Annotated in this window: 45 protein-coding genes; 14 read left to right on the forward strand and 31 right to left on the reverse strand. The window is 69.0% G+C overall.

Annotated elements, in window-relative coordinates:
- Positions 1 to 23 precede the first annotated feature (23 nt).
- The 3 genes from ACFXGJ_RS08360 to ACFXGJ_RS08370 all read right to left on the reverse strand — a co-directional run bounded on the left by ACFXGJ_RS08360 (position 24) and on the right by ACFXGJ_RS08370 (position 2,634).
- On the reverse strand, positions 24 to 857 hold the full coding sequence (locus ACFXGJ_RS08360; protein ID WP_378617882.1) for a heparin-binding hemagglutinin: 834 nt from the start codon (positions 855 to 857) through the stop codon (positions 24 to 26).
- Entirely contained in the window at positions 850 to 1,287 is a 438-nt protein-coding gene (locus ACFXGJ_RS08365) for a helix-turn-helix domain-containing protein (RefSeq protein WP_378617883.1), read from the reverse strand. The genes ACFXGJ_RS08360 and ACFXGJ_RS08365 overlap by 8 nt, the downstream gene beginning before the upstream one ends.
- 84 nt (positions 1,288 to 1,371) lie before the next feature.
- Positions 1,372 to 2,634, reverse strand: coding sequence for a DUF445 domain-containing protein (locus ACFXGJ_RS08370; RefSeq protein WP_378617924.1), 1,263 nt, complete (start codon positions 2,632 to 2,634; stop codon positions 1,372 to 1,374).
- Between the two features lie 100 nt (positions 2,635 to 2,734).
- On the opposite strand from ACFXGJ_RS08370, the gene ACFXGJ_RS08375 reads away from it, so the two are divergent.
- On the forward strand, positions 2,735 to 3,490 hold the full coding sequence (locus tag ACFXGJ_RS08375; RefSeq protein WP_378617884.1) for a TetR/AcrR family transcriptional regulator: 756 nt from the start codon (positions 2,735 to 2,737) through the stop codon (positions 3,488 to 3,490).
- 52 nt (positions 3,491 to 3,542) lie between these two features.
- A complete protein-coding gene (locus ACFXGJ_RS08380; RefSeq protein WP_378617885.1) occupies positions 3,543 to 3,887 on the forward strand; it encodes a DUF4873 domain-containing protein in 345 nt (114 codons plus the stop codon).
- Positions 3,888 to 3,898: 11 nt separating this feature from the next.
- Here ACFXGJ_RS08380 and ACFXGJ_RS08385 read toward each other — a convergent pair whose 3' ends face one another.
- The 4 genes from ACFXGJ_RS08385 to ACFXGJ_RS08400 form a co-directional block, all read right to left on the reverse strand.
- On the reverse strand, positions 3,899 to 4,522 hold the full coding sequence (locus ACFXGJ_RS08385; RefSeq protein WP_378617886.1) for a TetR/AcrR family transcriptional regulator: 624 nt from the start codon (positions 4,520 to 4,522) through the stop codon (positions 3,899 to 3,901).
- A complete protein-coding gene (locus tag ACFXGJ_RS08390; protein WP_378617887.1) occupies positions 4,519 to 5,175 on the reverse strand; it encodes a TetR/AcrR family transcriptional regulator in 657 nt (218 codons plus the stop codon). The genes ACFXGJ_RS08385 and ACFXGJ_RS08390 overlap by 4 nt, the downstream gene beginning before the upstream one ends.
- A gap of 136 nt (positions 5,176 to 5,311) precedes the next feature.
- Positions 5,312 to 6,832 carry a flavin-containing monooxygenase gene (locus ACFXGJ_RS08395; RefSeq protein WP_378617888.1) on the reverse strand — a complete coding sequence of 507 codons (1,521 nt, stop codon included), beginning with the start codon at positions 6,830 to 6,832 and terminating at the stop codon, positions 5,312 to 5,314.
- Between the two features lie 26 nt (positions 6,833 to 6,858).
- On the reverse strand, positions 6,859 to 7,737 hold the full coding sequence (locus tag ACFXGJ_RS08400) for an alpha/beta fold hydrolase (RefSeq protein ID WP_378617889.1): 879 nt from the start codon (positions 7,735 to 7,737) through the stop codon (positions 6,859 to 6,861).
- Between the two features lie 121 nt (positions 7,738 to 7,858).
- Here ACFXGJ_RS08400 and ACFXGJ_RS08405 point away from each other — a divergent pair, with 121 nt between their 5' ends.
- A complete protein-coding gene (locus ACFXGJ_RS08405; protein ID WP_378617890.1) occupies positions 7,859 to 8,725 on the forward strand; it encodes a polyphosphate kinase 2 family protein in 867 nt (288 codons plus the stop codon).
- A 43-nt stretch (positions 8,726 to 8,768) separates the two neighbouring features.
- Here the strand turns inward: ACFXGJ_RS08405 and ACFXGJ_RS08410 are convergent, their stop codons facing one another.
- The 4 genes from ACFXGJ_RS08410 to ACFXGJ_RS08425 form a co-directional block, all read right to left on the reverse strand.
- On the reverse strand, positions 8,769 to 8,990 hold the full coding sequence (locus ACFXGJ_RS08410; RefSeq protein WP_378617891.1) for a hypothetical protein: 222 nt from the start codon (positions 8,988 to 8,990) through the stop codon (positions 8,769 to 8,771).
- 7 nt (positions 8,991 to 8,997) lie between these two features.
- On the reverse strand, positions 8,998 to 9,333 hold the full coding sequence (locus tag ACFXGJ_RS08415) for a hypothetical protein (RefSeq protein WP_378617892.1): 336 nt from the start codon (positions 9,331 to 9,333) through the stop codon (positions 8,998 to 9,000).
- Between the two features lie 72 nt (positions 9,334 to 9,405).
- The gene (locus tag ACFXGJ_RS08420; RefSeq protein WP_378617893.1) at positions 9,406 to 9,972 is read right to left on the reverse strand and encodes a type 1 glutamine amidotransferase domain-containing protein; all 567 of its coding nucleotides are present in this window, start codon (positions 9,970 to 9,972) and stop codon (positions 9,406 to 9,408) included.
- An 89-nt stretch (positions 9,973 to 10,061) separates the two neighbouring features.
- A complete protein-coding gene (locus ACFXGJ_RS08425) occupies positions 10,062 to 11,102 on the reverse strand; it encodes an NAD(P)-dependent alcohol dehydrogenase (RefSeq protein WP_378617894.1) in 1,041 nt (346 codons plus the stop codon).
- Between the two features lie 157 nt (positions 11,103 to 11,259).
- Between ACFXGJ_RS08425 and ACFXGJ_RS08430 the strand changes: the two genes are divergently transcribed.
- Positions 11,260 to 12,774 (forward strand): cellulase family glycosylhydrolase, encoded by a 1,515-nt coding sequence (locus ACFXGJ_RS08430; protein ID WP_378617895.1) that lies wholly within the window; start codon positions 11,260 to 11,262, stop codon positions 12,772 to 12,774.
- Between the two features lie 134 nt (positions 12,775 to 12,908).
- Here the strand turns inward: ACFXGJ_RS08430 and metE are convergent, their stop codons facing one another.
- From metE to aceA, 3 genes are all read right to left on the reverse strand, one after another.
- Positions 12,909 to 15,203: a 5-methyltetrahydropteroyltriglutamate--homocysteine S-methyltransferase gene (metE, locus tag ACFXGJ_RS08435; protein ID WP_378617896.1), complete on the reverse strand. Its 2,295-nt coding sequence runs from the start codon at positions 15,201 to 15,203 to the stop codon at positions 12,909 to 12,911.
- 98 nt (positions 15,204 to 15,301) lie between these two features.
- The gene (locus ACFXGJ_RS08440; protein ID WP_378421951.1) at positions 15,302 to 16,198 is read right to left on the reverse strand and encodes a 3-hydroxybutyryl-CoA dehydrogenase; all 897 of its coding nucleotides are present in this window, start codon (positions 16,196 to 16,198) and stop codon (positions 15,302 to 15,304) included.
- Between the two features lie 146 nt (positions 16,199 to 16,344).
- Positions 16,345 to 17,634 (reverse strand): isocitrate lyase, encoded by a 1,290-nt coding sequence (aceA, locus tag ACFXGJ_RS08445; protein ID WP_378617897.1) that lies wholly within the window; start codon positions 17,632 to 17,634, stop codon positions 16,345 to 16,347.
- A 465-nt stretch (positions 17,635 to 18,099) separates the two neighbouring features.
- Here aceA and ACFXGJ_RS08450 point away from each other — a divergent pair, with 465 nt between their 5' ends.
- Positions 18,100 to 19,104 (forward strand): esterase/lipase family protein, encoded by a 1,005-nt coding sequence (locus tag ACFXGJ_RS08450; RefSeq protein WP_378617898.1) that lies wholly within the window; start codon positions 18,100 to 18,102, stop codon positions 19,102 to 19,104.
- A 19-nt stretch (positions 19,105 to 19,123) separates the two neighbouring features.
- On the opposite strand, the gene ACFXGJ_RS08455 is transcribed toward ACFXGJ_RS08450, so the two are convergent.
- From ACFXGJ_RS08455 to ACFXGJ_RS08465, 3 genes are read right to left on the reverse strand one after another with little or no spacing between them, the layout of a single operon-like run.
- Positions 19,124 to 19,798 (reverse strand): hypothetical protein, encoded by a 675-nt coding sequence (locus ACFXGJ_RS08455; protein ID WP_378617899.1) that lies wholly within the window; start codon positions 19,796 to 19,798, stop codon positions 19,124 to 19,126.
- A 16-nt stretch (positions 19,799 to 19,814) separates the two neighbouring features.
- Complete coding sequence (locus tag ACFXGJ_RS08460; protein WP_378617900.1) at positions 19,815 to 20,528, reverse strand: enoyl-CoA hydratase/isomerase family protein; 714 nt, start codon at positions 20,526 to 20,528, stop codon at positions 19,815 to 19,817.
- A gap of 35 nt (positions 20,529 to 20,563) precedes the next feature.
- Positions 20,564 to 21,808 (reverse strand): lipase family protein, encoded by a 1,245-nt coding sequence (locus ACFXGJ_RS08465; protein WP_378617901.1) that lies wholly within the window; start codon positions 21,806 to 21,808, stop codon positions 20,564 to 20,566.
- A gap of 121 nt (positions 21,809 to 21,929) precedes the next feature.
- On the opposite strand from ACFXGJ_RS08465, the gene ramB reads away from it, so the two are divergent.
- The 4 genes from ramB (at position 21,930) to ACFXGJ_RS08485 (ending at position 26,617) form a co-directional block, all read left to right on the forward strand.
- Entirely contained in the window at positions 21,930 to 23,342 is a 1,413-nt protein-coding gene (ramB, locus tag ACFXGJ_RS08470; RefSeq protein ID WP_378617902.1) for an acetate metabolism transcriptional regulator RamB, read from the forward strand.
- Between the two features lie 95 nt (positions 23,343 to 23,437).
- On the forward strand, positions 23,438 to 24,307 hold the full coding sequence (locus ACFXGJ_RS08475) for an SDR family NAD(P)-dependent oxidoreductase (protein WP_378617903.1): 870 nt from the start codon (positions 23,438 to 23,440) through the stop codon (positions 24,305 to 24,307).
- Positions 24,304 to 24,843, forward strand: a complete 540-nt coding sequence (locus ACFXGJ_RS08480; RefSeq protein ID WP_378617904.1) for a carboxymuconolactone decarboxylase family protein — start codon at positions 24,304 to 24,306, stop codon at positions 24,841 to 24,843. Before ACFXGJ_RS08475 ends, ACFXGJ_RS08480 begins: the two co-directional genes overlap by 4 nt.
- 166 nt (positions 24,844 to 25,009) lie before the next feature.
- The gene (locus ACFXGJ_RS08485; RefSeq protein ID WP_378617905.1) at positions 25,010 to 26,617 is read left to right on the forward strand and encodes an MFS transporter; all 1,608 of its coding nucleotides are present in this window, start codon (positions 25,010 to 25,012) and stop codon (positions 26,615 to 26,617) included.
- A gap of 88 nt (positions 26,618 to 26,705) precedes the next feature.
- On the opposite strand, the gene ACFXGJ_RS08490 is transcribed toward ACFXGJ_RS08485, so the two are convergent.
- On the reverse strand, positions 26,706 to 27,560 hold the full coding sequence (locus tag ACFXGJ_RS08490; protein ID WP_378617906.1) for an SDR family oxidoreductase: 855 nt from the start codon (positions 27,558 to 27,560) through the stop codon (positions 26,706 to 26,708).
- A gap of 128 nt (positions 27,561 to 27,688) precedes the next feature.
- On the opposite strand from ACFXGJ_RS08490, the gene ACFXGJ_RS08495 reads away from it, so the two are divergent.
- On the forward strand, positions 27,689 to 28,087 hold the full coding sequence (locus ACFXGJ_RS08495; RefSeq protein WP_378617907.1) for a winged helix-turn-helix transcriptional regulator: 399 nt from the start codon (positions 27,689 to 27,691) through the stop codon (positions 28,085 to 28,087).
- Between the two features lie 6 nt (positions 28,088 to 28,093).
- Here the strand turns inward: ACFXGJ_RS08495 and atzF are convergent, their stop codons facing one another.
- From atzF to lpdA, 9 genes are all read right to left on the reverse strand, one after another.
- Positions 28,094 to 29,818 (reverse strand): allophanate hydrolase, encoded by a 1,725-nt coding sequence (gene atzF / locus ACFXGJ_RS08500; protein WP_378617908.1) that lies wholly within the window; start codon positions 29,816 to 29,818, stop codon positions 28,094 to 28,096.
- On the reverse strand, positions 29,818 to 33,432 hold the full coding sequence (gene uca / locus ACFXGJ_RS08505; RefSeq protein WP_378617909.1) for an urea carboxylase: 3,615 nt from the start codon (positions 33,430 to 33,432) through the stop codon (positions 29,818 to 29,820). The genes atzF and uca overlap by 1 nt, the downstream gene beginning before the upstream one ends.
- Before the next feature lie 48 nt (positions 33,433 to 33,480).
- Positions 33,481 to 34,209 (reverse strand): GntR family transcriptional regulator, encoded by a 729-nt coding sequence (locus ACFXGJ_RS08510; protein ID WP_378617910.1) that lies wholly within the window; start codon positions 34,207 to 34,209, stop codon positions 33,481 to 33,483.
- Entirely contained in the window at positions 34,209 to 34,901 is a 693-nt protein-coding gene (gene urtE, locus ACFXGJ_RS08515) for an urea ABC transporter ATP-binding subunit UrtE (protein WP_378617925.1), read from the reverse strand. The genes ACFXGJ_RS08510 and urtE overlap by 1 nt, the downstream gene beginning before the upstream one ends.
- A gap of 2 nt (positions 34,902 to 34,903) precedes the next feature.
- Positions 34,904 to 35,713: an urea ABC transporter ATP-binding protein UrtD gene (gene urtD / locus ACFXGJ_RS08520; protein ID WP_378617911.1), complete on the reverse strand. Its 810-nt coding sequence runs from the start codon at positions 35,711 to 35,713 to the stop codon at positions 34,904 to 34,906.
- Positions 35,714 to 36,829 carry an urea ABC transporter permease subunit UrtC gene (gene urtC, locus ACFXGJ_RS08525; RefSeq protein WP_378617912.1) on the reverse strand — a complete coding sequence of 372 codons (1,116 nt, stop codon included), beginning with the start codon at positions 36,827 to 36,829 and terminating at the stop codon, positions 35,714 to 35,716.
- Positions 36,826 to 37,710 (reverse strand): urea ABC transporter permease subunit UrtB, encoded by an 885-nt coding sequence (gene urtB, locus ACFXGJ_RS08530; RefSeq protein WP_378617913.1) that lies wholly within the window; start codon positions 37,708 to 37,710, stop codon positions 36,826 to 36,828. The genes urtC and urtB overlap by 4 nt, the downstream gene beginning before the upstream one ends.
- Positions 37,711 to 37,756: 46 nt before the next feature.
- Entirely contained in the window at positions 37,757 to 39,016 is a 1,260-nt protein-coding gene (gene urtA, locus ACFXGJ_RS08535; RefSeq protein WP_378617914.1) for an urea ABC transporter substrate-binding protein, read from the reverse strand.
- A gap of 268 nt (positions 39,017 to 39,284) precedes the next feature.
- Positions 39,285 to 40,697, reverse strand: a complete 1,413-nt coding sequence (lpdA, locus tag ACFXGJ_RS08540; protein WP_378617915.1) for a dihydrolipoyl dehydrogenase — start codon at positions 40,695 to 40,697, stop codon at positions 39,285 to 39,287.
- A 178-nt stretch (positions 40,698 to 40,875) separates the two neighbouring features.
- Between lpdA and ACFXGJ_RS08545 the strand changes: the two genes are divergently transcribed.
- The 3 genes from ACFXGJ_RS08545 (at position 40,876) to ACFXGJ_RS08555 (ending at position 44,596) form a co-directional block, all read left to right on the forward strand.
- Positions 40,876 to 41,904, forward strand: coding sequence for an alpha/beta hydrolase (locus ACFXGJ_RS08545; protein ID WP_378617916.1), 1,029 nt, complete (start codon positions 40,876 to 40,878; stop codon positions 41,902 to 41,904).
- Positions 41,905 to 42,148: 244 nt separating this feature from the next.
- Positions 42,149 to 42,502: a transglycosylase family protein gene (locus ACFXGJ_RS08550; RefSeq protein ID WP_378617917.1), complete on the forward strand. Its 354-nt coding sequence runs from the start codon at positions 42,149 to 42,151 to the stop codon at positions 42,500 to 42,502.
- Positions 42,503 to 42,553: 51 nt separating this feature from the next.
- A complete protein-coding gene (locus ACFXGJ_RS08555) occupies positions 42,554 to 44,596 on the forward strand; it encodes a prolyl oligopeptidase family protein (protein WP_378617918.1) in 2,043 nt (680 codons plus the stop codon).
- Here the strand turns inward: ACFXGJ_RS08555 and ACFXGJ_RS08560 are convergent.
- Positions 44,557 to 46,935: a serine/threonine-protein kinase gene (locus ACFXGJ_RS08560; protein ID WP_378617919.1), complete on the reverse strand. Its 2,379-nt coding sequence runs from the start codon at positions 46,933 to 46,935 to the stop codon at positions 44,557 to 44,559. The genes ACFXGJ_RS08555 and ACFXGJ_RS08560 overlap by 40 nt on opposite strands.
- Before the next feature lie 9 nt (positions 46,936 to 46,944).
- Positions 46,945 to 47,778: an alpha/beta fold hydrolase gene (locus ACFXGJ_RS08565; RefSeq protein WP_378617920.1), complete on the reverse strand. Its 834-nt coding sequence runs from the start codon at positions 47,776 to 47,778 to the stop codon at positions 46,945 to 46,947.
- A gap of 46 nt (positions 47,779 to 47,824) precedes the next feature.
- Between ACFXGJ_RS08565 and ACFXGJ_RS08570 the strand changes: the two genes are divergently transcribed.
- Positions 47,825 to 48,937, forward strand: coding sequence for an N-formylglutamate amidohydrolase (locus ACFXGJ_RS08570; RefSeq protein WP_378617921.1), 1,113 nt, complete (start codon positions 47,825 to 47,827; stop codon positions 48,935 to 48,937).
- Between the two features lie 24 nt (positions 48,938 to 48,961).
- Here ACFXGJ_RS08570 and ACFXGJ_RS08575 read toward each other — a convergent pair whose 3' ends face one another.
- Entirely contained in the window at positions 48,962 to 50,296 is a 1,335-nt protein-coding gene (locus tag ACFXGJ_RS08575; RefSeq protein WP_378617922.1) for an anaerobic C4-dicarboxylate transporter family protein, read from the reverse strand.
- Positions 50,297 to 50,468: 172 nt separating this feature from the next.
- Positions 50,469 to 51,500, reverse strand: coding sequence for an alpha/beta hydrolase (locus ACFXGJ_RS08580; protein ID WP_378617923.1), 1,032 nt, complete (start codon positions 51,498 to 51,500; stop codon positions 50,469 to 50,471).
- Positions 51,501 to 51,775 lie beyond the last annotated feature (275 nt).

Here is a 51,775-nt window from a genome sequence, read left to right on the forward strand (position 1 = left end):
GGGGCCGACGGCGGGTCCGAGTCCTACTGGCCGGTGGCCTTCTTGGCCGGAGCCTTCTTGGCGGGCGCCTTCGCCGGGGTGGCGGGCTTGGCGGCGGCCTTGACCGGAGCCGCCTTGGCCGGAGCCGCCTTCACGGGCGCAGCCTTCGCGGGAGCGGCCTTCACGGGCGCCTTCACCGTCGGGGCCTTCGCCGCGGCGGTGTCCACCTTGTCGGCAGCGGTCTTGGTGGTCGACTCGGCCTTCTCCCCGGCACCGACGAAGCGGCTGGCGACGGACTCGCCGGCCTCGGAGACCGCGTCGCTGACCTCGTCGGCGACGTCACTGATCCGCTCCGCGGCACGGCCGGCGAACTTGGCGGCCTGCTCGCCGACGGCCCGGGTCTGACGCGCGACGGTGCCGAGCGCCTCCTCGGTGAGGGTGGCGGCGTCGCCGAGCACGGACTCGGCGCGGCCGATGCCCTCCTCGACGGCGGGCTGCTTGCGCAGGCGCTCGACGGTCTCCTCGCCGCGCTCGGCGAGCGAGGTGTAGATGTCGGTGGCGACCTTCAGGTACGCCTCCGCGACCTTGCGTAGCTCGTCCGCGGTGAACCTCTCGCGCAGCTCGGCCAGCTCCTCGGGGAGCTCGGCGGGCAGTCCGGAGAGGCGCTCGCGGAGCGACTCGACGCCCTCGGTGAGGTCGTCCGTGAGCTTCTCGAAACGCTCGCGGGCACTGTCGACGGTGAGGTCGTCGCCCGCGGTGGCGGCGCGCTCACGGACCTGGGCGACGACATCGGCGACGGCCTGCACGACCACGTCACCGGCACCGACGGCCGCGTAGATCGGGGTCTTCACGCTGTCGAAACCTTTGAGTTCAGTCATCTTCGTTCTCCTGTTCGACGGGCTGGGATTCGGGACGCGGATTGTTCTCGCGCCTGAACGATTCGTAGATTTCGAGGAGCACCTGCTTCTGACGCTCCGTGATGGAGACGTCGGAGAGAAGGGCATCCCGCACCGGACTGGCTGGGCGTTGCTCGAGGAATCCAGCCCGCATGTACAGGACCTCCGAGGACATCCGGAGGCCTTTCGCAATCTGCCCGAGCACCTCGGCGGACGGCTTGCGCAGCCCGCGCTCGATCTGGCTCAGGTACGGATTGCTGACGCCGGCCAGCTGCGACAACTGCCGCAGCGAGACCTGTGCGGCTTCACGTTGCGCCTTGATGAAGCTGCCGATGTCCTGCGCCGCAGAGCTGACCACCCGGGCGGCGACTTCGCCGGCACTGTCGCCGGACGCCCGAGATTCGTCGGTCATGCCCTCTCCCTCCCCTGTGGGTGAATCCCACGGTACGGGAGGGTGCTAACTATTGCAAGCACTCTTGTTAGCAGTAGGTGACGATCAGGCGAACATCAGCTGCGAGACGGCGTAGATGGCCAGTCCGGCGAGCGCGCCGACCACCGTGCCGTTGATCCTGATGAACTGCAGATCCCGTCCGACCTGCAGTTCGATCTTGCGGCTGGCCTCCTCCGCGTCCCAGCGGGCGACCGTGTCGGTGATCACGCCGGTGATCTCCTGCGTGTAGTTGGCGCTGATGTAGCGCACCCCGCCGTCGAGCCAGCCCTCGACCTTGGTCCGCAGCTCGGGCTCGTCCCGCAACCGCTCCCCGAGCCGCATCACCGTGTCGCGAGTCTTGGCGCGCAGCGTGCTCTCCGGGTCGTCGGCCGATTCGAGAATCATCCGCTTGGCGACCTTCCAGGCGGCCTCGGCGGCGCCGGTGACCTCCCGGCGGCCCATGAGCTCGGACTTCACCTTCTCGGCCTTGGCCATGGTGACCGGGTCGTTCTGCAGGTCGTTCGCGAAGTCGATCAGGAAGCGGTTCGCGGCCAGCCGCACCTCGTGCTGAGGGTTCGAGCGGACCTTCCAGGTGAACTCGACCAGCTCCTTGTAGATCTTCTCGCCGAGCATGGCGTCGACGAACTTCGGCGACCAGGCCGGGCTGTCGCGGTCGATGATCCGGTCGATCGTCTCCTGACTGCCCAGCGCCCACTGGTGGGCACGTTCGGCGAGCAGGTCGAGCAGCGGCAACTGACGGTTCTCCGCGAGCAGTTCCGCGAGCACCTTGCCGATCGGCGGCCCCCAGGCCGGCTCCGCGATCCGGCGCACGATGGTGTGGTCGATGATCTGCTGAATGTCCTCGTCGCGCAGCACCGCGACGAAGGCGCGCAGCAACGTCGCGGTCTCGGCGGCCACCCGGGCCGCGTTCGCCGGCTCCGCCAGCCAGGTCCCCAGCCGCAGCGGGACCTGGGCGGCCCGCACCTTCTGCGAGACCACCTCGGGTGCCAGGAAGTTCTCTCCGACGAAGCTGCCGAGGCTCGATCCGAGCTGGTCCTTCTTCTTCTTGATGATCGCCGTGTGCGGGATCGGCAGGCCGAGCGGGTGTCGGAAGAGCGCCGTGACGGCGAACCAGTCCGCGAGCGCACCGACCATTCCCGCCTCCGACGCGGCGCGCACGTACCCGACCCACTCGCCCGCGCCCCGGGTCTCCTGCCAGCGACAGAACAGGTACACCGCGGTGGCCAGCACCAGGAACGCGGTGGCGAGCGTCTTCATCTTGCGGAGGTCGCGACGTTTCGCCGCATCGTCCCCGCTCAGCAACTGCATCACCTGGCCATTGTGCCGAATTTCCGGCAGGCACCGCGGCTATCCCCGGCTCGACCAGGGACGCACCACTAAGCTGGTGTCCGAATATCGATTCGAACGGATGTGGCGAAACCCAGTGCCGAAGAAGACAGCACCGAACGGACCCGACCTCGGCGACACCGAGTTGGCCGAGAAGCAGGCCGAGAAGCCCGACGGGCGCAAGCGTCGCTGGCGCGAGCACAAGATCGCGCGGCGCGAGGAACTCGTCGACGGCACCATCGCGGCGATCCGAGCCCGCGGCCGCGACATCGGGATGGACGAGATCGCCTCCGAGATCGGCGTCTCCAAGACGGTCCTGTACCGCTACTTCAACGACAAGAACGACCTGACCAGCGCCACGATGACGCGCTACGTCGAGACCGTCATCGCGCCGCGCATGTACGCGGCCATCGGCGGCGACATGAGCGAGTACGAGCTGACGCGGGTCGCGATCACGGCCTACGTCGAGACGGTCGCCGCGGACCCCGAGGTCTACCTGTACGTGATGGCGAACAGCAGCGGCGCCAACCGCGACGTCGTCGCCGAGTCCGAGCGGATGATCGCGGAACTGCTGTCCGCGGTGCTCGGCGAGCGACTGCGCCTGATGGAAATGGATTCCGGCGGAGCGGTGCCGTGGGCGTACGGCATCGTCGGCGCCGTCCAGTTGGCCACCCACTGGTGGATCTCCAACAAGTCGATGACCGCCGAGAACCTGATCGACTACCTGACGATGATGACCTGGGGCGGGGTCACCGGGATCGCGGCGGTCGCCGGCTCGCCCGCGCGGTTCGAGGCGATGCCACACCCACTGGTCCAGGAGGACACCGACAAGCTCTGAGCACCACCCCGGAAATCTTGTTGTGACCATCGGTAACAGGTACCCTGGTCGGGTGAGCGACTTCGACACGGACGAGGGACACGATGCGCCCGACGGCTACGCGGGCAAGGCCCTGGTCACCGTCGGCGATCACCCGACCCTCGCCCTCGACGTCCAGCTCGCGGGTCATTTCGAGCCGATCAGCGGCCGGTACGTCTGGCACGGCCGGGTGCGCGGACTGACCGAGGCACTCGGCCCCGACGTGACGATCGAACCCGGCACCGACCTCGAGATCGAGACCCCGGAGGGCGTCGGCGCCGCTCGCGTCACCGCGATCGACCTGTGGGGCAGTCACATGATCGAGGGCGGGTCGAAGCGGCCGTTCACCGCGATGGAGGACACCGAGGGGCTGCTCTAGCGCCCCCCGCCTCACCCGCGGTCCGCCCCGATGCCGTCGGTTCCGATACCGCCGCGCATCAGCTCCACCAGTGGCCGGGCCAGGCTCTCGCCGGACCGCTGCCTGTCGTCCAGCGGCACCACCGCCGCCAGCAGCAACGCCGAGGTCATCGCCTCCCCGACCACCTCGACATCGATCCCCGGGCCGAGGTCGCCCGGCCGGAGTTCGGCGAGCGATGCGGCGGCGATCGCCCCGCACCGCGCGAGCTCACGCTGCAGCCGGTCGATCAACGCCGGGTCCACGGCGGGTGCGTCGAAGAGGACGAACCGCACCAGCGCCGAGTCCTGACGGACGAGGGCGTTGAGACGTTCGAGAGCGAGCTGGAAGCGGTCGAAGAACTCCTCCAATCCGTCGGCGCGTTCGAGGTGCACGTCCGTCAATTGCGCACCGACCAGCGCGAATCCACGGTCGATCACCGCATCGAGGATGTCCCGTTTGCTGGTGAAGTAGTTGTAGAAGGTGCCGTGGCCGAGGCCCGCCGCCGCGACCACGTCCGCCACACCGCAGTTGCCGTAACCGCGCTCGGAGAACACCTCCGATGCCGCACGCACCAACGCCTCGCGCCGAGCGCTGCGCGGCGGCGTGCTGCCGGTCACCGCGCCGGCTCCGGGACGCGGGTCGGTGCGCGCAGACCGAAGGTGACGAGCCCGACCACCGCCGCGGTGTACCGGTCGGGATCGACCGTCAGATGCCCACCGCTGACGCCGCGCAACAGCCCCGGCCAGGTCAGCGCGATGATCGCCTGGCTGAGTGCGCTCGTGTCCAGGTCGCGACGCAGCCAGCCGTCCTCGATCCCGTGGTCGAGCAGACCGGCGACGATCGCCGCGAGTTCGTTCTGGCCGCGCATCAGCCTGCAACCGCGTTCGTCCTCCAACGCGTTGGCCTCGACCAGCAGCAGCCGCAGCGTCCGCGGCGCCGTCCCTGCCATCCCGAAGAGCACCTCGGACAGGTCGCGGATCCGCTCGACCAGGCCGGCGGGCGAATCCGGCGGCCGCAGTACCGAGCGGCACTCGAGCGCCTCGCGCAACTCCCCGACACACCGGTCGACGACCTGGTCGAGGATCTCGCGTTTGCTCCCGAAGTAGCGGTAGAGCGTGCCCATCCCCATGCCGGCGTGCTCGGCCAACTGAGCGGCGGAGGTGCCGTCGTAGCCGCGCACGGCGAACATGTCCATTGCGGCCGAGAGGATCTGATCGCGACGCTGCGCGGTGAGTCCGGCCGTCGGCGGTCGTCCCCGACGCAAGGGCACCGGCCCGCTCGGTGTCCGAGACAACACAACTCCGTTCTGCGCCGCCCCGCCGAGCGCCTTCGTCCTCCGTCAGCAGTCCACGGCAACCCTAACAAGCCGTCCCGCCTCGAACGTCGATCGATTGTCCGGAATTCGACTACCCGGCCGCTCGGCCGATCAGGTCGAAGTCCGCCGGATCGACCTTGCGGGTGCGTAGCCAGTACTGCCACGTGAACCCCGGCCAGATCGTCCGGTTCACCCCCTTGGCGTCGAGGTACCAGCTGACGCAGCCGCCGTTGGTCCACACTCCCTTGCCCAACTTGCGCTGGATGTCGGCATTGGACCGGTCCTGTGCACTGCGGCGCACCGAGATCGCCTCCGCACCGGCGTCGTCGACGAGCCGGATCGCCTCCATCACGTAGCGGATCTGTTGCTCGATCATGAACACCACCGAGTTGTGCCCCAGCGCCGTGTTCGGACCGAGCAGGAAGAAGGCGTTCGGAAACCCCTCGATGGTGATGCCGAGGTGGGTCTCGATACCGTGCTCGTTCCAGTACGGCACCAACTCCCGGCCGTTCACGCCGACGATGTTCATGCCGTCGAACCCGTCGGTCACGTGGAACCCCGTGCCGTAGATGATCGCGTCCACGTCCCTTTCGGTACCGTCCGCGGTCACCACGCCGCCTTCGGTGACCCGCTCGATCCGGTCCGTGACGACCTCGACGTTCGGCCTGGCCAGCGCCGGATAGTAGTCGTTGGAACCGAGAATGCGTTTGCAGCCGATCCGATAGTCGGGCGTCAGTTTGCGCTGCAACTCCGGATCCTCGATGGACTTGGCAATGTTCTTCTTCGCCAGCTTCTCCAGTGGCGCCATGAGATTGGAGTGTCCGTTGAGGCCGATCGCCAACGCCTCCGACACCCAGTAGACGAAGTCTCGAAATGCCCTTCGCACCAATGGAACTCGGCGGAACAATCGCTTCGCCCGTGGCGAGTGTTCGAAGTTCGTCCTCGGCACGACCCACGCGGGGGTGCGCTGGAACAGTTGCAGCCGCGCCACCCGGTCGACGATCTCCGGTACGAATTGGACTGCGCTGGCACCGGTCCCGATCACCGCGACCCTCTTACCAGTCAGGTCGTAGTCGTGGTTCCACTGGGCCGAGTGGAACGCGACACCACCGAACACGTCCAACCCCGGCAGGTCCGGGAACCTGGGGACGTGCAGCGCTCCGATCCCGGAGACGAGGAACTGGGTCACGTATTCCGTGCCGTCGTCGGTGCGCACGTGCCAGCGCTTCTCGGCCTCGTCCCAGTAGCCGCCGGTGGTCCGCCGACCGAAGTGGATGTACCGGCGCAGGTCGTACTTGTCGGCGAGATCGAACAGGTAGTCGAGGATCTCAGCCTGACCCGACCACACCTTCGACCAGTCCGGGTTCGGCTCGAAGGAGAACGAGTACATGTGCGAGGGCACGTCGCAGGCGCAGCCCGGATAGGTGTTCTCCCGCCAGGTGCCGCCCACCTCGTCCGCCTTCTCCAGCACCACGAAGTCGGAGCGCCCCGCCTTGCGCAACTGAATGGCCATGCCGAGTCCGGAGAAGCCGGAGCCGACCACCAGTACCCGAGTCCGATGAATTCGCTTCTCCGACTTGCCCGTTCCGGCGTGTTCCGTGTCGGCGACCATTGTTCACCCTCCTGCGTGCCTGGACGTCACGCGGTCCGGTCGGACTCGACCCGCTCCAGCAACCCGGCCAGGCGCCGGGCCAGGTCCTCGGACCGCTCGTAGGACAGCTGATGGCCCGCGCCCTCGTAGACCACGAGCGTGGCCTCCGGGAGATGCGAGACGATCTTGCGGGAATGCGGCGGCGGGCACAGCCGATCCCGGGAACCCGCAGCGACCAGCACCTCCGCCGCCGCGTACCGGTCGAGGTAGCCGGCACGGTCGTGCCTGAGGATGTCCGCCCCGAACGACGGCACGGAGCGCGGATCGGCGCGTCGCATCTCCCCGGCGGTCCGCTCGACGGCCGTGCGATCGGCGCGGGACCCGAACAGCAGTCGCTCGACGAGCCGGTACCGCATCGACGCGGGCAGGTGGCGGTGCGCCCGGAACCCGAGACCGACCGCGACGGGCAACGCGGCCCGCAGTCCCGGCACCCGATCGATCGACTTGTCGAACCGGCCCGCGCCGGTGGCCAGGAACGCGGCCGCCGCCACCCGCCCCCGCACCAGCTCCGGATGGCGCTCGCCGAGCGCCATCATCGCCATTCCGCCCATCGAGTGCCCGACCAGCACGATCGGACCGTCGGGGACCAGCCGCCCGATGGTCTCGGCGAGATCGTCGGCATACCGCGCGACGGTCGCGGCGCCCCCTCGCGCAGAGCCCGACGACCCGTGCCCGCGACAGTCGATCGCGACCAGTCGAGCCGGGCGGGCCGACCGGGTCAGCAGCGCGATCAGGTCGTCCCAGGACCCGCCGTCGAGCGTCCAGCCGTGCGCGAACACGACCGTCACCGACGCGGATCGCGGGCCGGCCTCGCGCACGGTCAGTGCCACTCCGTCCGACGTGACGAAGGACGATACGGCCTGCATGAGCGCCTCCCACTGCTGTCGCCGGGGCCGTCCCTGCGTGCCCCCGACGCCGTCAACACTAGCCCGAATCGCCGCCGCCAATGCCGCCGATTACCGGCCTGGACGTGACAGAGTCGCCGTCATGTCAAAGAAGAATTCGCGCGAGGGCTGGGAGATCCCGGCCACCGAGGCGGTGCGGGCCACCGCCGACACCCGGGTCGCCGAGATCGACACGAACGGCATGCCCGGCTTCATCGGTGACAAGCAGATGGGCGAGCGCCTGCTCGAGGAGCGCGGCGCCGATCTGTCGGCACTGCAGGAGAAGCTCTTCGCCAACGGCCGCGCCGTGAGCGAGCATCGCTCGGTGCTGCTGGTCCTGCAGGGCATGGACACCGCGGGCAAGGGCGGCATGGTCCGGCACGTGATCGGTCACGTCGACCCGCAGGGTGTCGACCACGCCTCGTTCGGCGTGCCGACCGAGGAAGAGAAGCGCCACGACTACCTGTGGCGAATCCGCAAGGCACTGCCGAGAAGTGGCCAGATCGGCGTGTTCGACCGCTCGCACTACGAGGACGTACTGGTCGTGCGGGTGCACAACCTGGTGCCGCCGGCGGAGTGGGAACCGCGCTACGACGAGATCAACGAGTTCGAGAAACAACTCGTCGAGGCCGGGACCAGCATCGTCAAGGTCGCGATGTTCGTGTCGTTGGACGAGCAGAAGGCGCGACTGGCCGAGCGCCTGGACCGCCCCGACAAGTACTGGAAGTACAACCCGGGTGACGTCACCGAGCGCGGCTACTGGCCGCAGTACCAGCAGGCCTACCAGGCCATGCTGGACCGGACGTCGACTGACCACGCGCCCTGGCACGTCGTGCCGTGCGATCGGAAGTGGTACAGCAGGCTGGCGGTGACCGAGTTGCTCATCGACGCACTCGAACGCCTCGACTTGACCTGGCCGCCAGCCGATTTCGACATCGACACGGAGAAGCGCCGGCTCGCGGAGTCGTGACCGGCCACGGCCGCGTTCGATTCGCGGCTCGACGTAGGTCCCGCTACGGGAAGTGCAGCATCTCCCGGTTCGCCTTGCGGTCGTGACGAACCGTGCCGCCGACCACCGCGATCGCGGTCACGATGGCGAGCACGCAGGCGGCTCCGGCGATGGCGGCCCAGCCGCCGTAGCCGGATCCCGCCGCCACCAGGAACATGCCGAGGGTCACCGCGGTCAGCAGGACGCAACCGAACGCCACCCAGCCCGCAACGATGTTCAGACTCATCGGAGACTCACACCCGCCAGGCGTCGCCGCCGGGCAGCGGGAATCGTGGGGTGTGCTGGTGCACCCGGCGATCGTGGCGCACCGCACTGCTGATGATGCTCGACCCGATCAGCAGGGAAACCACGCAGATCGCGGCGCTGACGATCGCCCAGCCGACGAAGCCCGAGGCCGCCGCGAGCAGGGTCAGTGCGAAGGTCAGTAGTGCCACCAGTCCGAGGGCGTATCCGACCCATTCGGAGAACAGGCTCAGCTTCTCGGGGAACCGACGCACATCGCCGGGCAGTCTGTGCAGCTCGTCGGAGAACATGTGCACACGCATGTCGGAGAACCAGTCTCGAATCATGATCGCTCCTCCTCGACTCGAGGATCAACTGTTGCGCTCGACGCTACGCCCGCAGAACGGACCACGACAAGGTCAGTACCTGCCGATCGGCTCGGGGTGCTGGGTCAGCTTGCCGACCATTGCCGCGCAGAAACCGGGCAGGTCAGCCGGGCCGCGACTGGTCACGAGGTTGCGGTCGACGACGACCTTCTCGTTCACATGGATGCCGCCCGCGTTGACGATGTCGGTACGCAGGCTCGGCCAACTGGTGAGGGTCCGCCCGGTGACCGCGCCCGCCTCGACGAGCAGCCACGGGGCGTGCCCGATGGCTCCGACCGGCTTGCCGACGTGCAGGAAGTGCCGGACGAAGGCGACCGCGTGGTCGTCGAGGCGCAGTCGGTCCGGATTGAGCGTGCCGCCGGGCAGGATCAACCCGTCGTACTCGTCCACGTCAGCTCGACCGACCACCAGGTCCACGACGAATCGGTCGGCGACGTGCACGTCCGCGCGGTAGGCCTGGATCTCGCCCGGCCTGATCGAGAGCAGCTCGGTGGTGCCACCCGCCGCCTCGATCGCCTCTCGCGTCTCGACCAGCTCGGACTGCTCGACGCCGTCGGCCGCCAGCACCGCCACACGGTGGCCGTCGAGTTGTCTGCTCATCGCCGAAGGCCCCTTTCCGAGTCCCCCAACCCGAGTATGGACCTCACCGCACGCCCGGGCTACGTCGTCGCCGGAAGTCCCCGGGACGCTCAGAAGGTCCCGGCGTCGATCACGAAGCGGTACCGCGCGTCGCTGCCCAGCACCCGCTCGTAGGCCTCGTTGATCTGGTCCGCGGCAATGAGTTCGATCTCGGCAGCAATCCCGTGCTCCGCGCAGAAGTCGAGCATCTCCTGGGTCTGACGGATGCCACCGACGTTGGAGCCGGCGAGGCTGCGACGGTTCCCGGCCAGCGAGAAGCTGCGCACGGACAGCGGCTTCTCCGGAAGTCCGAGCAGCACGAGAGTGCCGTCGAGCGCGAGCATTCCGAGGTACGCGTCCATGTCGAGATTCACCGAGACGGTGTTGAGGATGAGGTCGAACCGGTTGCGCAACTCCTTGAACACCGCCGGGTCGGCGGTCGCGCGGTAGTCGTCGGCGCCGAAGCGCAGACCGTCCTCCCGCTTGGCGAGTGAGTGGCTGAGCACCGTCACCTCGGCACCCATCGCGTGCGCGATCTTCACGCCGACGTGCCCGAGCCCGCCCATGCCGACGATCGCGACTCTGGTGCCCGGACCCGCATTCCAGTGCCGCAGCGGGGAGAAGAGGGTGATGCCCGCGCACAGGAGCGGCGTGGCGACGTCCAACTCGAGGCCGTCGGGGATCGACAACACGAAACCCTCGGTCACGACGATGTGCGTCGAGTACCCGCCCTGCGTGATCTCGCCGTCGCGACCCTTGGAGTTGTAGGTCGCGGTGACCCTGTTGGCGCAGTACTGCTCGTCACCGGCGACGCACGGATCGCAGTGACCGCACGAGTCCACGAAGCAACCGACGCCGACCCGGTCGCCGACCTCGTGCCGCGTCACCTCCGAGCCGACCTCGACGACGATGCCGGTGATCTCGTGGCCGGGCACGATCGGGTAGCGGGTGCCGCCCCACTCGTTGCGGGCGGTGTGGATGTCCGAGTGGCAGATTCCGGAGAACTTGATCTCGATCAGGACGTCGAGCGGGCCGAGGTCACGGCGGTCGACGGTGGTCTTCTCGAGCGGGGCGTCCGGAGCGATCGCGGCGTACGCGGAGACGGTGAGCATGCGTACATGTCTATCCGCGCGGCTCTCCTCGTGCAACGCGGGAATCACCGAATCGGACCCGCGGCAGTGGGACTCTCGCTAGTCTCGAGCAAACTTGGACAACTGTCCAGTCCTGTGCTCGAGCGATTGTCCACCCGACGCCTCCCCTAGGAAACAGATGCGCAAACTCCTCCCGATCGGTCTCGCCGCGGCGGTCGTCGCGGGTGTCCTCGCTTTGGCGCCTGCCGCGTCCGCCGAACCGGCGACGACGGCACCACCGACCCAGGTTCGGCCGCACGGCCGCGCCCTCGTCGACGGGTACGGGCGCACCGTGCTGCTGCACGGCGTGAACAACGTCGACAAGGAGGCGCCCTACATCGAGCCGGGCAACGGGCTGACCGTGACCGCCGCCGACGCCGACCTGCTCGCGCAACACGGCTTCAACACGGTGCGCCTCGGCGTGGAGTTCGACGGACTGATGCCGCAACGCGGCGTGGTCGACACCGCCTACCTCGACCGAATCGCCGGGGTCGTCGACGTCCTCGGCGCCCGCGGGATCCACGTGCTGCTCGACAACCATCAGGACGGCATCGGAAAGCCCTGGGGCGGCAACGGATTCCCCGACTGGGCGACCACTGCCCGCCCGCAGTCCTGGGAACCCAACCCGGGCTTTCCGCTCAACTACCTGATGCCCAGCATGAACATCGCCTGGGACGGGATCTGGGCGAACAAGGACGGCGTCCTCGACCACCTCGGCGACGCGCTCGCCGCGCTGGCCACGCGAGTCGAGGGCAAGCAGGCGGTGCTCGGCATCGAGCTGATGAACGAACCGTGGCCGGGATCGCCGTTCCTGACCTGCTTCCCGAACGGCTGTCCGGACTTCGATCGGACGTACCAGGCCGCGATGCAGAAACTCACCGACCACATCCGGTCCGCGAGCACGACTCTGCCGGTGTACTGGGAACCCAACGTCACGTGGAACGAGACGATGCCGAGCAACCTCGGCAATCCGCCGAAGACTCCGGCGATCACCGACCCGAACATCGCACTGTCCGTGCACGACTACTGCATCCCCAGCCAGATGAGCATCTACGGCGGGCTGCCCGGTGGACTGAAGGCCGCGTGCCCGGCGCAGCACGACAAGACCTGGTTCAACATCGACACCCTCGGCGCTCGGACCGAGCGTCCCGTCCTGGTCACCGAGTTCGGCGACATCGACCCGGAAACGTTGGCGGCCACGATGTCTCGCGCCGACGAGCGCTTCACCGGCTGGCAGTACTGGCACTACCGGTCGTCCTTCGGCCCGCACGGCGGCGACCCGTTCACCGGCGAGGTCGGCAAGCAGCTGGTGCGCACCTATCCGCAGGCCACCGCAGGCACCCCCGGGAAGCTGCAGTTCAACCCGAACAACGGCGACTTCCGGTACACCTACACCCCGAGGCCGTCGGGCAGGCCGACCGAGATCTACGTGTCCGACCTGCACTACCCCGCCGGGTACCTCGCCGAGGTCACCGGCGGCCAGGTCACCTCTGCGGCGGACGCCCGGACGGTCACCGTCGAGGCCGACGGCACCGGACCGGTGACGGTCAAGATCCACCGACCCGACTCGGACGGCAACGACCTGCCCGGCGCCGCCGGCAGCAGCTCCGGGTCGAACGGCGGCGCGGGCCCGAGCGGCAGCTCGGGTTCCTGACCGCCCGAACAGAAGGGCCCCGGACCGTGACGGTCCGGGGCCTTCCCGTTTCCCAGGGCGCGGCACCCGCGACCGCGACCACTCACGGGTCGCGGGTGACGCGCACGTCCTGTCGGCACTCGCCGCGGCAGGCGCTACGCCTGTTCGGCGGACGCCTCCGCGCGCCGGCGCAGTCGCCGCGCGGCGGCAACCAGGTTGCGCAACGACGGCTCGAGCTGCCAGTAGTGCCGGGTCTTGAGGCCACCGTCCGGATTCGCCCACAGCCGGTCGAGTTCGACCGACTCCGCCGCCACCGTGAGGAGCTCGTCGAGCTCGTCGATGTCCGGGATGCGAGCCGAACGGGACTCGTAGACACCGGGTCCCACACCGTGGGTGAGCTTGCGCTCCTTGATCGCGTCGAGCACCCAGGAGATCGAGCGGGTCGCCACGATCGCCGTCACGTCGGCGTCCATCCGCTCGATCGCGTCGACCACCTGCTGCTGACTGGTGTACGTCAGGTGCGTGTGGATCTGGGTTTCCGGCTTCGCGCCGCCGGTCGCCAGCTTGAACGCGTCGACCGCCCAGTCCAGGTACTCCTTCCGCCCACCGTCACGCAGTGGCAGCAGTTCCCGGATCGCCGGCTCGTCGACCTGGATGATCGCGATGCCCGCGGCCTCGAGGTCGGCGACCTCGTCGCGGATCGCCAGGGCCAGCTGGTCGGCGGTCTCGTGCAGCGGCTGGTCCTGCCGGACGAACGAGCGCGCCAGCATCGTGACCGGGCCCGTGAGCATGCCCTTGACCGGCCTGTCGGTCAGCGACTGCGCGTAGCCGATCCACGAGGTCGTCATCGGTCCCCGGCGCCGGACGTCGCCGTACAGAATCGGCGGGCGCACGCACCGTGACCCGTACGCCTGCACCCAGCCGTTGTGCGTGAACGCGAAACCGTCCATCAGCTCGGCGAAGTACTGGATCATGTCGTTGCGCTCGTGCTCACCGTGCACGAAGACGTCGAGCCCGATGTCCTCCTGCAGCCGGATGGTGCGCTCGATCTCGGCCTGGATTCGCTTGACGTAGTCGGCCCATTCCAGCCGTCCCTGTCCGAGTTCGTACCGCGCCTGCCGGATCGCGTCGGTCTGTGGGAAGGAGCCGAGCGTCGTCGCCGGCACCTTCGGCAGATTCAGCCTGGCCTGCTGCGCGGCGCAGCGCACCTCGTACGGCGCGCGGATCCGGTCCTCGGCCTTGATGTTGTAGACCCGCTGGCGCACTTCGTGCTTCTGCTTGAAGTGCACCTTCGACGGCTTCTTGCGCCACCGCTCGGACGGGCCCTCGGTCAGCGCCTTGGCGAGCGAGACCACCTCGCCGACCTTCTGCTTCGCGAAGGCGAGCCGGTCCGCGACGTCCCCGTCGAGGTCCCACTCGGCCAGCACGTCGTAGGGCACGTGCATCAGCGAGCACGAGGTGGACACGACCAGGTCCGGGATCACGTCCTTGAGGCTCGACAGGTAGGTCAGCGTGACGAAACTGTCTGCCCGCCAGACATTTCGACCGTTGACGACGCCTGCGTAGAGGCGCTTGCGCTTGAGTCCGGGGATCGCGGCCAGTTCTTCGGCCTTGACCTTGCCGTACACCAGGTCCAGACCGAGCGCCTCGACCTTCGTCGCGGCGAGGATGGGCAGTGCCTCACCGAGGCTGCCGTACGGTCCGGTCACCAGGATCCGCGGACGCAGCGGCGCGTGCGAGAGCGCGGTGTAGGCCCGGCCGAGCGCGGCCAGCTCCTCGTCGGTGCGGTCCTGGGTGAAGGCCGGCTCGTCCAGCTGGATGCAGGTCGCGCCCGCCTTCGCCAGTCGCTCGAAGAGCGCCTCGTACTGCGGCAGCAGCGAGTCGAGCAGGTCGAGGGTCGAGAAGCCCTCGGCGGCACTCGCACCGGACTTGGACAGCAGCAGCAGCGAGACCGGTCCCAGCACCACCGGGCGCAGCTCGATGCCGTGCCCCTTGGCCCGCTCGAACTCGTCCATCAGGGCGTCCGCGTGCAACGCGAACACCGTGTCCTGGTCGAGCTCGGGCTGCCGGTAGTAGTAGTTGGTGTCGATGTAGCGCACCAGCTCGAGCGGCGGGAAGTCCGGCCGGCCGCGGGCCATCGTGAAGTAGAAGTCGAGCTCGTCGAGCTCACCCTGCAGCGGTGCGAATCGCGCAGGCACCGCACCGAAGAGCAGCGCGTTGTCCAGCACGTGGTCGTAGTAGGAGAAGGTGTTTCCGGGGACCTGCGTCAATCCGGTCGCCGCGAGCTCGCTCCAGGTCTGCTCCTGGAGATCGCGTCCGATGGCGACGAGTTCCGCCTGGCTGGACTGGCCGTGCCAGTACGCCTCGAGGGCGCGCTTGAGCTCGCGGCGGGGCCCGATCCGCGGGTATCCCAGCACGCTGGAACTGTAAGTAGCTGCGCTGCTTGACATCGTTGTCGACCCTTCCCTGATGCGCTTCGCGCCCGTGCGCGATCGGTACCCCTACCGGGGTGGAAATCGCGCACGGGCGCCGAAGGTGCGGACCTTGGCTAGCTGGCCTTCTTGGCGGCGCGCCCGTTGTCGCCGTACTCGTAGAAGCCGCGGCCGGCCTTCTTGCCGACCAGGCCCGCCTCGACCATGCGCAGCAGCAGCGGCGGCGCGGAGTACAGGGGCTCCTTGAACTCCTCGTACATGGAGTCGGCGATCGACTTGACGGTGTCCAGTCCGACCAGGTCGGTCAGCGCCAGCGGACCCATCGGGTGGGCGAGGCCGAGGACGGTCGCCTTGTCGATGTCCTCCTTGGTGGCGAAGCCCGACTCGACCATGCGAATGGCCGAGAGCAGGTACGGCACCAACAGCGCGTTGACGACGAAGCCGGAGCGGTCGGCGGAGCGGACGACCTGCTTGCCGAGCACCTCGCTCGCGAACGCCTCGGCCCGCTCGGACACCGCGGCACTGGTCTTGAGGGTGGTCACCAGCTCGACGAGCGGAAGCACGGGGACGGGGTTGAAGAAGTGCATGCCGATGACGCGCTCAGGCCGGCTGGTGGTGATGCCGAGCTTCATGATCGGAATGGAAGAGGTGTTGGACGCGAGCACCGCGTCGGGATCGGTGACGATGGAGTCGAGTTCGGTGAAGATGCCGCTCTTGATCTTCTCGTCCTCGACGACGGCCTCCACGACGAACTGCCGGTCCGCGAAGTCACCGAGGTCGGAGGTGAAGCGCAGTCGCCAGGCGGCCTGCTCCCGCTCCCGCTCGGTGATCTTGCCGCTGCTCACGCCGCGGTCGAGGGAGCGCAGGATGCGGGCCCGGCCCGCAGCCGCGAGCTCGCGGGTCTGCTCGAACACCAAGACGTCGACATGTGCGCGGGCGCACACCTCGGCGATTCCGGCGCCCATGATGCCTGCGCCGATCACGCCGACGCGCTGAATCTTTTCGCTGGTCACGTCAGCTCCTCATCGTGTGGGTGAATCGTCGTGCCGTGCTGGTTCGTCGTACTGCTGGGTGGTGCTCCCCCGCCGCGGGGCCCGGACTGTGGGCCCCGCGGCGGGGTTCGAGAAGTGAAGCAGTTGGAGCGCTGAAGCGGGGGTTCCTAGTGGAACTGGCCCTCTTCGGTGGAGCCCTTCAGCGCCGCGGTGGACGTGTTGGGGTCAACCGTGGTGGCGATGCTGTCGAAGTAGCCGGCGCCGACCTCACGCTGGTGCTTGATGGCGGTGAAGCCACGCTCCTCGGCGGCCTTGAACTCGCGCTCCTGCAGGTTGACGAAGGCGGTCATGCCCTCGCGGGCGTAGCCGTGCGCCAGGTCGAACATGCCGTAGTTGAGCGAGTGGAAGCCGGCCAGGGTGATGAACTGGAACTTGAAGCCCATCGCGCCGAGCTCCTTCTGGAACTTCGCGATGGTCGCGTCGTCCAGGTGCGCCTTCCAGTTGAAGGACGGGGAGCAGTTGTAGGCCAGCAGCTGGTCCGGGAACTCGCTGCGGACGGCCTCGGCGAACTTCTTGGCGACCTCGAGGTCCGGCACGCCGGTCTCCATCCAGATGAGGTCGGAGTACGGGGCGTAGGCCTTGGCACGCGCGATGCAGGGCTCGATGCCGTTCTTGATGCCGTAGAAGCCCTCGGCGGTGCGGGTGCCGTCGAGGAACGGGCGGTCACGCTCGTCCACGTCGGAGGTGATCAAGGTGGCGGCCTCGGCGTCGGTGCGCGCGATGACGACCGTCGGGACGTCCGCGACGTCGGCCGCGAGACGCGCCGAGGTCAGGGTGCGGATGTGCTGCTGGGTGGGGATGAGCACCTTGCCACCGAGGTGGCCGCACTTCTTCTCCGACGCGAGCTGGTCCTCCCAGTGCGAACCGGCGACACCCGCCGCGATCATGGCCTTCTGCAGCTCGTAGACGTTCAGCGCGCCGCCGAAGCCGGCCTCGCCGTCCGCGACGATCGGGGCGAGCCAGTTGTCGACCGAGGTGTCGCCCTCGACCTTGGCGATCTCGTCGGCGCGCAGCAGCGCGTTGTTGATGCGACGGACGACCTGCGGCACCGAGTTGGCCGGGTAGAGGCTCTGGTCCGGGTAGGTGTGGCCCGAGAGGTTCGCGTCACCGGCGACCTGCCAGCCGGAGAGGTAGATGGCCTTGAGGCCGGCGCGCACCTGCTGCACGGCCTGGTTGCCGGTGAGGGCGCCGAGGGAGTTGATGTAGTCCTCGTTGTTCACGAGGTCCCACAGGATCTCGGAGCCACGGCGGGCGAGGGTGGCCTCCTCGACGACGGAGCCCTGGAGCTTGACGACCTGCTCGGCCGTGTAGTTACGGGTGAGTCCCTTCCAGCGGGGATTGGTGTCCCAATCCTGCTGGATCTCAGCTGCGGTCTTCGGGGTGCCGGTGGTCGACATCGAGGCTCCAAACTCTGTGATCTGCTGGCCCTTCGTTCTGCTCGTCCAGTACGGATGTACGGCTTCGCATCCTTGCCAGGCCCTTCGGGTGTACTCAACGAGAGTGGCATATCGAAAAAGGCCCGTCTACCTGTTGCTAATGCCAATCTTGGCTAGGTTTTCAATCTCCGTTGCTAACTTTGCAAATGACACCCGGTGCATTTGCGTCACGCCCGGAGAGCTGTAGTTACCACTCGGTAGGGAAACCGGCAGGCAGGGGGCGGTGGGCGACCGGGCCGAACGCGGGGCCCGATCTACCCGCAAGTAACTCCGGACGCGGTCCCGGGCGGCAGCCGGGTGGACGAGACTGTGAGGGCAATCACGTATTCGGACAGACGTCGCATTCTCCATCGCCGACCACCTGCCGGCTGATAGAGATGGCACCGCAATCGACTTCCCCACGGTGTCCTCCGAAGGAGCAATCACGTGATCGATCGACTCCGCGCGGCGACCGCGAGCCTCGCAACGGTCGCGCTGCTCGCCCTCGCCGCCGCGGCCTTCCCGCCTGCCACCGCGTCCGCCGAATCCGTCGAGACCGGCTCCGCCGGGGCTCCGGACGACCTCCCCGCGGCATTCGCCCCGCTCGCCGGCGCGATGCAGAGCTGGGGGAAGTCCCCCGCAGGCGTGAACGACTGGGAGTGCCGCCCGTCGGACGCGCAGCACCGACCCGTCGTGCTGGTCCACGGCACCGGCCGCAGCATGCAGGAGAGCTGGGGCAACCTCAGCGACCCGAACAGCAAGGGCCCGCTGGTCGAGGACCTCGCGAAGGACGGCCGCTGCGTCTACGCGCTGAACTACGGGAACGCCTTCGACATCACCTCACTGTCGATGCGGTGGGGGATCGGCGCGATCGAGAACTCGGCGGCCGAACTCGGCAGATTCGTCGACGCGGTCCTCGCGCACACCGGCGCGACGCAGGTCGACATCGTCGGACATTCGCAGGGTGGCACGGTGACCCGCGAATACCTGCGAGTCAATCCTCCCTCCCGCACCAAGATTCACACCCTCGTCCTGCTCGCGCCCCCCACCCACGGGAGCACCCTGGGCGGCAAGTTCGCCTCCGAGGCCGACGCCCGGGCCAAGCTGGCGCCGATCGCGATGCAGCAACAAGCGGTCGACTCGACATTCCTCAAGCGACTGAACGAGGGGCAGGAGACCTTCCCCGGGATCGACTACACCGTCCTCGCGACGAAGTCCGACCAGACGATCACCCCGTACGAGAGCTCGTTCCTCGTACCCGCCCCGGGGACCTCGGTGCGCAACATGTACGTCCAGGACGTCTGCGGAAACCAGGATCTCGAGGTGTGGCATTCGCGGCTCTTCCCCAACGAGCCCGCGTCGAAGGGTTCCGGACTGCTCGACCACCCGGTCTCGCGCTTCCTCGTCCGCCAGGCCCTCGACCCGACGCTCGCCGGCACCCCACCCTGCTGAGTAGGACCGGCCACCGGCCCTACTCCCCCATCCGCCCGAACGTCAGCGCCACGTCCCACGGTGCCACGCCCCAGGCCTCGACCGCGGTGGTCGCGAAGATGCCTGCGGCCTCGACGGTCTCGGTCGAGGCGGGCGAGGACACGGAGGTGCCGGGGCGACCGTCGTCGGGCACCTCGGGCCACACCCCGGTGCCGCGCGGCACCGGGGCCGCCTCGATCACCGACACCCGCTCTCCCGAGTCGTCCACGACGCCGAAGAAGCAGTAGGGCTCGGCCGGGGCGTCCCAGCCGCCGCGTTCGACGACGCAGTACTCGCCGCGCTCGGCCGCGGACACCGCCACGGCCGACAGGAAGTCGTCGAGGTCGGTCCAGGGGTTGTTCTCCGGTCGCACCGGCTGCCCGAGCCGGAACACCCGTGCGTCCGACTCGCCGCCGTCGGCGAACCGGTTCTGCACCAGCAACGTGCCGGCGACCGCGTCCAGCAGGACCGCCTCACGAAAACGGTTGTCCGGCACCGCGGTGCGCGCGATCAGACCCCGGCCGAGGAGATCGGCGAGCCCGGCCGGGTCGTCGACGGCCCACAATGCGCTGGCGGTCTCGGTCCAGGTCCGCACCAGCCCGCCCGCAACGGGGCTGATCATGGCGGTGGTCAGGGTCGTGCCGACCTCAAGGCCCGCGGGCACGTCGTTCGTCATGCGCCGATTGTCGCAGTCACGCCCGCGAGGCCAGACCCTCCTGCTGGTCCAGGCTCTCGACCGGGGTCCGCAGTGCCGCGACCGCCGCCGCGTAGAGGGTGCTCTTGATCTCGCCGAGCGTGCGACCACGGGTGGTGGCCAACCCCTGCGCGTGCCGCACGGCCCGGGTGAGCACGTCGGCCTCCGGAACCGCCGCGTCGACGAATCCGTGCGCGAGCGCGTCCGCGCCGCCGTAACGTCGGCCCGACGTCAACGCCTCGTGCGCGGCCCGATTCGGCAGCCTCGCACCGACCAGGGCGAGCACGCCCGGGGTGTAGCTGGCACCGATGCTGATGCCCGGCAAGCAGAAGTAGCCGCGGTCCTCGCGCATCACCTGGTGGTCGTGCGCGACGGCCAGCATCGCACCGCCGCCGAAGGTGTGGCCGGGCATCGCCGCGACCGTAGGCATCGGGAAGGTCAGCACCCGAGCGAACAGGGCCTGGACGCGGTCGATGCACGCGCCCAGCTGGTCGGTGTTCTCGAGCACCCAGCCGGTGTCCAGGCCGGTCGAGTAGTACTTGCCGACGGCGGTGGTCACCAGCGCGGCCGGTCCCTCGCTGGCCTCGACCTCGTCCAGCAGTGCCGCGATCTCGTCGAGCCACGCCGGCGCGAAGGCGTTCTCCTCGTCCCGCACGCCCTCGGTTCCGAGGTACAGCACGAACACGTCACCTGAGCGTTCCATGTATGGCATGGCGCGAACGATAGCCTCCCCGACGCGGGCAGCGATCAGCGCCCGAAACTGCTGCAGCCCATCGGCGCCGGGACCCCGGCCAGCCGTGCGTCGAGCCAGCTGTAGGCCGCCGGAATCCCGGACAGTGCGACCGTCTGATGCTCGCCGACGTACTCCTCGAGACGCACCCGCGCCCCGCGCGCGCACCAGTCGTCGTAGAGGCCTTCGGCACCCGTGGGCAGAATCCAGGGGTCCTGCCTCCCCTGGTAGAGGAATATCGGCGCGGCCGGGGCGTGCGCACCGAGTCGGTTCGCGGCGACGACCGCACGCGCCACCGGGGTGTCGACGACGTCGGGAACGTCCGAGAGCGATTGCACCGTCAGCGGGATCAGCGCGCCCGGGATCGCCAGACCCGGCAGGCACAGGTCCTTCGCTGCCGCCGCGAGCCGCCACCCGTTGTCGTCGAACAACGAGAACAGCTCCGGATACTCGCGGGCCACACCCAGCGTCGCACCCAGCAGCACACCCGACGCGAGGTTCCTCCCGTTCATCGACTGCAGCAGCAGCGAGTAGTCGGCGGGCGTGCCGCCGAAGGCGGCCCCGACGATCCGCAGCTCCGGCGCGTACGTCGGGGCGAGCTCGGCCGCCCAGCCCGACGCGATCGCGCCACCCGAGTAGCCGGTGATCGCGATCGGCGACGACGGCGCGAGCCCGAAACGCGGGGTGTTCACGGCGGCCCGCAGCGCGTCGAGGACGGCGTGGCCGGCCATCCGGCCCGCCGCGTAGGCCTGTCGCGGACCCTCGTGGTCGGCGACGACCACCGCGTCACCGCGGCCGAGGAAGTACTCGACTGCGGCGAGTTCGAGCGCGCTGCCACGCTGCAGGGTGTACGAGGGCGCGCAGGTCTGGCCCAGTCCGTCGATCGCCATGTCGTAGGCCAGCACCGGCCGCGATCCGGGGCCGCTCCACGCCACGATCGGCACGATCAGCGTGGCCGTCACGGCCGCCGGGCGGTCCGTCGAATCGGTCGACCGGACCAGAACCTGGGTCGAGACGACCGGGGTGGCGAGCGGCACCACGGTGACCGGCCGGGTGCGCAGGACGGTGCCGGGCGCGAGGTCCCCGAAATCGCGCGGCGGGTCGAAGAACGGGTCGCCGAGCGGGGTCGCCGCAACGGCGGCGGGATCGTGCGACGGCGAGATCAGGTCCCCGATCGGGTCCGCGGACGCACCTGCCGCAAGTGCCGTCGTCAGCACTGCGACCGCGATCGCGAGCGCGGCCCGGTGAACGCCGCCGCCCATGGCCGCCGCCTCCCTCGCCCCCTGCCCCCAGGGTAGGTCGGCACGGACCGAACCGCGACGTGTCCGCTAATCCTGCGAACTCCGCGTTGCAAACCCTCGGTACCCCTCGTAGCCTGGTGAAATGGCGAAGACCTTCGTGGGCGCCCGACTGCGGCAGCTACGCACCGAACGCGGCATGAGCCAGGCCGCGCTCGCCCAGACGCTGGAAATCTCGGCGAGCTACCTCAACCAGATCGAGCACGACGTGCGGCCGCTGACCGTGCCGGTCCTGCTGCGGATCACCGAGGTTTTCGGGGTGGACACCACCTTCTTCTCGTCGCAGGACGACACCCGGCTGATCGCCGAGCTGCGAGAGGTCGCGCTCGATCAGGAGATGGGCATCGACGCGGACCCGCACGAGCTCGCCGAGATGGTGTCCGCACACCCGAGCCTGGCCAAGGCCGTGGTCAACATGCACCGCCGCTACCGCAACACCACCGCCCAGCTGGCCGCCGCCACCGAGGACCGCTACAGCGACGGCAGCGGCAGCGGGTCCATCACGATGCCGCACGAGGAGGTGCGCGACTACTTCTACCAGCGGCAGAACTACCTGCACGAGCTCGACACCGCCGCCGAGGACCTCACCGCCAAGATGCGGTTCCACCGCGGCGACGTGGCGGGCGAGATCGCCAAGCGGCTGCAGTTGGTGCACGACGTCCAGATCGTCCAGCGCATCGACCTCGGCGAGGGCGTGCTGCACCGCTACGACCCGGACGCCCGCGTGCTGGAGATCTCCCCGCACCTGTCGGGCGGGCAGCGGGTGTTCAAGTTCGCCGCCGAGCTCGCCTACCTCGAGTGCGGCGACCTCATCGACAAGCTGGTCGGCGAGGGAAGCTTCACCTCCGACGAGTCCCGCTCCCTTGCCCGGCTGGGGCTGGCGAACTACTTCGCCGCCGCGACCGTGCTGCCGTACGGACAGTTCCACGACGTCGCCGAGGACTTCCGCTACGACATCGAACGGTTGTCGGCGTTCTTCTCGCAGTCCTACGAGACGATCTGTCACCGACTCTCCACGCTGCAGCGACCGAAGCTGCGCGGGGTGCCGTTCTCGTTCGTCCGCGTCGACCGGGCCGGCAACATGTCGAAACGCCAGTCCGCCACCGGTTTCCACTTCTCGTCGAGCGGTGGCACCTGCCCGCTGTGGAACGTCTACGAGTCCTTCGCCTACCCCGGCAAGATCATGACGCAGATCGCCCAGATGCCCGACGGCCGGAGCTACCTGTGGATCGCGCGGACCGTCGAACGGCGCGCGATCCGGTACGGCCAGCCGGGCAAGACCTTTGCGATCGGCCTCGGCTGCGAGCTGCGGCATGCACACCGCACCGTGTACGCGGACGGGCTGAATCTCGACAGCAGCGCGGCCGCAACCCCGATCGGCGCGGGTTGCCGGGTCTGCGAGCGGATGAACTGCCCGCAACGCGCATTCCCGCCGCTCGGCAAGGAGCTCGACATCAACGAGCACCGCAGCTCGGTGTCGCCGTACCTGATCCGCTGAGCCCAACTCGGGCCGAATCTGCACCGGATGCCGTTGACCCGGTGCTAGCTTCTCCCTACCGGGCAGTAGACGCGACGGGGGGAGGCGGTGGCACCATGGCGGCACGGCGCGACGACCGGCTCACCGGACGCCGCATCCTGGTCACCGGCGCCGCCCGCAGCATCGGAGCGGCACTGACCAAACGCCTGCACCAGCGCGGTGCTCGCGTCGCCCTGCTCGGCCTCGAGCCCGAACTGCTCGAGCAGGCCGCGACCGCCTGCGGCAACGCACCGTGGCGGCACTGCGACGTGCGCGACCACACGGCGGTGTCCACGTCGGTGAACGAACTGGTCGCCGAGCTGGGCGGGCTGGACGTCGTGGTCGCGAACGCGGGAGTCGGCGCGCAGCTGCCGATGCTCGGCGGCGACCCCGCGGTGATGCGCCAGATCGTCGACGTGAATCTGATGGGCACGTACTACACACTGCGCGCGGCGGGCGAGCACATCGGGCACTCCGACGGCTACGCGCTGATCGTCACCTCCGGCGCGGCCGCCGTGCAGCTGCCGCTGCTCGGCGCCTACAGCGCGACCGCCGCCGCGGCCGAGGCGCTGGGCAACACGCTCCGGGTGGAGATGCGGCACCTCGGCACCAGGGTGGGTGTCGGGTACCTCGGCGAGATCGACACCGAGATGATCTCGATCGGATTCGACAGCGCGGCCGCGGACAAGATCAAATGGTCGGGCATGTTCACGGCCGTGTCACCGCTCGAGACCGCGGTGAACGCCATCGAGAGGGGAATCACGTTGCGCCGCAGACGGATCTACGCGCCGGGCTGGGTCGGCGGACTGCTGGCCTTGCGGATGCCGGCGCAGCGGATCGTGGACCTGCGACCGCAGCCGCGGATGGCAGCGGCGATGGCCATCGCCCGCACCGAACGAGCCCGTTTCACCACCGCCCTGCCGGATCCCGAGGATCGCCTCCGATGAGCGCTCGCATCACCCCGGGGCGGCTGCGTGAACTCGGGCCGATCAACTGGGTTCTGTGGCAAGTACTCTCGGCCGCGTCCGGCACCCGCGACGCCCAGCTGTTCAGCACTCTCGGCCGCACCAAGGGCACGTTCCGAGGGTGGCTGCACTTCGGCGCGGGCCTGATGCCCGGCGGTCGAATCTCCCGGCACGAGACCGAACTGGTGATCCTGCGCGTCGCACACCTGCGCGGCTGCGACTACGAGATGGACCACCACATCCGACTCGGCAGGCGCGCCGGCGTCGACGCGACCCTGCTCGCGCGGGTGCTCGCGGGCCCGACCGCCCCGGGCTGGAGCGATCGGCACCGGGCACTGCTGACCGCGGTCGACGAGCTGATCGCCACGGAGAATCTCGGCGACGACACCTGGTCGGCGCTGGCGGCGCACTTCGACGAACGCCGCATGGTCGAGTTCGTCCTGCTCGTCGGCCAGTACGACATGCTGGCCACCTCGATCGCCACCCTCGGCGTCCGCCGCGACACCTTCCGCCGGTAGCCCGGGCGAGTGTTCACACCTTTCGGCTGGTGGCAAGCCTGCGCTAGCCCGGTGTGAGTATCACAACGAAACGGGCCGTACGGATTGCCCGGTCTCGGAGCGCGTCGGTAGCGTCGCGCCATTCGGCCGTGACGGACGTCCGCGCCACCGAGCAGTAGGAATCGCCTTGTCCACAGACACTCGGGATGTCGCGGGGCGCGGCACCGCCGCGTCGACCGCATCCGACAACCCCAATCACGACCGGCGCTGGCTGGTGCTGTGCATCGTCGCGCTGGCCCAGCTGACGGTCGTGCTGGACGGCACCATCGTCTCGATCGCCTTGCCGCAGGCCCAGGCCGACCTCGGGATCAGCGACTCGGACCGTCAGTGGGTGGTCACCGCGTACGCACTCGCGTTCGGCGCGCTGCTGCTGCTGGGCGGCCGGGTCGCCGACTACTGGGGCCGCAAGCGGTCGTTCATGGTCGGCATGGCCGGATTCGCGGTCGCGTCCGCGATCGGCGGCCTCGCGCAGAACGCCATGGAACTGTTCGCCGCCCGCGCACTGCAGGGCGTGTTCGCCGCGCTGCTCGCGCCGGCCGCGCTGGCGATTCTGACCACCACCTTCGTCGGCGAGAAGGAACGCGCCAAGGCGTTCGCGGTGTTCGGCGCGATCTCCGGCGGCGGCGCCGCGATCGGACTGCTGCTCGGCGGGTTCCTCACCGAGTACGTCGACTGGCGCTGGTGCCTGCTGGTGAACATCCCCGTCGCGATCTTCGCGATCGCCGTGACGCTGCCGATCGTCAAGGAAACCAAGGCGCACGGCGACACCAGCTACGACATCCCCGGCACGGTACTCATCGCCCTCGGCCTCGGCTCCCTGGTCTACGGGTTCACCCAGGCGGAGAAGCACGGGTGGGCGTCCACCCAGACCGTCGGCTTCATCGGGGCCGGACTGGTCGCGCTGGCCCTGTTCGTGCTCGTCGAGAAGCGCAGCGCGAATCCGCTGCTGCCACTGACTGTGCCGTGGCACCGCGACCGCGGCACCGCGTTCATCGGGTCGATGCTGGTCGGGTCGGCGCTGCTGGGCGGAACCCTGTACCTCACGTTCTACCTGCAGATCGTGCTCGGTTTCAGCCCGGTCGAGGCGGGCTTCGGTTCGCTGCCGATGGCCGCGTTCATCGTCATGGCCGCGGGCGTGTCCGCCAACCTGAGCACCCGGATCGGGCCGAAGCCGCTGATGGTCGTCGGCCCGGTGGTCGCCGCGTTCGGACTGCTGCTGCTCACCCGGATCGGGGTCGACACCTCGTACTGGACCCACGTCTTCCCCGGACTGGCGACCTTCGGCTTCGGGCTCGGCCTGCTGATGGTGCCGATGCAGAACCTGGCGCTGATCGGTGTCCGGGACCACGACGCGGGCGCCGCGAGCGCGCTGGTCAACGCGACGGTGCAGATCGGCGGCGCGCTGGGCACCGCCCTGTTCACCACCATCTACGTCTCCGCGAGGACCGCGTTCACCTCGTCCCATGCCGCCCCGACCCCGCCGGCAGGCATTCCCGCCGAGGCCCTGGCCGAGGCGAAGATGCCGTCCCCGGAGCAGCTGGCGACGCTGCCCGCACCGGTGCAGGAGTTCGTGGCGGCGATGAAGGACTACTTCTTCTCCGCGGAGGTCTCCGGGTACTCGCACGCCTTCGCCTGGGCGGCGGCGCTCATCGTGGTGATCTGCCCGCTGGTGATCGTGTTGGTGCGCGCGAAGAAGGGCGACCTGCCCGCCGAGGGCGCCGTCGGCATGCACTGACGAACGCCGCCCCGAGGGTGACGGGAACCATTGTTCGGTCTGACCGAATGATGGTTCCCATCACCCGTTTTCGGGGTGCAGCCGGGGACTACAGGGCGGCTCGCAGCACCTCGACGACGGGGGTGGAGTTGCGACCGATCAGGGCCTGCAGGTCGCCGCTCTCGGTGTCGAGTGCGCCCGCCGCGATGCCGGTGTCGGAGTTGGCGAGCATCGCGGCGAACTGAGCGGGCAAGCCGGCGGCCTCGAGCGCCCCGCGGTAGTCGTCCTCGGACAGGTCCTGGTAGGCGACGGGCGTGCCCGTCGCCTCCGCGATGGCACCGGCGAGCTCGGTCAGCGTGAGGCGCTGGTCGCCGCCGAGCTCGTAGACCTTGCCCGCCTGATCGTCGGCGAGCAGCACGACGGCGGCGGCCTCCGCGTAGTCGGCGCGTGCGGCCGCGGCCAGGCGCCCGTCGCCGGCGGCTCCGGCGAGGACGCCGCGGGCGGCGGTCCCGGCGAGGTCGCTGGTGTAGTTCTCCCAGTACCAGCCGTTGCGCAGCAGGGCGTGGCCGATGCCGGACGCGGCGAGCAGTTCCTCGGTCGCCTTGTGCTCGGGGGCGAGGCTCAACGGGCTGTCGGCCGCGCCGAGCACGGAGGTGTAGGCGACGAAGCCGACACCGGCGGCCTTTGCTGCGTCGATGATGTTGGTGTGCTGGGCAATTCGCTGACCGATCTCACTGCCGGAGATCAGCAGCAGCTTGTCGACACCGACGAGCGCGGCCTCGAGCGCGGCGGGGTCGGCGTAGTCGGCGACGCGGACCTGGACGCCCTTGGCGGCGAGCTCGGCGGCCTTGCCCGCGTCGCGAACCACCGCGACGAGCTCGCCGGGTTGCGCACCGCGCGCCAGCAGTGCGTCGACGGCGAGACGGCCGAGGTGTCCGGTTGCTCCGGTGACAGCGATGGTCATGGCGGGATGCTCCTCCAACAGACGGGTTGACGCTTCAATGCGTCGCACCGTTCATCATGCACTTATTATTTGTAAGTGCCAACCTGATAGTTAGCTCTTACCGTGGAGCCGGTAGTAACCTGGAGCCCATGAGCACCGCTGACCTGGACCGATCCGTCGACGACGACGCCACCCTCGAGGCCGACGTCTTCGCGCGGGCGTGCCTGTCCCGCCCGGTGCTGCAGACCATCACCGGCCGCTGGGGCGGCCTCGTCCTCGCCGCGCTCGGCGAGTCGCCGTACCGGTTCAGCGCCCTGCGTCGACGCGTCGACGGCGTCAGCGAACGGATGCTCTCGCAGACCCTCCAGCAGCTCGAGCGGGACGGCTTCGTGCATCGCGAGGTCCAGGAGACGATCCCGCCCAAGGTCGAGTACAGCCTCACCCCACGCGGTGAACAGGTCGCCGAGCGACTGCTCGGACTGATCGATTTCGTCGAGTCACAGATGCCCGACATCCTCGCCGACCAGGACAGGTACGACAGCCGCTGACGCGGCCTACGAGTTCAGGTACGCCACCCAACCGCCGAACTCGGTGATGTCGGTGGCGCCGTCGATCGCATCGTGAGTGCAGCCGAAGCCGACAACGCTTCTGCCGTTGGACAATTCCACGCTCGTCAACGCCATCGGCGCGGGCAGTGCGGCCAGGAATCCGCCGAGCCCCGCGGCCGAGAGCCGGAACACCTCGCCCACCACCGGCGCACCCGCCCCCGGTCCGCGGCGCACCAGCCCCGGCTTGGGCGGCACCGTGTCGAGCGCGTACAGCCGGTACGCGTCGGTCGTGCTGACGGTCTCGACGAACCGGGCGCCGAGGTGTTCGAGCTGGAAGTGCAACGGCTGTCCGCGCAGGTGCGCCCCGAACACCGCCAGGTCGACGCCGGTGTCCACGAGCGTCGGTGCCGTCGCCCCGGTCAGTCGCGCCGCCAGGTCGATCGCCACCTGGTCGCCGAACGCCGGCACCACGAACATCACCCCGAACGGGTGTCCCTGAACGGTCGGCGACCCCGGCACCGCAACGGCCGCCATGTCGAGCAGGTTGCAGAAGTTGGTGAAGGTCCCCATCCGCCGGTTCACCCGAATCGGGTCCGCCCGCACCGCTGCGACGGTGGGGTGCTCGGTGGTGGTCGGCAGCAGCAGCGCGTCGCAGTCGGCGAGAACCTCGGCGGCAGCGGACTTCGCACGCAGCAACGCATCCAGGTCCGCGACCAGTTCGTGCGCGGCGGGGGTGCGGGCACCGGCCACGATGGCGGCCACGGTCGGGTCCGCGCCCGCGGGGCGGGTGTCGAGGAACCGCCCGACTGCCGCGTACCGTTCCGCGACCACGGCGCCGTCGTAGAGCAGGCGAGCCGCGGCCAGCAGCCCGGAGATGTCGACGCTCTGCGTCACCACGCCGTCCGCCTCGAGCGCGGCCACGGTCTCGCTGAACGCGGCCAGGTACTCCGGGCACAACTCAGCGAGATCCTCTATGCGCGGCACCGCGATTCGCGGCACCGCCGGCGCCGCCAACCGGACGTCCGACGGCCACGTACGGCTGCGGGGATCGCGGGGCTCGGGGCCCGCCATCACCCGGGCCGCCGCCGTCGCGGCGTCGAGATCGGCGGCGAACACGGTCACGCAGTCGTAGTCCACGCAGGCGGGAACCACCCCGTGCGTGGGGACGAGGCCGAGCGAGAGCTTGAGCCCGACGATGCCGTTCAGGGCGGCGGGCACCCGGCCGGAGCCGGCGGTGTCCGTGCCCACGCCGATGTCCGCGACGCCGAGCGCCACGGCGACCGCCGATCCGGAACTGGACCCGCCCGAGACTCGTTCGGAGTCCCAGGCGCTGCGCACGGCGCCGTACGGACTGCGGGTCCCGACCAGCCCCGTGGCGAACTGGTCCAGGTTCGTCTTGCCGAGGACCACGGCGCCCTGCGCGACCAGCCGGCTCACCGCACTCGCGGACTCCGTAGGCAGGTAGGCGAATTCGGGACAGGCGGCCGTGGTGGGCAGGCCGGCCACGTCGAGGTTGTCCTTCACCGCGACCAGCAGTCCGGCCAGGGCCAGCTCCTCCCCCGCACCGAGCCTGTCCTCGACCGCCGCCGCATCGGCGAGCACGTCCGCCTCCTCGCGTAGCGTGATCCACACCTCGGGGCGCTCGACCTCCGCGATCCTCCGGTACGCGCGCACGACCCGCTCTGTGGGGGTCGTCGCCGGTCCGACCGCCGTATCGCCGAGAACACTCATCACTGCACAGCTCCGATCACGATCAACGGTGTCCCCGGTTCGACCTTCGCCCCGGGTTCGACGAGCACCTCGAGCACCGTTCCCGAGGTGGTGAAGGCAACGGGCATCTCCAGCTTCATCGCCTCGAGCACCAGTGCCGACTGTCCCGGTTCGACGGTTGCCCCCGGTTCGACCTCGACCCGCCACACGGTGCCGACCATGGGCGCCTCGACGACGACCGCGCCGGGCGGCAGTTCCACCGCCGCTGCGACCGGCTCGGGCAGGTCGAGTACCTCGATGCGGTCGAATTCGCCCGCGTCCCGCCATGCGGTCTTCTCCGCCTCGAATGCTTCCGCCTGGCGGGCGTTGAACTCGGCGATCGAGTCGGCGTTGCGGTCCAGGAACGCGAGATGGTCGGCGAGCGCGAAAGTGCCGTCCGATATCTCGGCGTTGAATCGTCCGGCCCTGGCCTGCGCGCGGTACTCGGAGAGCTGCTCGGCACTCACCGGTTCCCACACGATGCGATCGAAGAACCGGAACAGCCACGGCTTGCCCTCGGCGAAGGGCCCCTGCTGCCGGTAGCCCGACCAGATCGGGACCGTCCGGCCGATCAGCTGGTAGCCGCCCGGAGACTCCATCCCGTACACGCACAGGTACTTGCCGCCGATGCCGACGGCGTCGGACGGCGTCCAGGTGCGGGCGGGGTTGTACTTGGTGGTCACCAGCCGGTGCCGCGGATCGAGCGGGACCGCAAGGGGGGCACCGAGATACACGTCTCCGAGCCCGAGGACCAGGTACTCCGCGTCGAACACGGCGTCGCGCACCTCGTCCACACTGTCCAGGCCGTTGATGCGCCGGATGAACTCGGTGTTGGACGGCAGCCACGGCGCCCGATCCCGGACGCCGCTGCGGTACCGGTCTATCGCCTCGGCAATGGACGGGTCGTCGAACGAGAGTGGCAGGCGCACCGTGCGACTGGGCACCACCAGGTCACCGGTGACCGGCAGCTGCTCCTCGATCTCCGCGAGCAGGCCGAGGAGTGTGGGTGAGCGCAGCACGTCGGGGTCGAAGTGCAGGTGGAGCGAACGCACGCCGGGTGTCACGTCGATCAGCCCCCGAGGAGCGTGCTGCGCCAACGCAACCGACAGTGCGTGCACTCGCATTCGCAGTCCGAGGTCCAGTTCCATCGCGCCGTACTCGACGAGGATGTTGTCGTCGCCGCCGCGCAGGTAGGTCACCGCCGGTCGGTCGACGGCAGCAGCGATCCGGCCCAGCACTCCCCCGTCCGAGGCGGTCGCGTGCGCGGCCGACGGCGGCAGCATCGCCGCCCGGACCGTGTCCGAGGCGCGCAACTCATCGGCACCGGCATCAGTGACCGGCACGAACCGGACCTCGTCGCCGGGCCGGATCTGGCCTAGCTTCCAGCGGTGCGCGCGGACGACGGTCAACGGGCAGGCGAAGCCGCCGAGGCTCGGCCCGTCGGGTCCCAACAGAATCGGGGTGTCGCCCGAGACGTTGAGCGCACCGACGCTGTAGGGGTTGTCGTGCAGGTTCGACGGATGCAGTCCGGCCTCGCCGCCGTCGGTGCGCGACCACGTGGGCTTCGGCCCGTCGAGCCGGATCCCGGTCCGATTCGCGTGCGCCTGGACCTTCCAGGTGGTGTCGTAGAACTGGGCCATGTCCTCGGTCGTGAAGTAGGACGGGGCCGGTTGCGGGCCCTCGGTGACGGCCAGGTGCCAGATGCGTTCGAGCACGGGGCGATCGGCGACCGGGACGATCGCCGGAACACCGAGACCGTCCTCGTCGTCGAGCAGGTTCAGGACGTCCCCGGTGGCTACGGCCCGCCCGGTCACCCCACCGAATCCACCGAGGGTGAAGGTCGACGCACTGCCGAGGTACTGCGGGGCGTCGACACCGCCTCGGACCGCCAGGTAGCTGCGCAATCCGTCACCCGCAGGCGTGCCGATGTCGAGTACTCCCCCGGCGGGCACGGCCACCGGCTCCCACATCGGAGCGGGTGCCCCGTTGACCGTGACCTCGACCGGGGCCCCGCCGACACAGACGACCGTCGGCGCCGAGAACTCCAGTCGCGGACCCTGCAGCGTGCACTCGAGCCCGGCCGCGTCCGCCCGGTTCCCGACCGCGGCGTTGACGAGAGTGAACGACAGGTCGTCCATCGGGCCCGACGGCGGAATACCCACTTCCCAGTAGCCGAGCCTGCCGGGATGGTCCTGCACGGTGGTCATGGTGCCGGCCCGCACGACGTCCATCCGGGCTCCCACCCCACGCTGGTTCTCGAGCGCGGACGTGGTGTGGTCGGCCGCGAGCACCTCCGGCATCGAACAGATGTGGCGCAGCTGAGTCAGATTCGTCGGGATGCCGTACAGCCGGGTCTCGTCGAGCGCGGCGCCGAGCGCGGCGAACGCACCCGACCTGCTCGTCGACGCGGTGATCACCTTCGCCAGCATCGGGTCGTAGTGGGCACTGACCTGGGTACCGGTGTCCACCCAGGTCTCGACCCTGGTGTGGGCCGGGAACTCGACACTGGTGAGCAGTCCCGCGCCCGGCCGGTAGCCGCGCCCGGGATCCTCCGCGTAGATCCGCGCCTCCACGGCGTGGCCGGTGATCGGCGGTCCCGAGTCCGGCAACTCGTCGAGCATCGACGAGTCACCCCGCGCCAGGCGCAGCATCCAGCCGACCAGGTCGACGCCGGTCACCTCCTCGGTGACCGGGTGCTCGACCTGCAGGCGGGTGTTCATCTCCAGGAACGAGGCCTCCCCGCGGTCCACGTCGTAGACGAACTCGACGGTGCCCGCACTGCGGTAGCGGACCGAGGATGCCAGCGCGCGTGAGGAACTCAGCAGGCGCTCGACCAGTTCGTCGGCCAGTCCCGGAGCCGGCGCCTCCTCGACCACCTTCTGGTTGCGTCGCTGCAACGAGCAGTCCCGGGTGCCCAGGCTGAGAGTGCGGCCGGCACCGTCGCCGAAGACCTGAACCTCGACATGCCTCGCGCGCGCGACGAATCGCTCGAGGAACACCCCAGACGAGGAGAAGTTGGCCTGTGCGAGGCGCTGCACGCGGTCGTACGCCCCACGCAGGTCGGCGGCATCGAAGCAGGACTGCATGCCGATTCCGCCGCCACCGCCGACCGCCTTGAGCATGACCGGGTAGCCGATCTCGGCGGCCGCCGTGAGGGCGGACTCGAGGCTGTCGAGCAGGCCGCTGCCCGGAACCAGCGGCACCCCGACCGCCCTGGCCGCCTCCCGTGCGGTGTGCTTGTTGCCGAACACCCGCAGCTGCTGCGGGGTCGGCCCCACGAACGCGATGCCCGCCGCCTCCACCGCCGTCGCGAATTCGTCGTTCTCCGAGAGGAATCCGTAGCCCGGGTGAACGGCACCCGCACCACTGGCGAGCGCCGCGGCGACAACCGCGTCGGCCCGGAGGTAGGACTCCTGTGCCGGCGCCGGCCCGAGGCGCACTGCCACGTCCGCCATCTCGACGTGTGCGGCCGCAGCGTCGGCGTCCGAGTACACGGCCACGGTCTTGAGCCCGAGTAGGTGCGCCGACCGCATGATGCGGCAGGCGATCTCGCCGCGGTTGGCGACGAGCAGGGTGTCGAATGAAGAGTCGATCATGTCAGTGCCCTTCTGGGACAGGAGAGATGTCGGACTGTTGCCGGGCGGTCAGTTGCGCACGGCGTTGGCCATCCGGGCCATGGACAGGGCCTGTTGCGCGCGGTCGAGGACCACCACCCGGGACTCGTCGATATGCCCGAGGAGCGCGTCGTGGGCCCGCTGCAGGTGCCCGTCGAGGATCAGTTCGGCGACCGATATGTGCTCGTCGATCGTGGCGCTCATCCGGTCCGCCGTCAGGTAGTCGAACATTCGCACCGGACGGACCTTCGCGTTGACGGTTGCGAGCGCGTCGGCCAACGCCGGGTTGCCCGAGGACGCGAGCACGGTGGTGTGGAATCGCTCGTCGAGCACCACGAAGCCGGCGTCCGGTTCCGGTGCGGTCGTGCGGAGCGCGTACCAGGCGTCGAGTTCGGGTCCGAGTACGTCGGCATCGTGACGACCCGCGCCGCCGTCCAGGATCCGCCGGATTCCACCCAGCTCGAGCAGGATCCGAAGTTCGTACAGGCCGCCGAGTTCGTCGAGCCGCGGCCGATACGGGAACAGCCCGTGCTCGTCGCGCTCGACGAGCCCGTCGGACTGCAGCCGGGCCAGCGCTTCGCGCACCGGGGTCCGCGAGACGCCGTACAGCTCCGCCAGGCGTTCCTCTCCGAGCCGCTCGGACGGGGACAGCCGCCCGCTCATCAGGTCGGCGCGCAGCGACCGGTACACCTGCTCGCGCAGCGAGCCTCCCCTGTCCGGGTCGGCCCTGCCGCGGCGGTAGCCCTCCCGCCCGCTCATCAGATCGCCATCGCGGCGCGGACGGCAGCGGCCGAGTCGGCTCCCCCACTGCCGGTGGAGGTCACGCGCCCCGAGGCCAGCACGCTGTAGTGCTGGGCCGACTGCAGGGCGAAGCCGATGTGCTGTTCGACCAACAGCACGCCGAGGTCACCACGACCTGTCAGTTCCATCACGGTGCGCTCGATCTCGGCGACGACGTTCGGCTGAATTCCCTCGGTCGGCTCGTCGAGGATGAGGATCTCGGGCTCGGTGATCAGCGCGCGGGCGATCGCGAGCTGCTGGCGCTGCCCGCCGGAGAGCAGTCCGGCCCGCCGGTCCAGCAGTCCGGTCAACGCCGGGAACAGATCCAGCGCCTCCGCGATCAGCACCTTGCCACGCTTGCGGCCGTCGGCGACCACCTGCAGGTTCTCCGCGGTGGTCAGTTGCCCGAACGACTGCTGGCCCTGGGGCACGTACGCCAGCCCGCGGGCGACGCGCGCGCTGGGTCGCAGTCCGGTGATGTCCTCACCACCCAACAGGATCCGTCCCGAGTTCACCTTGATCAGCCCGACCGCGGCCCGCAGCAGGGTCGTCTTGCCGGCCCCGTTGTGGCCCATCACGGCGGCGACCCCACTGTCCGGGACCGTGAGCGACACCCCGTGCACCACCTCGGTGCGTCCGTAGCCGGCTCGAAGGTCGACGAGTTCGAGCATGCTCATCCCTCCCTCTGGTCGTGGGCAGCAGCGGTGCCCAGGTAGACCTGCTGGACCTTCGGATCGGACTGCACCTCGGCGACCGTGCCCTCCGAGAGCACCTTCCCGGAGGCAAGCACGGTTACCGAGGTCGCGAACGCCCGCATGAAGTCCATGTCGTGTTCGACGACCACGACGGTGCGCTCACCGCCGATGCGGCGCAGCAGGTTTCCGGTCTGCTCGCGTTCCTCGAGACTCATGCCCGCGACCGGCTCGTCGAGCAGCAGCACGTCCGCGTTCTGCACCAGCAGCATGCCGATCTCCAGCCACTGTTTCTGCCCGTGCGCGAGGATCCCGGCGGGGGTGTCGCGTTGCGTGGCGAGCCCGATCGTCTCGAGTGCGTCCTCGATCTGCGGCAGCACCGTCTTTCGGCGTCGCAGCAGGGTCAACGCGGACCGGCCCGCGCCGGCTGCGATGTCGAGGTTCTGCAGCACGCTCAATTCCTCGAAGACGCTCGCGGTCTGAAAGGTGCGCCCCACTCCGAGACGGGCGATGTGGTGCACCTTCTTCCCGATCAGCTCCACCCCGGACTTCGTGGCAGACCCGGTGGCGGGCACCAATCCGGTGATCGCGTCCACCAGGGTGGTCTTCCCGGCACCGTTGGGGCCGATCAGGAATCGCAGGTCCCCCTGCAGCAGCGTCAGGTCCACGCCGTCGACGGCGGTGAAGCCGTCGAAGGTGACGGTGAGGCCGCGGACCTCGAGATACTGACTCGACATCCCGGCATTGCCGCCGGTCTCCGGAGCCCTTGCGCTCACGTCTGTTTCGGTCATCTAGGACACCTTCACGGGTTCGGGCACCACTGCCAGAGCGGGGACGGGGCCGTCGGGTTCGGCGGCAGCGGAGGGCGAGCGACGACGACGTAGCAGGGTCACCAGTCCGGCGACACCGGCGGGGAAGAACCCGACGACCACGACGAACAGCAGGCCCTGCGCGTAGATCCAGCCGGACGGGAACGACTCGGAGAACGCGGACTGCGCCCACGCGACGCCGATGGCGCCGAGGACGGGGCCGAGCAGCGTCGCCCGGCCGCCGATCGCGACTCCGATCAGGAAGGCCAGCGACGGCACGATCCCGACGTCGGCGGGCGAGATGATCCCGACGATCGGCACGAACAGCGCACCCGCGATGCCGGCGAGGAACGCGGCGACGACGTAGGCGACGAGCTTGATGTTGGCGGGGTCGTATCCGAGGAACCGGACGCGCTCCTCCTGGTCCCGGACCGCGACGAGCAGTTCGCCGTAGCGGCTGTTCATCAGCTGACGGATCAACGCCACGGACAGCAGCAGCACGGCCGCGGCGATGAAGAACAGCATCCGCTTGTTCGCCGGGTCGGCCAGGTTGAACCCGAAGAAGGTGCGGAACCTGTTGAGCCCGTTGCTGCCGCCGATCGTCTGCTGGCCGACCAGCAGGATCGCGAACGCCGCCGCGAGGGCCTGCGAGAGGATCGCGAAGTACGCGCCCTTGACGCGGCGCTTGAAGACCCCGAGCCCGAGCACGAACGCCACCAGCGCCGGCAACACCAGGATCGCGATGATCGCGACGGCCGGGGACGCGAACGGCTGCCAGTAGCCGGGCAGTTCCGACTTGCCGGCGATCTGCATGAAGTCCGGTACGTTCTGGCCCTTGAGCTGGGCGTCCGCGACCTTGAGGTGCATCGCCATCGCGTAGGCACCGATCCCGAAGAAGACGCCCTGCCCGAGGGTGAGCATTCCGCCTCTGCCCCAGGCCAACCCGATGCCGGCGGCGATGATCGCGAAGCACAGGAACTTACCGAGCAGACCGAGGCGGAAGTCGCTGAGGGCCGCAGGTGCCACCCCGAACAGCAGTACGGCAGCGAGCGCGAAACCACCCCATACCCGTGCCCTGGGACTTGTCAGGACGCTCATACGAGGCTCCTCGTCTTGACGGCGAACAGGCCCTGAGGCCGCACCTGCAGGAAGACCACGATGACGACGAACACGATGACCTTCGCGATCGATGCTGTGGTCGAGTACTCGACGAACGAGTTGAGGGTTCCGAGGGCGAACGCGGCGATCACCGCACCCTTCATCTGCCCGAGACCGCCGACCACGACCACCAGGAACGCGTCGATCAGGTAGCTCTGCCCGATAGTCGGGCTGGTCGACCCGATCAGCGTCAATGCGACGCCGGCGACGCCGGCCAGGCCCGACCCGATGAAGAATGTGGTGACATCGGTACGGCGAGAGGAGATCCCGCTGGTCTCGGCGAGGTCGCGGTTCTGCACGACCGCCCGGATGCGACGGCCCATCGACGACCGCTGGAGTGCCAGCGCCAGTAGCACCACCGCCAGGACGGCGAGCACCAGGATGAAGATCCGCGTCTTCGGCACCACCGCCCCCAGGATGTCGACGCCGCCCGAAAGCCAAGACGGGGCAACCACGTTCACAGCGGGAGCACCGAAGATGTCCCTGGCCGCCTGCTGCAGGATCAGCCCGACACCGAAGGTCACGAGCAGCGTGTCCAGCGGCCGGTGGTACATCCGCCTGACGAGGGTCACCTCGAGCAGCGCACCCATCGCGCCGCCGACGAAGAAGCCGACCAGCAGGGAGACGAACAGTGATCCGGTGGCACTCGAAATCACTTGTTGCACCACGTAGGCCGTGTAGCTACCGGCCATGATGAACTCACCGTGGGCCATGTTGATCACGCCCATCTGGCCGAACGTCAGCGACAGCCCGAGCGCTGCAAGTAACAGGATCGACCCGATGCTCAGGCCCGTGAAGAGCTGTCCGATCACGACATCCATGAAGATGCACTGCCTCTCTACTGGTCGGCTTCGTCGCCGGTACGGACTACTGCTTGCCCATGCCCGCTGCCCACGGGTACGAGGTCAGGTACGGGTCGGGCTTGATCGGCTGGCCCGAGTCCCAGATCGTGTAGATCAGGCCGTCACCGCGGATCTCTCCGATGCGCGCCGTCTTGGTGATGTGGTGGTTGGACCCGTCGATCGTCACGGTGCCCTCGGGCGCGTCGAAGCTGACGCCGTCGGCACTGTCCTGAATGTCCTTGGTCGCGAACGACTTCGCCTTCTCGACCGTGTTCTTCCACAGGTAGACAGAGGTGTATGCGGCTTCCATCGGGTCCGAGGTGGGCTTGCCCTGCCCGTACTTCGCCTTGTACGCCTCGACGAACTTCTTGTTCTCCGGCGAGTCGACCGTCTGGTAGTAGTTCCACGCGGTCAACTGCCCCTCGACGTTCTGAGTGCCGATGCCGCCGACCTCCTCCTCGGCGATCGACACCGAGACCACCGGCATCGCCTGGGGGGTCAGGCCGACGTTCTTGTACTCACGGAAGAAGGCGACGTTGGAGTCGCCGTTGAGGGTGTTGAACACCGCGTCGGCACCGGCGGCACGCACCTTGTTGACGATCGTGGAGAAGTCGGTAGAACCGAGCGGGGTGTAGTCCTCTCCCTTGATCTCGATGCCGTTGGCGGCCGCGTATGCCTTGATGATTCGGTTCGCGGTCTGCGGGAAGACGTAGTCACTGCCGACCAGGTACAGGGACTTGACGCCCTTCTCCTTCAGGTAGTCCAGCGCCGGGATGATCTGCTGATTGGTGGTCGCACCGGTGTAGAAGATGTTCTTCGAGTCCTCGAGCCCCTCGTACTGCACCGGGTAGTAGAGCAGCGAGTTCCTGTCCTCGAAAACCGGCAGCATCGCCTTGCGGCTCGACGACGTCCATCCGCCGAAAACCGCTGCGACACAGTCGCTGCTGATCAGCTTCTCAGCCTTCTCCGCGAAGACGGTCGGCTCGGAGGCACCGTCCTCGCCGACCACCTGGATCTGCTTGCCGAGCACGCCCCCGGAGTTGTTGATCTCCTGTACCGCCAGCGCGATCGAGTCGCGGACGGTGACCTCGCTGATCGCCATGGTGCCCGACAACGAGTTGAGCGAACCCACCTTGACGGTCGAACCGGAGGTGTCCATGCACGAGGCGGCCGAACCGCCCTCGGCCGCGGTGTCGGAGGCCTTGCTGCCGCAACCGGTCAGCACCAGTCCGACTGCGGCCAGGGCTGCGGGCGCGGCGAGGGTGCGCTTCGAGAAGGTACGCATGTACGAGCCTTTCCGTCGATGAACGTGCGAGGTGAGAGTCCTGGGATGCCCTGTATCCGAACCGCGTATACAGCGCGGTATTCGATAGGGGCAGACAGTATTCGGCTGTTGTTGCGCCGGAATGACTGTCAGTCACCAGTTGATTTCGCAGATTGCATCGGCGTGAACAAGTCCTCACACGGACTCGGTTCGGGCTCGAGAACGACAGAGGGCGCCCGACCTGATGGTCGGACGCCCTCGGGCACAGCGCTTCTCGGCGCCGCAGTGTCTAGAAGTTGATCATGTGACCCGCGAGACCGTGGATGGCCTCCTGCAGTGCCTCGCTCAGCGTCGGGTGGGTATGGACGTTGCGGGCGAGCTCGTTGACCGTCAGGTCCCACTTCTGCGCGAGGGTCAGCTCGGGCAGCAGCTCGGAGACGTCGGGGCCGATCAGGTGGCCGCCGAGCAGCTCACCGTGCTCGGTGTCCGCGATCAGCTTCACGAAGCCGGTCGGATCTGCCAGTCCGTGCGCCTTGCCGTTGGCGGTGAACGGGAAGACCGCGACCTTGATGTCGGATCCGCGAGCGGTCGCCTCCGCCTTCGCCTGCTCCTCGGTGAGACCGAAGCTGGCGACCTGCGGCTGGCAGAAGGTGGCGCGCGGCATCATCCGGTAGTCGCCGAGCTCGAGGGTCTCGGCGCCGGCGATGGTCTCGGCCGCCACGACGGCCTGCGCCTCGGCGACGTGCGCGAGCATCAGCTTCGCGGTGCAGTCGCCGATGGCGTAGATGCCCGGCACGTTGGTGCGCATCCGCTCGTCGATGGCGATGGCGCCGCGGTCGAGGGCCACACCGGCGGTCTCGAGGCCGAAGCCCGTGACGTTCGGGGCGAAGCCGACGGACTGCAGGACCTTGTCGACCACGACGGTCTCGACCACACCGGACTTGTTGTCCTTGATCGCGACGGTCACCTTGGCGCCGTCGTCCTCGATCGTCTGGACCGCGGCACCGGTCTTGATGGTGACGCCGAGCTTCTTGTACTGCTTCTCGATCTCCTTGGAGACGTCCGCGTCCTCGTTGGGCAGCGCACGGTCGAGGAACTCGACGATGGTGACGTCCACGCCGTAGTTCTTGAGGACGTAGCCGAACTCCATGCCGATGGCGCCCGCACCGACGATGAGGATCGAGCCGGGCAGCTCACGGGTGGTGATCTGCTCCTCGTAGGTGACGACGTTGCGGCTGAGCGAGGTGCCGGGCAGCAGCTTGGTGGTGCTGCCGGTGGCGATGATGACGTTGTCGAAGGTCACCGAGTCGGTGCCGCCCGCGCTGAGCGCGATGTCGATCGCCTTGGGACCGGTGAAGGTGCCGCGACCGTCGTACTCGGTGATCTTGTTCTTCTTCATCAGGAAGTGGACGCCCTTGACGCGGCCGTCCGCGACCTTGCGGCTGCGGTCGAAGGCGGCGCCGAAATCGAACGTCGCCTCCCCCGAGATGCCGAAGGTCTTGGCTTCCTTCGTGAAGATGTGCGCAAGCTCCGCATTGCGCAGAAGCGCCTTGGACGGGATACAGCCCACGTTCAGGCAGACACCGCCCCAGTACTTCTCTTCGATGATTGCGGTTTTCAGTCCGAGTTGTGCCGCGCGGATAGCAGCGACGTACCCACCGGGACCGGCACCGAGGACAACGACGTCATAGTGTGAGGTCACGAGTCCCCAGGGTAGTCCCGTACGAATTCGGTGTCCCGGGACGGTCGGGTTACCCGCGGGTAGGGCCCGCGACCGGGTCGGCCCGCGCAGTGGCTGGCCAGAACCCGATTCCGGTAGAAAGGATGTGCGCCCGTACCCGGCGCGCCCGCACCACCCACTCGAACTGCGAGGCCTGCCCATGCGTCTACGGTCCACTTCCAAGCGCGGACGTCTGCTCGCCGCGGCCGTCTCGTTCGCCGTCCTGCCGATGCTGGCGGCCCCCGCGATCGTGCACGCCGACCCCAGCGTCGAGACGACCACCGGCTCGAAGCTCGAACGAATCGACAACAGCGGGTCCCGCAAGGTCACCGCACAGGTGTACTCGGCCGCCATGAACCAGACCATCCCGGTCGAGGTCATCACCCCGGCAGACACCAGTGCGCCGCGGCCCACCCTCTACCTGCTCAACGGCGCCGGCGGCGGCGAGGACCGTGCGACCTGGCAGCAGCAGACCGACGTCATGGACTTCTTCAAGGACAAGAACGTCAACGTCGTCACCCCGATCGGCGGCGCCTTCAGCTACTACACCGACTGGCAGAAGGACGACCCCAAGCTGGGCCGCAACAAGTGGACGACCTTCCTCACCGAGGAGCTGCCCCCGATCATCGACAAGGCCTTCGGCACCACCGGCGTGAACTCGCTTGCAGGCATCTCGATGGCGGGCACCTCCGTACTCAATCTGGCGATCGCCGCACCCACGCTCTACAAGAGCGTCGGCGCGTACAGCGGCTGCGCGGAGACCAGCACCGACGCCGGCAAGTTTTACGTACGCACGGTCGTCGAGTCCCGTGGCGGCGCGGATGCCACCAACATGTGGGGCCCGTTCGACGGACCCGGGTGGAAGGCGAACGACCCCGTCGTCAACGCCGAGAAGCTGCGCGGCATCCAGCTCTACGTCGCGGCGTCGACCGGCTTGCCGGGTGACCACGACAACCTGGCGGGCCCCGGGATCAACGGCAACGTCGGCACCCTCGCCAACCAGGTCCTGCTCGGCGGCGTCATCGAGGCCGCGGTCGACCAGTGCACGCACAACCTGCAGAACCGGCTGAACGGCCTGCAGATCCCGGCCACCTTCGACTACCGCCCCGCCGGGACGCACTCCTGGGGCTACTGGCAGGACGACCTGCACAAGTCCTGGCCGATGCTGGCCGCGTCGATCGGCCTGTAGGCCCACAGGCGCCGAACGGCCCCCGCACCGAATGGTGCGGGGGCCGTTCGCGTTGCGGACGCCGTCGCACCCGGTGACCACGCAGGCAGCCGCGTCCCGCGCAGGTACCTGAATCCGGCAGAACAGGTATGCCCCCGGGCACATCGACCGTCTCCGCCGATCGCCGCAGCCGGGAATCTGTGGCCGGACTCACCGAACCGCGTGGGCCCGGTCACGGAACACCCAGGCAAGGAACAACACCTCGATGATCGTCAGTCGCACCGACAACACCGGCACCCGCACGCCCGCACGGATCCTCGGACACCTCGTCGCGGCCGGGGCGCTCGCCTCCGTCGTGCTCGGGCTCGCCGGCGGCACCGCCAGTGCAGCCAGCCACAATTGGGATGCCGTCGCCCGCTGCGAGAGCAGTGGAAACTGGGCGACGAACACCGGGAACGGCTTCTACGGAGGCCTGCAGTTCACCCAGAGCACCTGGGCGGAGTTCGGCGGTTCGGGAAGCCCTCAGCACGCCTCGCGCGAAGAACAGATTCGCGTCGCCGAGAAGGTCCTCGCCGGACAGGGACCCGGCGCCTGGCCGGTGTGCGGTCGTTACCTCTGAGGCGCGGGTGGTCGGTGCGCGACGCCCGCCGGGCCGGGGTATCAATGACGCATGGCTTCCGACCCGACTGCGACCGACCCCCACCTCTGGCTCGAGGACGTCACCGGTGAGTCCGCCCTGGCGTGGGTGCGTGAGCACAACGACCGCACGATCGCCGAGTTCACCGACACCGACCGATTCGCCGACCTGGAGGACCGGATCCGCGCGGTGTTCGACACCGACGCCCGCATCCCCTACGTGCGCAGGCGCGGCGCCTACCTGTACAACTTCTGGCGCGACTCCCTGCACGTGCGCGGCTTGTGGCGGCGCACCACCATGGACGAGTACCGGACGGACGCGCCGGACTGGGAGATCCTCGTCGACCTCGACGCACTGGCGGAGGCCGAGGGCGAGAACTGGGTCTGGTCGGGCGCGCAGGTGCTGCGACCCGACCAGTCTCGTGCGCTGATCAGCCTCTCGCGCGGCGGTGCCGACGCCGTCGTTGTGCGCGAGTTCGACCTGCTGCGCGCCGAGTTCGTCCTCCCCGAGGACGGCGGATTCCACCTCCCCGAGGCCAAGAGCGACATCGGCTGGATCGACGCCGACACCGTCTACGTCGGCACCGACACCGGGCCCGGGGCGCTGACCGATTCCGGCTACCCGCGCACGGCGGCGCGATGGCGTCGCGGCACCCCCCTCACCGAGGCCGTCACTGTGTTCGAGGGCGATCACTCGGACGTCGCGGTGTCCGCTTGGTACGACCGCACGCCGGGCTTCGAACGCAGCTTCGTCGAGCGCTCGATCGACTTCTACGCCTCGCAGCGCTTCGAACTCGGCCCCGACGGCGAGTTGACGCTGATCGACGTGCCGCAGGACGCCCGCGCGTCGGTGCATCGGGAATGGCTGCTGATCCGCACCCGCGGGGCGTGGGCGGTCGGCGATCACGAGTATCCCGCCGGCACCCTGCTGGCCGCACGGTACGCGGACTACCAGGAAGGCTCGCGCGAGCTCACGGTGCTCTTCGCCCCGGACCCGCACACCTCACTCGAACAGTACGTGTGGACCCGCAATCACCTGCTGATGGTGACGTTGTCGGATGTGCAGACGCGTCTGCGCGTGCGCACCCCCGGCCCCGCCGGGTGGACCGACGAGCCGCTCGCGGGAGTCTCCGAACTCGCCGCCACCGATGTGCTCGACGTCGACCCGGTCGAGAGCGACGAATTCTTCCTCAACTCGAGCGGCTACACCACTCCCGCCACCCTGCTGCACGGGTACGTCGGCGAACCGGTCGAGGAACTCAAGCAGGCGCCCACCTTCTTCGATTCCTCCAACCTGTCTGTCGCACAGCATTTCGCGGTGTCCGACGACGGCACCCGGATCCCGTACTTCGTGGTGCGCGAGCCGGGTGCGGCGCCGGGACCCACCTTGCTGTACGGGTACGGCGGGTTCGAGAACTCGATGCTGCCCGGCTACAGCGGTGCGATGGGCCTGTCCTGGCTCGAGCGCGGCGGCACCTACGTGGTCGCGAACATCCGCGGCGGCGGCGAATACGGACCGCAGTGGCACACGCAGGCGCTGAAAGCGGGCAGGCACAAGGTGTTCGAGGATTTCGCCGCGGTCGCGCGCGACCTCGTCGATCGCGGCATCACCACCGCCTCCCAGCTCGGTGCGCAGGGTGGCAGCAACGGCGGGCTGCTGATGGGTGTGATGCTCACCCGCTACCCGGAACTGTTCGGCGCGATCGTCTGCCAGGTTCCGCTGCTCGACATGCGGCGGTACCACCTGCTGTTGGCGGGCGCGTCCTGGATGGCGGAGTACGGCGACCCCGACGACCCGGACGAGTGGGCGTTCATCTCGCGGTACTCCCCCTACCAGAATACCGATCCCGACCGCGCCTACCCACCCGTGCTTATCGCAACCTCCACCCGCGACGACCGGGTACACCCCGGGCACGCACGCAAGATGGCCGCGCTGCTCGAGGAGCAGGGCCATCGAGCCTGGTACTACGAGAACATCGAGGGCGGCCACGGCGGCGCCGCCGACAACAAGCAGATGGCGTTCAAGTCCGCGCTGGCCTACACGTTCCTGTGGGACACGCTCGGCGGCGGGGACTGATCCCCGGGGACACCCAGCGTCACCACTCGGGAGAGCGCGCGCAGGTCGGACTCGATTCGCCGGAACAGTTGGTACACACCGATGAACGCGGCGATTCCGCCCAGGCAGAGCACGCGCACCGTCACGTTCACGGTACCGCCGTGGTCGATGCCGACGAAGCTGAGACCCGCTACCCCGATCAGCGGCACCGATGCCGCGACGGCGAGGTAGCGGGTGCCGAGTCGGCGTTGGGTACGGATGTCCCGGCCGTCGCGGCTGCCTATCTCGCCGTGCGACAACAGGATCGGGTAGAGACAGCGGACGGAGTAGTACGTGAGGATGAAGTACGGGTAGGCGACCGCGACCGCTCCGCACACCGCCAGCGAGGCGAGCAGGTGGGTGTAGGCCCGCAGCGGGATACCGCCCGCCGCGATCTGCAGCGCGACCGGGTAGGCGGCCCCCGCCACCACCCAGAGCGCGAAACTGACCACGACGGCTCGGTGGCCGAGATTCAGTGTGGCCGTTCGCGCCCGGGCCAGCACCGCGCCGTCGTAGGTCTGCCCCCTGCGTAGGCCGCGCGGCACGGTGAGCGCGAGCCGGCACCACGTGACGATCAGCAACGCCCCGACCGGGAAGGCCAGCGCGCCGATGACCAGGTGGACCTGCTCGAGATGCTGCTGCGCCTGCGCGGACAGCGACGAGATGATCAGTTCCTTGTTGTAGTAGTAGTTGTACCCCGCGGCCAGCACGTTCGGGATGCCGATCGCCGCCAGCATCACCGGCAGAGTCCACCGCCACAGCCGCGACCGCACCGAACCTGGCCGTGGGTCCACCAGGTCACGCGCGTGCGGATCGAGGCACAGCGCGAACTGACGCGCGAGCTTGCGGCCGTCCGACCACCGGTCGTCCGGGTCCGGTTCGAGGGAGACGAGCAGTACCCGGCGCAGGGCGGCGGGACAGTCGGCGGGCAGCCGCGCCACCAGTTCCTCGTCCACGCCGCGGCGGCGCTGCGCGAGCGGCACCTCGAGCGACTCCCCCGGCTCGGCGTCGGCGAACGGCCGGGAGCCGGTCAGCAGCTCCCACAGCATCACGCCCAGCGAGTAGATGTCGCTGCGGGTGTCGATCCGCACGGTGGCGGCCGACGCGGGCGCGGACGCCGCGGCCAACTGCTCGGGCGACATGTAGGCGACCGAACCGGCCACCGCGCCGGCCGCGCCGGGCACCGGGACGACGTCGCTGGAACTGACGTTGAAGTCGGCGAGCTTGGGCACCCCCTCGACGGTCAGGAGCACGTTCGCCGGCTTGATGTCGCGGTGGAGCACCCCGTGCTCGCGCGCGTATTCGAGCGCCTCCGCCAGCCGCAGCCCGATCCACGCGACGGTCTCCGGCCAGGACAAGGCCGCGATCTCGGCGCGTACCCCCGATTCGACCGGCCGCATCTCACCCTTGCGAGCGAGGGTCCGGTCGATCGAGTCGAGCAGCAGCTGACCGCTCCGCGATTCGGGCGGCACGTCGCGCACCCGGCGCACCACGTCGAGCAGCGTGCCACCGGACACGTACTCCATGAACAGCATCCGCAGTTGCCGGTCCTCGAGAACCCGCTGATCGAAGACCCGCACGATGTACGGATGATCGAGCTGCGCGAGGGTTTGCGCCTCGGTGCCGACGTTGCGGGAGATCTTCAGTGCCACCCACCGCTGCATCGATCGCTGCCGGGCGAGGAACACCCTGGCGAACGCCCCGTGCCCGAGCTCGGTCACCAGGTCGAAGTCGTCGAGCCGATGCCCCGCGGCGAGGTCGTCGCTGCCCGGCAGGCTCAGCTGCTCGGCCGCCGCAGTCCGCGGATCGTGCTCGCGCAGCCAGTCGAAACGGTCTGCCTGGTAAGGGAACTCGGCAACGTACTCGTTCGGGTCGACCTTCGACCCGCTCAGCCTGCGGACCCGGTACTCCTCGTAGACGAGCTCCGGCGGCAGCGGCTCGGCGAGCAGCTCCGGGAACTCGAGGCAGTAGTCGGCGATCCGCTTCGGTCGGTCGACCCGCAGCCAGCGGTAGGCGAGGTCCACCATGATCAGCTCCACCAGCGCCGCCCGCCGGACGGCGTCGGTGTCCGGCAGATACTCCCTCAGGTCGGACGCGGAACCGGACTCCTCCCAGTCGGCGACCAGCCTGCCGACACCGGTGTCGACGACGAATCCGGCGCTCGGCCCGGTGGTCGTGGTGGACGGCGTCGCGGCGTCGTGGCCCGTCCCCGTCGGTGCACCCGGTCCCGTCGCCGGCCCCAGCACCGTGGACGTGCCGAGCTCCGTGGGCGGGCCCCCGGCGACGGTCTCGTCACTCGCGGGATGTACCGGAGGGTCCATGGCCGACTCTCACTCCCGGTCGCGCAACCACGTCACGATCCGCTCGACCGTGCTGTCGGGCTTTCGGATCCAGCCGTTGTGCCCCAACGGTTCCGGCTGGTGCCAGGTCGTCAGGTCCGCCTTCGGCAGCTTGCGGACCAGGTTTGCGAGGGCCTGCTTCGGTGCCAGATCGTCACCCTCGACGGAGATCGAGAGCACCGGAAGCGTCAGCCTGCCGATGCGCTCCTCGTAGTCGATGTCCGCGCCCGCCGGCTCGATCGTGCCGGTACGTGCGAACCGCGACCAGTCCGAGATCAGTACTCGCGACTGCCTGCCGAACCCGCCGACGTCCAGGCGGTCCCCCGGCCAGAATCCCGCCACATTCGCCGTCACCGACATCGCCGCCGACCCGAGCAGCAGGCCGGCGCCGCGCACCGGGCCGTGCCCGCGATGGAAGGGCGAGCCCGAGGCCACCAGAATCAGCCCGCCGAGCCGTCCTCGCACCCGCGCGGCGTACATCACCCCCAGCTGACCACCCATGCTGTGCCCGAGCAGGTACGGCGTGCTGTCCGGGAACCGCTCCCGCACCACCTCGAAGGTCGCCGGGTAGTCGACCGAGACCAGCTCCTGGTATCCGTAGTTGCTGGTCGGACCCGGACGGGGCCTGCTGTCGCCCTGACCACGCAGCTCACCGATCGCCGCGTTGAACCCGCTCGCGACCAGCGCCTGGGCGACCGGGTCGTAGAACCCGCCCGGAACCCCGAGCCCGGGAAAGATCACGACCACCGGCGCTCCCTCTCGTCCGGGGAACAGCCGGACCGGGAGCGTGCTGCCGTCGGGCACCTGAATCGGAATCGTCTCCACGGCTCCATACTCCGCCACCGAGCGCCTCAGCCGATAGGGTTCGCTCATGGTGCCCGCCGACCCGCAGCTCCTGCCCGCCGGAACGGTCTTCACCCCCGAGGATCTGACCTTCTACGCCGATCCGGACCGCCGGAGCCTCGACGAGGCGCTCGCCGAAGCGGATCTGCTCGTCAGCTGCCCACATTCGGGCTCCGCGATCCCCGCCGAACTCGCACGGTTCCTGGCTCCCGAGTTCACGAAACGGCTGCAGTTCGACTTCACCGACTGCACGACCGGTCCGATCGTGCGGCGCTGGGCACAGCTCGACCCGCGGATCGTGTACGTCGAGAACCCGCACCCCAGATTGGTGCGCGACCCCAATCGGGCCGAGCCGGACGACCTGTACGAGACGCTGCGCGAGGCGTTCGCCCGGGTGCGGGCCGCCGGGCCGTATAACAAGGTGGACCTGACCGGGGTGGACGCGATCCGGCCGGTGACGTTCTCGTTCTACCCACTGCTGGTCGAACCGGACGACCCGGCGGGCCTGCGCCGGATGGCGGCGACCTTCGCCGAGGTCGCCGACCGCGGCCTCGCGGTCTATCAGCGCACCCGAAACGAACTGATCGGACGCATGATCGACCTCGCCTTCGCCAGGGCGGACCGGTCCGGCGCCCCGGTCGCCTTCAGCACCCTCTCGTTCCACGACACCATGAATCACACCACCACCCCGGACGGCGCGGTGAACGTCGAACGCGCGCCCGCGGACCGGCTGCCGGACGTGGTCGCGCTGTCGAACCGAGGGGACCATCGCGGCGAACCGCGCGGGGACAGTCCGGTGACCATGGCACCGGACGCACTGCGGGCGCTGGCCGTGGCCCACCGCGAGGGCTTCCGCGTGGAGCACCCCGGGACGGTCGCGCTGAACCAGCCGTATCTGGGCAGCCAGGAGATCATCGAGGCGGGGACGCTGTTCCGCGACCTCGCTCCGCAGGCCGCCGAGGCGGGCGTCACGCTGAGCGCGGTACAGGCCGAGTACCGCCGGGAGTTCCTGCTCGGACCCGAGTCGACCCGTGAGCTGACGGCCCCCGGGGTGGGGTGGCCCGACCCGGACGCCGATCGCGTCGACATGGTCGCCCGGGCCTGCAAGGCGAGCTGGGACCGGTACCGCTCCCGAGACTGACGACTCGGCGGCGGGCAGCGCGGCTCAGCCCAGGATCACGCCCAGCACCGAGCCCGCCGCGATGGTCGTGACCGCCAGCACCAGGGTCGGGACGAAGAACGAGTGGTCCACCAGCTTGCTGCCGAGTTTGGTACTGCCCGACTCGTCGAAGTTCGCCGCGGCGATCTGCGAGCCGTTGGTGGGCAGCAGGTAGATGCCGGCGAACGCGCCCGCCCACATGCCGGTCAGCAGACCCGGTGCGAGCCCTGCCGCGAGCCCGATCGGCACGATGGTCCGGGTGGCGGTCGACTGGCTGGTGGTCAGCACACAGACCAGGAACACGCCGAGCGCGAAGATCCACGGCGCCGCGCTGACCCAGTCGCCGACGGTGTCGGTGATCAACTCGAGGTGCGCGCTGATGAATGTATCGGTGAGCCAGGCCAGTCCGAAGAGGGCGATGGCGGAGACCATGCCCGCCTTGAACACGGACATGGTCGGGATGTCGGCGACCTTCGGCTTGCACACCACCAGGATCAGCGTGCCGACGACGAACATGAGCATCTCGATGATCGGTGTCATGCCGAGCGGCGAGCCGTCGGCCGCGTCCGGGCGAATTCCCTTGAACAGACCGAACACCACGATGGCCAGGACGCCCGCCAGGAAGATCAGTGCGGCGTTGCGGCCCTGCGTCGACGCCTTCAACTCGACCTTGCTCATGCCGCCGGCGGGGGCAGCCAGTGCACCGGACGCGATGCGCGCCTGGATCTCCGGGTCCTCGGCGATGCTCTTGCCCAGCCGGTTGACCACGAACGAGGACGCCACGATGCCGATGATCGCCGCGGGCAGCGTGATCTTGATGATGTCGATCAGCTCGAAGTTGTACGGCTCGACGTCGGTCAGTGTCACCATGGCCGCCATCGCCGCGGACACCGGGCTGCAGGCGAGGGCGACGCCGGTCGCGACCACCGACAGCGACAACGGGCGGGACGGCCGAATTCCGTTGCGGTAGGAGGCGTCGTAGATCACCGGCAGCAGCGGGTAGAGGATGTTCGAGGTGCCGGCGCCGACCGAGAACAGGAACGAGACCAGCGGCGCGATCAGGGTGATCTGTTTGGGCCGCTTGGCGATCAGGTTCGCTGCGATCGACACCATCCAGTCGATACCGCCCGCGGCCTGCATCATCGACGACGCCAGCACCACCGACAGGACGATCAGCAGCGCGTCCACCGGGGGACTGCCGACCGGCTCCCCGAAGACGAACACCAGCACCGCGACGCCTGCGCCACCCCACAGACCCAGCGCAACACCGCTCGACCGGGTACCCATCACGATGGCGCCGAGCACCACGATCAGCTCGAGAACGATCTTCACCGCATCCACGCAGAACCACCTTTGCCCGACGCCGAGCGACGACCCGACGGCCGACCCCGGATGGCTGGGATACTACGGACGCCAAGGGATTTCGGTGGGACGAGCATCGTGCGCGCCACACACGACAACGGCGCCGACCCCGCTGGTTCGCGGGATCGGCGCCGTTGTCAGGTCAGCTCCGTCAGATACCGAGCGACTCGGCCAGGAACGGCCAGGACTTGTGCAGGTCGTCCTGCCAGTAGCCCCACGAGTGGGTGCCGTTCGGGCGGAAGTCGAAGGTCGCCGGGATCTTCAGCTCGTTGAGACGCTTGAACAGGTTGTTGGTGCACAGCAGGGTCGCACCCTCGATGGCGCCGCCGAGCAGCACCTGGTTCGCCAGCGCGCCGGTGCCGCCGGTCTCCGCGAGGTTCTCGTGTGGGCCGGGCAGGCCGTTTCCGCTGGAGATGTAGATCTTGGTGCCGCGCAGCTTCTCGGCGTTGACGACCGGGTCGTTCGCGATCCATGCCGGATCGTTCTTGGGGCCCCACATGTTCTCGACGTCCGCGCCGCCACGGGAGCCGACGACGATGTCGATGTACGCGCGACCGGCCGGGGTGCTGGTCTCCGCGCATCCGCTGTATCCGGCGACGCTCTTGTACAGACCGGGCGCCGCGATGGCCAGGTTCAGCACGCTGGTGCCGGTCATCGAGATCGCGGCCAGCGAGTTGACCTTGTTGGTGTTCAGCGCCGTGTCGATGATCGGCGGCAGTTCCTGGGTCAGGAAGGTGGTCCACTTGTTACGACCGAGCTTCGGGTCGTCCTTCTGCCAGTCGGTGTAGTAGCTGAAGGCGCCGCCGACCGGGGTGACCACGTTGACGTTCTTGTCCGCGAAGAACGAGGCGACGTCGGTACGCCGCTGCCAGGTGGCGCTGTCCTCGCCGCCGCCTGCACCGTTGAGCAGGTACAGCGTGGGAGCCTTGGCGCTGGCATCGACCGGACGCTGGATCTTGAGCGGGATGGTCTTGCCCATCGAGGCCGAGTACACGTAGGCCGTCACCTGACGACCGGTGCCGTCGATGCGCTCGAGCTTGGAGCCGTTGGCCGAGGTCGCGGCCGGCGTGGCTTCGTCGGCGTTGGCGAGGCCACCCGCCCCGAGCAGCGGCAGGACCGTCAGCGCGGCGGTTGCCAGCGCGATGCGTCCTGCTCGACGACCCGATCCTCGAAACTTGGGCATGTGTTCCCACCTTGACTGTCGACTGCGTACCAGAGAGTGCGTTCAACGACGTGCATCTGTTCAACTGCGTATATACAGCATCGAGGCCCCACCGTTACCTCGTGGGGCCAGGACGAAGGCGCTGCGTGGACAGTGTCACCCGCGCAGCGCCGCGTTGTCCCAAGAATCATAAAAGAAGCGAACCGATTCGCCCACCCCTTCATCCGTCCGAACGACGGCGGCGACCGCGGAACGGCACACCGGAACCGGGAAGGCCCGGGTCCGCACTGCGGACC

It is taken from the genome of Rhodococcus sp. NPDC059234 (assembly GCF_042754225.1).
Taxonomy (GTDB): domain Bacteria; phylum Actinomycetota; class Actinomycetes; order Mycobacteriales; family Mycobacteriaceae; genus Rhodococcus_G.

Excerpts from the sequence above, each read along its gene's own strand:
- ACFXGJ_RS08570 (WP_378617921.1), top strand. The coding sequence starts at position 47,825 with ATGGTGCCCGCCGACCCGCAGCTCCTGCCCGCCGGAACGGTCTTCACC.
- ACFXGJ_RS08560 (WP_378617919.1), bottom strand. The coding sequence starts at position 46,935 with ATGGACCCTCCGGTACATCCCGCGAGTGACGAGACCGTCGCCGGGGGC.
- ACFXGJ_RS08465 (WP_378617901.1), bottom strand. The coding sequence starts at position 21,808 with ATGGGCGGCGGCGTTCACCGGGCCGCGCTCGCGATCGCGGTCGCAGTG.
- uca (WP_378617909.1), bottom strand. The coding sequence starts at position 33,432 with ATGATCGACTCTTCATTCGACACCCTGCTCGTCGCCAACCGCGGCGAG.
- ACFXGJ_RS08495 (WP_378617907.1), top strand. The coding sequence starts at position 27,689 with ATGAGCACCGCTGACCTGGACCGATCCGTCGACGACGACGCCACCCTC.
- ACFXGJ_RS08580 (WP_378617923.1), bottom strand. The coding sequence starts at position 51,500 with ATGCCCAAGTTTCGAGGATCGGGTCGTCGAGCAGGACGCATCGCGCTG.
- aceA (WP_378617897.1), bottom strand. The coding sequence starts at position 17,634 with ATGTCGACCACCGGCACCCCGAAGACCGCAGCTGAGATCCAGCAGGAT.
- ACFXGJ_RS08550 (WP_378617917.1), top strand. The coding sequence starts at position 42,149 with ATGATCGTCAGTCGCACCGACAACACCGGCACCCGCACGCCCGCACGG.
- urtC (WP_378617912.1), bottom strand. The coding sequence starts at position 36,829 with ATGAGCGTCCTGACAAGTCCCAGGGCACGGGTATGGGGTGGTTTCGCG.
- ACFXGJ_RS08480 (WP_378617904.1), top strand. The coding sequence starts at position 24,304 with ATGAGCGCTCGCATCACCCCGGGGCGGCTGCGTGAACTCGGGCCGATC.
- ACFXGJ_RS08510 (WP_378617910.1), bottom strand. The coding sequence starts at position 34,209 with ATGAGCGGGCGGGAGGGCTACCGCCGCGGCAGGGCCGACCCGGACAGG.
- ACFXGJ_RS08545 (WP_378617916.1), top strand. The coding sequence starts at position 40,876 with ATGCGTCTACGGTCCACTTCCAAGCGCGGACGTCTGCTCGCCGCGGCC.
- ACFXGJ_RS08360 (WP_378617882.1), bottom strand. The coding sequence starts at position 857 with ATGACTGAACTCAAAGGTTTCGACAGCGTGAAGACCCCGATCTACGCG.
- metE (WP_378617896.1), bottom strand. The coding sequence starts at position 15,203 with ATGTCAAGCAGCGCAGCTACTTACAGTTCCAGCGTGCTGGGATACCCG.
- urtD (WP_378617911.1), bottom strand. The coding sequence starts at position 35,713 with ATGACCGAAACAGACGTGAGCGCAAGGGCTCCGGAGACCGGCGGCAAT.
- atzF (WP_378617908.1), bottom strand. The coding sequence starts at position 29,818 with ATGAGTGTTCTCGGCGATACGGCGGTCGGACCGGCGACGACCCCCACA.
- ACFXGJ_RS08395 (WP_378617888.1), bottom strand. The coding sequence starts at position 6,832 with ATGGTCGCCGACACGGAACACGCCGGAACGGGCAAGTCGGAGAAGCGA.
- ramB (WP_378617902.1), top strand. The coding sequence starts at position 21,930 with ATGGCGAAGACCTTCGTGGGCGCCCGACTGCGGCAGCTACGCACCGAA.
- ACFXGJ_RS08455 (WP_378617899.1), bottom strand. The coding sequence starts at position 19,798 with ATGACGAACGACGTGCCCGCGGGCCTTGAGGTCGGCACGACCCTGACC.
- ACFXGJ_RS08555 (WP_378617918.1), top strand. The coding sequence starts at position 42,554 with ATGGCTTCCGACCCGACTGCGACCGACCCCCACCTCTGGCTCGAGGAC.
- ACFXGJ_RS08415 (WP_378617892.1), bottom strand. The coding sequence starts at position 9,333 with ATGATTCGAGACTGGTTCTCCGACATGCGTGTGCACATGTTCTCCGAC.
- ACFXGJ_RS08420 (WP_378617893.1), bottom strand. The coding sequence starts at position 9,972 with ATGAGCAGACAACTCGACGGCCACCGTGTGGCGGTGCTGGCGGCCGAC.
- ACFXGJ_RS08460 (WP_378617900.1), bottom strand. The coding sequence starts at position 20,528 with ATGCCATACATGGAACGCTCAGGTGACGTGTTCGTGCTGTACCTCGGA.
- ACFXGJ_RS08370 (WP_378617924.1), bottom strand. The coding sequence starts at position 2,634 with ATGCAGTTGCTGAGCGGGGACGATGCGGCGAAACGTCGCGACCTCCGC.
- ACFXGJ_RS08375 (WP_378617884.1), top strand. The coding sequence starts at position 2,735 with ATGTGGCGAAACCCAGTGCCGAAGAAGACAGCACCGAACGGACCCGAC.
- ACFXGJ_RS08475 (WP_378617903.1), top strand. The coding sequence starts at position 23,438 with ATGGCGGCACGGCGCGACGACCGGCTCACCGGACGCCGCATCCTGGTC.
- ACFXGJ_RS08490 (WP_378617906.1), bottom strand. The coding sequence starts at position 27,560 with ATGACCATCGCTGTCACCGGAGCAACCGGACACCTCGGCCGTCTCGCC.
- ACFXGJ_RS08405 (WP_378617890.1), top strand. The coding sequence starts at position 7,859 with ATGTCAAAGAAGAATTCGCGCGAGGGCTGGGAGATCCCGGCCACCGAG.
- urtE (WP_378617925.1), bottom strand. The coding sequence starts at position 34,901 with ATGCTCGAACTCGTCGACCTTCGAGCCGGCTACGGACGCACCGAGGTG.
- urtA (WP_378617914.1), bottom strand. The coding sequence starts at position 39,016 with ATGCGTACCTTCTCGAAGCGCACCCTCGCCGCGCCCGCAGCCCTGGCC.
- ACFXGJ_RS08425 (WP_378617894.1), bottom strand. The coding sequence starts at position 11,102 with ATGCTCACCGTCTCCGCGTACGCCGCGATCGCTCCGGACGCCCCGCTC.
- ACFXGJ_RS08365 (WP_378617883.1), bottom strand. The coding sequence starts at position 1,287 with ATGACCGACGAATCTCGGGCGTCCGGCGACAGTGCCGGCGAAGTCGCC.
- ACFXGJ_RS08430 (WP_378617895.1), top strand. The coding sequence starts at position 11,260 with ATGCGCAAACTCCTCCCGATCGGTCTCGCCGCGGCGGTCGTCGCGGGT.
- ACFXGJ_RS08410 (WP_378617891.1), bottom strand. The coding sequence starts at position 8,990 with ATGAGTCTGAACATCGTTGCGGGCTGGGTGGCGTTCGGTTGCGTCCTG.
- ACFXGJ_RS08400 (WP_378617889.1), bottom strand. The coding sequence starts at position 7,737 with ATGCAGGCCGTATCGTCCTTCGTCACGTCGGACGGAGTGGCACTGACC.
- urtB (WP_378617913.1), bottom strand. The coding sequence starts at position 37,710 with ATGGATGTCGTGATCGGACAGCTCTTCACGGGCCTGAGCATCGGGTCG.